The sequence below is a fragment of the Stenotrophomonas sp. LC732 genome, from assembly GCF_052446685.1.
Taxonomy (GTDB): domain Bacteria; phylum Pseudomonadota; class Gammaproteobacteria; order Xanthomonadales; family Xanthomonadaceae; genus Stenotrophomonas; species Stenotrophomonas muris.
On the sequence record NZ_CP199214.1, the window covers coordinates 2455803 to 2512277 of the forward strand.

The window sequence follows — 56475 nt, forward strand, 5'->3', positions numbered from 1 at the left end:
CAGCACCGATACCAGTACCGGCGGCACCGCCTGCAGGGCAACGTCGATGAACACCGCCAGCGCGATGTAGACCACGGTGTAGGCGCTCATCGCCAGCATCAGCACGCGCTTGCGGCCGATGCGGTCGCTGAGCTGGCCCCATGGGCGCGCGGCCAGCATCCACAACGCGCCCGCGGCGGTGACCGACAGTCCGGCATGCCACTCGGACAGCCCGAGCATGCGGACCACCGGACCGATCACGGCGACGAAGGACATCATCGCCATGGTGCCGATCAGGGCGGCCACTACCAGCGCCGGCAAGCCGGGAACGACGGGACGTGCGTGCATGGAACACCAGCCGTAACAGGAAGGGATCGCCGGGCGCACCTGCGCCCCGCCCGGCGCCGGCCCTGCTCAGGACCGGACGCCATCCTCAAATGATAACGGCTCGTATTTGCATTTGATACCCATTCTCTTGAACGGGCACGCAACAGCGACTTCAGCGCACCGCGCGCAGGCCCAACAGGCCACGGCGCTTGAACCACCATTCCAATGGCAGCGTCACCAGCGGCGGGATGGCTGCCAGTAGCGCCAGCGCACTGGCCCACCACGGCCAGCGCAGGCGCAGCGCCGCGAACAGCGTCACCGCCACATAGAGCAGGAACGCCACGCCGTGCAGGGGTCCGAACAGCTTCACCAGCGCCACGTTGGCCATGGGGCCGTACTTCATCCACATGCCGATGAGCAGGCCGGCCCAGGTCACGGCCTCGATGAAAGCGACCGCGGCGAACAGGCGTCCGCTCGGGTGCATGGGGGAACGTTGGGTCACACGGGGCTCCGGCAGCGGGGTATCAAATGCGAATGATACGCAGATGCACACTGCATGTAGAGCCGAGCCGTGCTCGACTGCTGGAGCGTGTCCACCAAGGTGGACACCTACCGGGGCATATTCGGCAGAACCTGCTCCCCGATCTCACGCAACACCGCGTCCATCGGCCGCCCGTTGTCGACCAGATTGAACATCACGTGCGCCACGCCCTGCCCATGCACGCGCAGCAGATAGTCACGCAGGCCATCGCGGCCGACCTTCAGGCCCAGCGGCAGCGGCTCGGCTGGCGCCTGCGGATCTGCCTGCAGATCCAGCAGCATCGACTGCACGAACGGCTTGCCTGGGCCACCACGCTGCACCAGCGCCTGCTGCCACAGGCCGATGCGCCCCTCCTGCGCGACCTCCTCACGATGATAGGTGGCCCAGCCTTCGGCCTCGCGCGCGATCCACTGCAGGCTCTGCCGCGCGGCACCCACCACCAGCATCGGGATGCGGGTTGCCGGCGCCGGCAGCACGTCGAAGCCACCCGTGGCCTGCAGTACGGCGGCCCGCGCATCGGCCTCCGGTGACAACGCCGCGCGCAGCAACGTCCAGCGCTCACGGAAGGTCGCCGCCCTGCCCTCCAGATCCTCGCCGAAGGCGGCGAATTCTTCCGGGCGGTCACCCGAACCCAGGCCCAGCACGAACCGCCCTGCACTGATCCGGTCCAGGCTCAAGGCCGACTTCGCCACCTGCAACGGCTGACGCAACGGCAACACGATGGCGGCGGTACCGACCACGATGCGCGTGGTCGCGGCGGCCAGCATGCCCAGCCACAGGAAGGGGTCGTCCAGCGCGCTCGCCGTCGCGTCCGGACCCTGCGGCACCATCAGCGGTACATCGCGCGCCCACAACGCGGCGAAACCAAGATCGTCGGCCAGCCGCGCAATGCGCCGCGCCGCGCCCGGATCGGCCAGCCCATGCGCCGCAACGGGCGTCATCAGGCCCAGGCTCAGTCCCTGTTGCGGAAACAACGAAGCGTAGGCGGGATTGAATTCACTCATGGGACCAGCTTAGCGTGCAGGCAACCGGCGACGATGACACGCCACACACCACAGGAAGATCGCTGCATGCCGAGGATCCGCCCCGCCCACATCGATGACCTGCCCGCGATGAGCGCGGTATGCCTGGCCGCATTCACTGCGGCCGTCGCGCCCTCGCTCAGCGCGGCCGGCATTGCTACGTTCGGCAGTGTCGCCGCCGCCGATGCGTTCGCTGCACGCCTGCAGGGTGACAACCACATCCTGGTGGCCGAGCAGGATGGCCGCATCCTCGGCGTGGTAGAGCTGAAGGAAGGCCGCCACCTGGCGATGCTGTTCGTCGATCCCGCCTGCCAGGGCCAGGGCATCGGCCATGCCCTGTTCGAAGCCGTGCTGCCGCACCTGCGCACACCGGTGCTGACCGTGCGCGCCTCGCTCAACGCAGTGCCTACCTACCTGCGCTATGGCTTCGTGCTGGACGGTGATGTCGGCGAGTTCAACGGGCTGGTGTACCAGCAGATGGTGCGGGCAGCCGCCTGACGGCAGCGGGTGTCATGCCCCGCTGCACGGCCGATATAAGCAAACTGAATCAGCACACTCCCCGGCCATTCCTACAATGGACTGTCCCCCCTTCGAGATGCCGCCGATGCGCGTCGCGCTTTCCGTGTTGCTGCTGGCTTCGGCGCTGAGCGCCTGCACCCCGGCCCCGGTGTCCACCGCCAGCTCCGCCGAGGCGCCCGCGCCGGCGTCCGCCATCGCCTGGCGCCAGGGCGATGTGGACGATGCCTTCGCCGAGGCCGCCGACAGCGGAAAGCCGGTGCTGCTGTACTGGGGCGCGGTCTGGTGCCCGCCGTGCAACCAGCTCAAGGCCGGCCTGTTCAAGGACCCGGCGTTCATCGCGTTGACCGGCAAGTTCGTGCCGGTCTACCTGGATGGCGACGAGGAAGGGGCACAGGCCTGGGGCGAACGCTTCGGGGTGCGCGGCTATCCGACCCTGATCGTGCTGGACCCACAACGCACTGAGCTCACCCGCGTGGCCGGCGGCAACGACGCGGCCGAACTGACCCGTGCGCTGACCGTCGCGGCCGGGCGCCGCAGCGCCATCGCCGCCACCCTGGCGACGGCACTGGCCACGCCGGACAGGCTGGCCGCCGAAGACTGGCAGGTGCTGGGCGACTACGGCTGGGAAGTCGACGCCAACCGCCTGGCCGGCGAGCGCAGGAGCCAGGATGTGCTGCGCCAGCTGTCCAAGGCCGCACCCGACGCGGCGCTGCAACGCCGCTTCGCCCTGCTGGCCCTGGCCACCGCCGACACGCCCACCAGCTCGCCCACCGAGGTGCGTGAGCTGCTGCAGGCAGTGCTGGCGCAACCTGCCGAAGTCCGTCGTAACCGCGAACTGCTGGGCTACGCGGGCGCGACGCTGGTCAAGCAGGCCAGTGCGGGGCCGGCCACCAGCAACACGCTGGGACAGCAGCTGCTGGTCGCACTGGAGCGCGCAGATGCCGAGCGCGGCAACCGTGCCGACGACGCGCTGTCGCGTGCGCTGACCGAAGTGTCGCTGGCCCGTCAGCAGCAGCCCAACGGCGCACTGCCCGCGGCCCTGGTTGAGCGGGTCAAGCAGCGCGTGGCCGCTGCCGATGCCGCCGCCACCGATGCGCATGCACGCCAGGCCACGATCAGCAGCGCGGTCTACGCACTGCGCCAGGTCGGCGACGACGCGGGCGCCGAGGCGCTGTTGCTGGCCGAGCTGAAGCGCAGCGAGCAGCCGTACTACTACATGCCCGAGCTGGCCGAACTGGCCGAGCAGCGCGGCGACACCGCCGGCGCACTGGAGTGGCTGAAGCGCGCCTACGATGGCGCGCAGGGCCCGGCCACCCGCGTACAGTGGGGCGTGCTGTACGTGGAGGGCCTGTTGAAGCTGGCGCCGGACGATGCACCACGCATCGAGCAGGCCACCGCCTCGCTGATCGCCGAACTGGAAGCGCAGCCGTCGGGCTACCACCAGCGTACCCGCCAGCGTTTCGAGCGCCTGGCCGGGCAGTTGAAGACGTGGAGCGGCAAGCACCAGGGCGCCGAAACACTGGCGCGGCTGCAGCAGCGGATGCAGCAGGCCTGCGGGGAACAGGTTGATGGTGCGTGCAAGGATTGGTTGAGTTGAGTTGATGAAGGCGCTGGCGGCTGGTTCGCCTGCCGGCGCTTTTGTTGATATCGGCTGTGACGGGGGAAGGGGCTGGCCGGGACACGCCGTAAACCCATCCTTGGGGGCTCGATGGCGCCATCCATGGCGCCAACGGTCCCGGCCAGCCCCTTCCCCCGCCACCCGACGGTTTCCTGCGAGCGCGGGCAGCGCAACAGCGCGCCGGTGAGGTTCGAAAAGCGGGTTCTGGTAGTGCCGGCCACTGGCCGGCAACCCGACCTTCGCTGATTGCCGGCCAGCGGCCGGCACTACCATGCCGCTCCTGCTCCTGCCTTTGACTCCGTCTCCGCGCCAGCGCAGGGAGCTGTCCTGCAGGGGCTGATGGGTCAGCGCAGGACCGTTGGCGCCACGGATGGCGCCATCGAGCCCCCATGGATGGGTTCACGGCGTGTCCTGCGCTGACCCATCAGCCCCTGCCTGCCAGGAAGAATCAAGGCGACGAACGCGCACGCATTTCAATCCCGCCCCTTGACCTCAACCAATGTTGAGGTGCGATAACAATCTCCCCACGGCCAGCCACTGGCCTTCCCCACGGAGATTGCTTCGATGTCGTACTCGCTTCCCCCGCTCCCCTACGCCTACGACGCCCTTGAGCCACACTTCGATGCGCGCACGATGGAGATCCATCACAGCAAGCACCACCAGGCCTACGTCAACAACCTCAATGCCGCCATCGAACAGGCCGGCATCGCCGAACAGCCGGTCGAGGCGCTGATCGCCAACCTCGGTGCCGTGCCCGAGGCGCAGCGTGGCGCGGTCCGCAACAACGGCGGTGGCCACGCCAATCACAGCCTGTTCTGGACCGTGCTCAGCGCCGACGGTGGTGCACCCGATGAGGAACTGGCCACCGCCATCGACCGTGACCTGGGCAGCTTCGATGCCTTCAAGGACGCCTTCAGCAAGGCCGCGCAGACCCGTTTCGGCAGCGGCTGGGCCTGGCTGACCAGTGATCGCGACGGCCGCCTGCAGGTCGAAAGCAGCGCCAACCAGGACAGCCCGCTGATGGGTGCAACCGTGGGCCTGTCAGGCAATACCCCGATCCTCGCGCTGGACGTCTGGGAACACGCCTACTACCTGCACTACCAGAACCGTCGCCCGGACTACATCGGTGCGTTCTTCAACATCATCAACTGGGCCGAGGTCGGCCGGCGCTACCGCCAGGCCCGGGCCTCATGAGCGGCGAGACAGTGCCGTACGCCGGGCCGTGGGCGGGGGTCTTCCCCGCACCGGCGCCGGTGCCGTCGGTCGAGATGCCGCCGCGTGCCCTGCGGCGGCTGCTCGGCCATTTCCCGACCGGCGTGGCCATCGTCTGCGCGCGCGATGCACAGGGCAAGCCGGTCGGCCTGACCATCAACTCGTTCGCACCGGTCTCGCTGCAGCCACCGCTGGTGCTGTGGAACCTGGCGTTGCACGCGCAGAGCCTGTCCACCTTCCAGCGCGCCACCCGCTTTGCAATCAGCGTGCTGGCGGCCGACCAGGAAGCGCTGGCCCGGCGCTTCGCCGACCCGCAGGTCCGCAATCGCTTCGACGGCCTGGCATTGCTGGATGACGACGAGGACGCCCCACCCCGCATCGCCGGTGCGGTCGCCCATCTCACCTGTACCCGCCACGCACAGTGGCCGGTGGGCGATCACCTGCTGCTGGCCGGCCGCATCATCGACGTGCACGAGAACGGCGGCGCGCCGCTGCTGTTCCATCGCGGCCGCTTCCAGCCCGGCCCGGCCGAACTGCTGGTGGAGGTGCGCGGATGAACATCGAAGCTCTGGAATGCATGCTCGCCGCCGGCAAGGATGGCGCGCTGCTGCGCTTCGGCCTGGGCAAGGGCTGGCTGGATGCCGGCAACCCGGTGCGCGCGGCCACCCATCTGGGCCGTTGCGTGGTGCTTGATCCGCAGTACTCGGCGGCGTGGAAGCTGCTGGGAAAGGCCTGGCTGGCCAGTGGCCAGCCGCAGGCGGCGCGCGAAGCCTGGCAGCGCGGATTGAGCGTGGCCGGCAGCAAGGGCGACCAGCAGGCACGCAAGGAAATGCAGGTGTTCCTGCGCCGCCTGGACCGCGAGCAGGCGGAGCCGGCGAAGGCGGGCTGAGTTGATCAGCCCGCGTTGGCCGATGCCGGTGCGGACATGATGTCCGACATCGGCAGGCGGCGCGGCTTGCTCGGGAACGCGTGGCGCAGGATGCGCCAGACCACCTGGCCGAACTGGCGCGGCAGCGAGCCGTTGTTGTAGTGCTGGCCGTAGCGACGGCAGATGTCCTTCACTTCCTTGGCAATGGCCGCATAGCGGTTGGCCGGCAGGTCCGGATAGAAGTGATGCTCGATCTGGTGGCTGAGGTTGCCCGACAGCACGTTGATCAGGAAGCCGCCGCTGATGTTGGATGAACCGCGCAGCTGGCGCAGGTACCAGTGGCCGCGCGATTCATTGCGCAGGCATTCCTTCGGGAAGGTTTCCGATTCGGCGGTGAAGTGGCCGCAGAAGATGATCACGTAGGTCCAGATGTTGCGCAGTCCGTTGGCCACCATGTTGCCCAGCATCACGGTGAGGAAGAACGGGCCGGCCAGCAGCGGGAAGAACACGTAGTCCTTCAGCACCTGGCGGGCCATTTTCCGCGCCACCGGGCGGGTCTGCAGCCACATCGCACGGCCGCTGATACGGCCCTTCAGCCAGCGGCCCAGGCGCAGGTCCTGCGCGGCCACGCCCCACTGGAACAGCAGCGCGAAGATCGGCGCGATGATCGGCTGCAGCAGGTAGAACGGCTTCCAGCGCTGCTCCGGGAAGATGCGCAGCAGGCCATAACCGATGTCATCGTCCATGCCACGCACGTTGGTATAGGTGTGGTGGCGGAAATTGTGGGTCTTGCGCCAGTTGTCGGCAGTGGCAACGATGTCCCACTCATAGGTATTGCCGTTGAGCTTGGGGTCGCCGGTCCAGTCGAACTGGCCGTGCATGACGTTGTGGCCCAGCTCCATGTTCTCCAGGATCTTCGACAGCGCCAGCAGCAGCGTGCCGGTGATCGCGGCCGGCCACAGCAGCGGCATCCAGAACAGTGGCGAGAACGCCGCCAGGAACAGCAGGCCACGGCCCCCCACGCCAAACCAGCGCACGGCGGCGGCCACGCGGCGGATGTAGCGGGTATCGGAGGCGCCGAGGCTGCCGATCACACGGTCGCGGATCGCGTCGAGTTCCTCACCGAAGGCATGCATCTCGGCAGTACTCAGGGCACGGTCGGTAGCGCGGGTCATGGCAGGCGTCCTCAGAGATCCAGGGTCAGGTCGGTGGTCGGTGCGCTCACGCAGATCCGTACCGGCTGCGCCGATTCGGACTGCAGGTCGCCGGTGCGCAGGTGGCGGGTGGCGCCACTGACGCGGTCACAGCTGCAGGTGTTGCAGATGCCCATGCGGCAGCCATGCCTGGGCTTGATGCCATGGGCTTCCAGGCTTTCCAGCAACGAGCTGCCACGCGGCACGCTCAGCTGGCGGCCACTGCGCGCCAGCGTCAGCACGACCTCCCCTTCACTGCTGGCGTCACGCAGCGGTGCGGGAGGAGTGAACGCTTCCGCCTGGAAACCGGCAACCTGGTGCGCCAGGCGTTCGCGGGCGGCGGCAACGAAGCCGTCCGGGCCGCAGGCCAGCACATGGCGCTGCGCCAACGGGGTGTCATCGCCCGCCACCTGCAGGTCGTGGGCATCGATACGTGCGGCGGGCACATCCCCTTCGCGGGTGGTCAGCAGATGCACACGCAGGTTCGGCTGGCTGGCGGCCAACGCCTGCAGCTCATCACGGAACTGCAGGTGGGCGGCGCTGCGTTCCCAGTAGAACAGGTCCACCGGCGCTGCCAGCGGGCGCTGGCAGGCGTCGCGCAACAGGCTGCGCATCGGCGTGATGCCACTGCCGGCAGCCAGCAGCAACACCGGCGCCGCAGCCGGCATGTGGAACTCGCCGAAGGCGGCATCGAGGCGGAACAGTTCGCCCGGCTGCGCGTGGTTGACCAGGTGCTGGCTGACGAGGCCGCCGTCGATCGCCTTGACGGTGATCGCCAGCTCGCGCCGACCCAGTGCGGTGGGGCTGTAGCTGCGCTGCCACAGGCGCCCTTCAATCTCCACGCCCAGGGTGACGTGCTGGCCGGCGCGCATGCCGGCCCAGTGCCGGTTGGTGCGCAGGACCAGGGTCGCCGCGCCCTCGCCGGCCGGCTCTCGCCGGACCAGGCGGGCCACCGGCTCGCGCAGGGTCCACAGGGGATTGAGCTGGCCCGCCCAGAAATCGAACAGCGACGGCGAGACCCAGCGGTACGGAGAGAACAGGGACGGACGGACGACAGCGCTCATGGGCGAACTATACGGGCGCACATACACCTGTGTATACATGTGTATATTGAACCGGATTGGGTATGATTCAGCCTCGCCCCACCGGAACCCCCATGGCCGCCGCCACCGCCTTGTCGACGCCTGAAGATGCCAACAGCCCGGCCCGCCGTACGGTGAGCCGCGAGGACCTGCTGGCCGCCGCCCTGAAACTGATCGGGCCGCACCGCAGCCTGTCCACGCTCAGCCTGCGCGAAGTGGCACGTGAGGCCGGCATCGCGCCGAACAGCTTCTACCGGCAGTTCCGCGACATGGACGAACTGGCCGTGGCGCTGATCGACGCCGCCGGCCGTTCGCTGCGGACCATCATCGGCGAGGCCCGCCAGCGTGCCACCTCCACCGCCACCAGCGTGGTGCGGGTTTCGGTGGAGACCTTCATGGAACAGCTGCGCGCCGACGACAAGCTGCTGCACGTACTGCTGCGCGAAGGCGCGGTGGGTTCGGACGACTTCAAGCACGCGGTCGAACGTGAGCTGCACTATTTCGAGGAAGAGCTGCAGCACGACCTGGTGCGCCTGGCCGCGCTGGACGGCGCCGTGCTGCATGCCCCGGAACTGGTGGCCAAGGCCATCACCCGGCTGGTGTTCGCGATGGGTGCCACCGCCATGGACCTGCCGCCGGAGAAGGACCCGGAGCTGATCGAAGAGATCTCCACGATGATCCGCATGATCATCGTCGGCGCCCGCACGCCCGCCGCGTTCCGCCGCGGCTGACGATCGCCCCCGGGGTCGGATCCCTTTCCAGGGGAAAGGGCTCTGACCCCAACCACACAGCAACACCAACCTCCGTGCATGACCACAGGCAGGGTTGCGGCCGCCAAATGTAATGTTATAACACATCCATGATCTGGCTCGATCGGCGTTCCGCTCGGAATGACGGCGGCGTCATTATATAGCACTTGCTATATTGATAAGCAACTGCTTTCATATGCGTCAGCCAGGTCGCCCTCGCCGCCTTTCTTTCCCCCAAGGACGACGCCCTCATGCCCGTTGCCACGCCCCTCTTCGATCGGCTGCCCCTGGCCGCCGCCATTGCCCTGACCCTGCCGCTGGCTGCACTGGCCGCCACTCCGAAACCGACCGAACTGGACCGTGTGCAGGTCAAGGTGAGCACCGCCACGCGCAGCGAACGCCTGCTGTCGGACGTGCCGATCCGCACCGAGGTGCTGCGCAAGGAAGACATCGCGCTGCGCGCGGCCACCGACGTCTCGCGCGCCGCCGAGCTGATCAACGGCCTGCGCGTGGAGAGCAACTGCCAGAACTGCAACACCAGCGAAGTGCAGCTGCTGGGCCTGCCCGGTGCCTACAACCAGCTGCTGTTCGATGGCATCCCGCTGCTGTCCACGCTGGGCAGCGTGTACGGCCTGGAACAGATCCCGGCCGGGTTCGTCGACCGCATCGAAGTGGTCAAGGGCGGTGGCTCGGCGCTGTACGGCCCGGGTGCGGTTGCCGGTGTGATCAACCTGATTCCGCCGCTGCCGGCGCGCAGTGGTGGCCATGTGCAGGCCGGCGTGGATGTCCTGAAAGGTACGCCGCAGAAGAACGCCGACCTGCGGCTGGACCTGGTGGCCAGGGACGCAGACGCCGGCCTGTCCGTGATTGCCCAGCGCAACTGGAACAACGGCATCGACTACAACGGTGACGGCTACACCGAGATCACCCGCAAGAACCTCAAGGTCGGCGGGCTGCAGGCCTGGTACGCGCCCACGCCGGGCACGCGGCTGCGCCTGGACCTGCAGGTGACCGATGAAACCCGCCGCGGCGGCAACCGCCTGGACCAGCCCGGATACCTGGCCAACATCGCCGAATCGCTGGATACGAAATACCGGCGCGGCAGTGTGTCGTGGGACCAGGAGATCACTGCCGACGTCGATTTCCGCCTGGCCTACGCCTTCGCCGACATCGACCGCGACAGCTTCTACGGCGGTCTCGGCGACGTAGTCACCGATCCGTCCGCACCCGGCTATGACCCGTCGCAGCTGGACCGCAACGTGGCCGGCAGCGCGGCCTCGCGTTCGTGGCGCCAGTACGGCCGCACCCACAACCCGCTGCACTACATCGACAGCCAGTTGAACTGGCGGCTGGGCGCGCATGCGCTGGCCTTTGGCGTGCAGTACAAGCACGAGGCGCTGCGCGACGACAACCGCACCGGTGACGGGCAGCGTCTTGCGGTGCTGGAGGATGCGACCTTCCACAACCTGGGCGCGTTCATCCAGGACGAATGGAGCCTGCGCGACAACGTCGACCTGGTGCTGGGTGCACGCGTGGACAAGAGCTCGGAACTGGACAGCGCGGTGTTCTCGCCGCGCATCGCGCTGGCCTGGCAGGCCACGCCAAACCTGAAATGGCGGGCGGGCATCGCCACCGGCTTCCGTGCTCCGGAGATCTTCGTTGAGGATGTGCACGTCGATACGCTCGGCGGCGAGCAGGTGCGCGTGCGCAATACCGATGGCCTGAAGGAGGAGCGCGCGTTGACCACCCTGTTCGGCTTCGACTGGCGCTCGGACCCGGCCAATCCGGTGTGGAGCTGGGATGCTACCGCCTCCTATGCACGCATCCGCGATACCTTCGCGCTGGGCGAGATCCAGCGCAGCGATGACGGCCAGCTGAGCCAGCAGCGTTACAACGCCTCCGGCTCGGACGTGCTGGGTGCGGAAACCAACCTCGGCTGGCAGCCGTCGCCGCAGTGGCGCCTGACCGCCGGCGCCTCGTGGTACCGCTCGCGCTTCCGCGAGCCGCAGCGCATCTTCGACGACAGCGGCGACGGTGGCGACACCGTGATCGAAAGCCGCGACTACCTGAAGACTCCGCGCTGGACCGGCCTGGCCCAGCTCAGCTGGATGCCGGCCGAACCGTGGGAGACCTTCGTCGCGCTGCGCCATACCGGGCCGATGTCGGTGCTGAACAACCGGTTGGGCGAACTGCACCGCACGCGTTCGTTCCTGGTCACCGATCTCGGGGCGCGTTGGCACCGTCACCTGGGCGCACAGGCGCAGCAGGAAGTGTCGGTGGCCGCGGGCGTCAAGAACGTGTTCGATCAGCGCCAGAAGGATCTGGAAGTGGGCGCACTGCGTGACAGCGACTATGTCTACGGGCCGCGCTTCGCGCGCTCGTGGTATGTCAACCTGCGCTATGCGTTCTGAAGCGCTGCGAGCGTTGGTGCTGGCCTGTGCCGTGCTGCCGGCCGCACCGACGGTGGCTGCGGACCTGCACGCGCAGGTCTCGGCCTCGTTGATGCGGCCGGAGCAGCGCTCGCTGCGGCCGATGCAGTGGTCGCCGCCGCCGAAGCTGGTCGCGCTGTACTTCGGTGCCGACTGGTGCGCACCGTGCCATGCCTTCGTCCCCACGCTGCGCAGCGTGCGCGACGCATTGCGCCAGGCCGGCGCCGATACCGAAGTGGTGTACGTCAGCCTGGATGAGAGCGAGAGCGCGCTGCGCCGCTACATGCACGCGCAGGACATGCCGTGGCCGGTGCTGGACCCGCGCCGCGCCGCGCGCATGCCGGCGCTGCAGGCATTGGCCGGGCTGGCACCGCCGAACCTGGTACTGATCGATGCCGACGGCACGGTGCTGGCCAACGGCTGGCAAGGCCGGCGCTATGAAGGCCTGCAGCCGGTGTTGAAGGAATGGATGAAACGGGCGTGTGCGCAGCAGCAGGCGCGCTGCCCGCCCGATCTGTAGAGTCGAGCCACGCTCGACGCATTCGATCACCGTGCGAACGGCAGCCGAGCATGGCTCGGCTCTACAAAAACCGGGATCGCGCGAACGGCCGGAGGCCATGGCCCGGCGCTACCGTTACGGCGCCTCGCCCTCGGCCTTGCGCACGAAGGCTTCGAACAAGGCCAGCGTCTGCTCGCTCACATGGTGCTCGATGCCCTCGGCATCGCGCCGCGCGGTATCCGCGTCCACGCCCAGCGCCAGCAGGAAACGCTCCACGGTCTGGTGGCGCTGGCGGCTGGCGTGGGCCAGCGCTTCGCCTTCCGGGGTCAGGAACACGCCACGGTACGGCCGCTGTACCACCCAGCCATCACGGGCCAGGCGCCGCAGCATCTTCGCCACGGTGGGCTGGGCCACGCCCAGTCGGGTGGCAATGTCGACCTGGCGGGCCTCGCCGCCGTCGGCCAGCAGGTCCGAAATCAGCTCGACATAGTCCTCCACCAGTTCCATCCGGTGCGCCTCGCGCACTTGCCGGAAGCTCTCGACCTGGCGCTCGGCCTCGATCAAGGGGGTACTTTTCAGCGATGTCGAATCGTCGGTCTTGCCCACGCCTACGCCTGTCCTTCCGGTGCAATCCGGTGTTGAACCTGAATTCTGGACCAGTCACACGACAAAGACGATTGTTTCACATTGCTAATGACTATAGCAGGAGCTATATTCGGACCCATGAATACCCTGGCGCCCAGCGACCCTTCGGCCTCCACTCCGGCCAGCCTGGGTGCGCTCAACGCCTCGGTCGCGGTGCCCGACAAGGGCCATTGGTGGTTCCGCCTGCTGGCCTTCCTCGGCCCGGGCTACATGATCTCGGTCGGCTACATGGACCCTGGCAACTGGGCCACTGACCTCGCCGGCGGTTCGCGCTTCGGCTACCTGCTGCTGTCGGTCATCCTCATCTCCAACCTGATGGCGGTGATCCTGCAGGCGCTGTCGGCGCGGCTCGGCATCGCCACCGGCATGGACCTGGCGCAGGCCTGCCGCGCGCGTTACCCCAAGCCGGTGAACCTGGCGTTGTGGGCGCTGTGCGAGGCGGCGATCATCGCCTGCGACCTGGCCGAGGTGATCGGCACCGCCATCGCACTGAAACTGCTGTTCGATCTGCCACTGCTGTGGGGTGCGGTGATCACCGCGCTGGACACGCTGCTGGTGCTGCTGCTGATGAACCGCGGCTTCCGTGCGCTGGAAGCGTTCGTGATCGCGCTGCTGATGGTGATCTTCGCCTGCTTCGTGGTGCAGATCGCGATGGCTGCGCCGCCGGTGATGGCGGTGCTGGGCGGCTTCATTCCGCGCGCGCAGGTGGTGACCGATCCGAACGCGCTGTACATCGCGATCGGCATCATTGGTGCCACCGTGATGCCGCACAACCTGTACCTGCATTCGTCCATCGTGCAGACCCGCGCCTACCCACGTACCGATGAAGGCCGCCGCAGTGCGCTGCGCTGGGCGGTGACCGACAGCACCCTCGCGCTGACCCTGGCGCTGTTCATCAACGCCAGCATCCTGATCCTGGCGGCGGCGGTGTTCCATGCCAATGGCCGATTTGATGTGGAAGACATCGAGCAGGCGCACCAGCTGTTGGCACCGATGCTGGGTGTGGGCGCGGCGGCGACGTTGTTCGCGGTGGCCCTGCTGGCCTCGGGCCTGAATTCGACGGTGACCGCCACGCTGGCCGGCCAGATCGTGATGGAAGGCTTCCTGCACCTGCGAATGCCGCCGTGGCTGCGTCGGCTGATCACGCGTGCGCTGGCCATCATCCCGGTGGTGGTGGTGATCCTGCTGTTCGGCGACCAGGGCGCGGTGAAGCTGCTGGTGCTGAGCCAGGTGGTGCTGTCGATGCAGTTGCCGTTCGCGATCATCCCGCTGGTACGGATCGTGACCGACAAGGTGACGATGGGCGCGCTGGTCGCACCGCGCTGGCTGGGCGCGATCGCCTGGGTGATCGCGCTGGTGATCGTGGTGTTGAACGTGAAGCTGCTGGTGGACACCTTCGCCGGGGCGTAAACCGCATCCCTGGGGTCGGACCCCTTGCCGCAGGCAAGGGCTCCGACCCCGCCATCTCCATGCTACAGATGCAACGCAATCGCGGCCTCGATCTGCTGCGGCGACTGGAACCCTGCCAGGCGGGTACGTTCGTCCCCGTCACGGAACAGCGAGAGCGTCGGCGTCTGCCGCAGCCCCAGTTCCCTGAAGAACGCCTCGCCCAGCACCTCCAGCTGCACGCGCAGCAGCGTGGTGCCCTGCCCCGCGACGCTGTTGGCCACCCGGTGCAGCGACATCTCCAGCATCCGGCACCCCGGGCACTGGTCCTTGTGGAAGTCCACCAGTACGCGCGGGTGTTCGGCCAGCAGCTGCTGGAACTGCTCAGGCGTGGTGGCGTCGATGATCTGCATCGCTGTTGCTCCAGTAATGGGCCAGGACCGCATCGGTCCAAGCCTCGATGGCCGCGGCATGGCGCTCGCCATGCGGCATCTGTTCGATCTCCAGCGGCGGATAGTCGCTGTGGAAGTAGCGGATCAGCCGGTGCACAGCACCGCAGTAGTACTCCTGCCCCCACTGTGTCTCGCCGGTACCGAACACCGCCAGCTGCCGCGGCCGCTCGCCGCGCTCGGCGATGCCAGCCACCCATGCCTTCATCTCCGAAGGCGTGCGGCCGGCGTTGTCGGTCCAGCAGCCCAGCAGCACCAGGTCGGCCTCGTCGGCCGCCAGGGACGGCGCCTGCTGCAGGTCGTCGGCCTCCTGCCAGTGCACGGCATGGCCTGCAGCGCGGCAACGCTCGGCAATCTGCCGGCCAAGCTCGCGGGTGTTGCCGCTCAGTGAGGCCACCACCAGCAGGATGCTCAGCGCCGTGCCGGACTCAGAGGTCGTCGAAGCCGTTGTCGACGTTGGTCTTCTTGTAACTTGCATTGCGCATCTCGAAGAAGTCGGTCTTGGTCTCGGTGAAGTTGTCAGCGTAGGCCTTGATCCACGGCATCACGTTGTCGGTGGTGTCGCTGTACAGGCGCTCGATGCCGAGCATGCCGGCCATCTTGTTGGCGCGGTACTTCACGTAGCGCGTCATTTCCTCCACATCGATGCCATCGATGCCGTCCAGTACTTCCGATGACCACTGGGTTTCCAGTTCGATGGCGTGCTCGAACGCCTGGTGCACATAGGCGGTCAGCTCGTTGGTCTGCAGCTCCGGGTTCTCGCCGATGATGGCGCGGATCAGCTCGCTGATGAACTTGGTATGGGCCAGTTCGTCGCGGTTGATGAAACTGATGATCTTGCCGGTGCCGGTCATGCGGTTCTGCCGCACCATGTTGTAGAAGTACGCAAATCCGGAATAGAAGTTGATGCCCTCCAGGATCGAGGACTGGATCAACGACTTCAACAGGGTCTCGGCGGTCTTCTCGCGCATGAAGTCGTCATACGCGCCCATGATCGGCGCGTTGCGCTTGATGATGGTCGGATGGGTGCGCGCCAGTTCAAATACGCGGTTCTGGTTCGGCAGGTCGGTGATCGAGGCCAGCACATAGCTGTAACTCTCGTTGTGGATCACTTCCTGCTGGCCGATGATCGCGGCATTGGCATGCGCGGCCGGGTCAGTGATGTACTCGGCCACGTTGTAGATGAAGCGCGTCTGCGGTGAGTCGAGCGTGGCCAGCAGGCCGATGATCGAGTCGTAGGCGTTCTTTTCGCGCCCGGACAGCTCGCCGTACTGGCGCGCATCGGCCTTCATGTCGACCTCGTCGGGGATCCAGAAGTTGGTCGACAGCTCCTTGTAGGCCCGATAGAACGACGGGTACGGGATGTCATTCCAGTTCAGGATCCCGCTGGTGCGGCCGTTGATGATGCCGGTGCTGCGGTTGGGATGGCGCGGTTCGAGGATCTTGATGCGGTCGAGGGGGGTTGCCATGGTCGTCTACCTTCGTATTACGTGCGTTGCAGATGTAGAGCCGAGCCCATGCTCGGCTGCTCTTCGCGTCGGAGCCGAGCGTGGGCTCGGCGCTACAGCGGTCAGCTGGCGCACCACTCGCATTCGCTGATGTCGATGTCGTTGGAGCGCACGTAGTAAGTGGTCTTCAGGCCTTCACGCCAGGCGCTCAGGTGCAGCTCCAGCAGGGTGCTGGCGCGGATCGTGCTGGGCACGTACAGGTTGAAGCTGATCGACTGATCAACATGGCGCTGGCGACGCGCGTTCTGGCGCACGCTGGCGAACTGGTCGACCTTGTACGCCCCCTTCTCGTAGTATGGCCAGGTTTCCAGCGACAACCCCGGCGCTGCCACCGGCCGCCGGAAGTCCTTTTTTTCCTCGTAGTAGAACGCGCTGTAGATCGGGTCGATCGATGCGGTGGAACCGGCAATCTGCGCGGTGCTCATGTTCGGCGCCACCGCCAGCAGCCAGCCGTTGCGCAGGCCGTGCGTGGCGACCTCGCGCGCCAGGCTGTCCCATGCGGCGCCAGTGTAGTCGCGATCACGGAAGTAACGCCCGTTGTGCCAATCGCTGCCGGTGAACATCGGATAGCTGCCCTTTTCCTTCGCCAGTTGCGCGCTGGCCTGGATGGTCAGGAAATTGATGCGCTCATACAGGCGGTCGGCCAGTTGTTCGGCATCCGGTGAATCCCACTGGATCGCCTGCTGCGCCAGCAGGTGGTGCCAACCGAACGTGCCCAGTCCGATGGCGCGGTACTTGCGGTTGGTGATCGTGGCCTGCGGCACCGGCAGTGCGTTGAGGTCGATCACGTTGTCCAGCATGCGCACCTGGATCGGGATCAGGCGCTCCAGCACATCGGTGGCCAGCAGGTCATCCGGCGCATGGATCGCGCGGCCGAGGTTGATCGAAGACAGGTTGCAGACCACGAAGTCGCCGGCGCGGCGTGTGGTGACGATCTGGTCGCCGCTGACGATCTCCTGGATCATCCGCGTCGGGCTCATGTTCTGCAGGATCTCGGTGCACAGGTTGCTGGAATAGATCATGCCGGCGTGCTTGTTCGGGTTACGGCGGTTGACCTCGTCGCGGTAGAACAGGAACGGGTTGCCGGTCTCCAGCTGGCTGAGCATGATGCGCTTGAACAGATCGATCGCCTTCACCGTGCGCCGGCTGATGCGCTCGTCGGCCACCAGTTCGGCGTAGCGGTCGCGGAAGCTGCCCGCGCCGCGCTTCTCGTCGTAGAAGTCCTGAAGGTACCAGCCCTTGGCCTGCTTCACCTCGTGCGGGTCGAACAGGTACCAGTCGGCACGGCGTTCGACTGCTTCCATGAACAGGTCCGGCACGCACACCGAGGTGAACACATCATGCGCGCGCAGGCGCTGGTCGCCGTTGTTGAGGCGCAGGTCCATGAAGGCTTCGATGTCGCGGTGCCAGATGTCCAGGTACACCGCCACCGCGCCCTTGCGCTGGCCAAGCTGGTCGACCGACACTGCGGTGTTGTTGAGCTGCTTGATCCACGGCACCACGCCGCCGGAGGAATTGGGCACGCCCCGTATCGGCGCGCCGCTGCTGCGCACATAGCCCAGATAGGCACCCACGCCGCCGCCGTGCTTGGACACGCGGGCGATGTCGGTATTGGAGTCATAGATGCCCTGCAGGCTGTCGTCCACCGTGTCGATGAAGCAACTGGACAGTTGCCCCCCGACCTTGCCGGCGTTGGCCAGGGTCGGCGTGGCCACCGTCATGTACAGGTTGGACAGCGCCCAGTACGCCTCGCCGACCAGCTGCATGCGCCGCTCGCGCGGCTTTTCTTCCTGCATGAGGTACAGCGCGATGGTCAGCCAACGCTCCTGCGGCAGCTCATAGACCTCGCGGCTGCGGTCGCTGGCCAGATAGCGCGTGGCCAGCAGGTACAGGCCGTTGTAGGCGAACAGGCGGTCGCGTTCCGGGTCGATCATCCCGCCGGCCTGCTGCAGTTCTTCCTTCGAGTAGCAGCGCAGGATGTCGTTGCTGTAGATGCCGCGGTCAGCCAGGCTTTCCTGCAGGCCCACGTAGGAGCCGTACTTCAGGCCGACATCGTAGAAGCGGTTGCGGCTGGCACGCTTGTACAGGCGGCGCAGGTAGATGCGCGCGGCAAACTGCTCCCACTCCGGCGCGACCAGGTCCACGCGCGATTCGGCCTCGCGGATCAGCAGATCGACCAGGTCATCGGCGCTGATGCTGGGCTTGCGCTCGACCATTGCCTGCACCACGCGGCGGTAGTCGCTCACATCCAGCTGCGGGAACTCGGCGTGCACCGCATCGATGCTGCGCTGCAGTCGCCCGGCGTCGAATGGCAGGCGGCGGTTGCCGGCCTCCTTGGTGATCCAGGTCGGCACGCGCTCGCCACCGGCGCGCAAGGCGTCGCCAGCGCCGGCCAGATCGGCCACGCGGAAGGTACTGTCGGTCATGGTGGTGAAGCTCCAGGCTCGCACGCGCGTTGGCGGTCGATGCCATGGCGGCCCTGCACGCGATACCGGCGCACGGGGCGGTCGGGGTGGGATGCCAAAGCGCGGGAACACCAGATCGTCGGCAACAGCCTGCGCCTGCGGCCGGTATCCGGGCCGTGGGGGCGATCTGGGTCCGCACGATGGCGGCCGCGTCGACACGGCAAGCCTTCAGGGGCGGGCCGCGGGACGTTTGCTGCGTGTCCGGCGGCGGCGGCTGACCGGGAGTGACGACCACAACATAGTGGGGATAATCGGAACCGTCAACACAAGATGCGGCAATCACGACATGCCGCGACGATCAGTCGCAGGATGCCGTGTTGCACCTGCGGCGCCTTGTCGACAGCGCCTGCGTCCCCAGTTCGGTACAACATCAACTTTCCGCGGAACACCGCCCATGCGCGCTGCCCAGTACCCTTCCTTCGGCAACCCGGCCGACGTCCTCGCCATTGCCGATGCCACCCTCCCCGAGCCCGGCCCCGGCGAGGTGCGCATCCGCACCGTGCTGGCCTCGATCCACAATCACGACCTGCTGACCGTGCGCGGCCTCTACGGCTACAAGCCGACACTGCCGGCGATCGGTGGCAGTGAAGCATTGGGCGTGGTCGATGCACTCGGCGAAGGCGTCGACGGCCTGCAGATCGGCCAGCGGGTGGCCGCCGCCTCGGTGCATGGCACCTGGGCCGAAGCGTTCATTGCACCGGCACGCATGGTGATTCCGATGCCCGAGGCGATCCCCGACGAAATGGCCGCGCAGCTGATCGCCATGCCGCTGAGCGCGCTGATGCTGCTGGAATTCCTGCACGTCGAAGCAGGCCAGTGGATCGTGCAGAACACCGCCAATGGCGCGGTGGGCAAGTCGCTGGCGATGCTGGCGCGGGCGCGTGGCGTGCATGTGGCCAACCTGGTGCGCAATGCCGATGCCGTCGCGCAACTGCAGGCGCTGGGTATCGATCATGTGTTCGACACCTCGGTGGAGGGTTGGAAGGATCGCGTGCGTGAAGCGACTGGCGAAGCACAGGCCGCGGCCGCGGTGGATTCCATCGGCGGCGACGCCAGCGGTGACCTGGTCGACCTGCTCGGCCACCACGGCACGCTGGTGTCGTTCGGGGTGATGAGCGGCGAGCCGATGCGCATTCCCGCCGGTGGCCTGATCTACAAGGAGGCCACGGTGAAGGGCTTCTGGGGCAGCAAAGTCAGCCAGGCGATGGCGGTGGAGGACAAGCGCCGGCTGGTCGGCGAGCTGCTGAAGCGTGCGGCCAGCGGCGAACTGACCCTGCCGGTGGAGCAGATCTTCGCACTGGACGACATTACCCAGGCAGCGAAGGCGGGCGCCGGTTCGGGCCGCAACGGCAAGGTGCTGCTGCGGCCTTGAGGGTAGGACAACCGGGGTCAGATCCCTTTCCGCTGGAAAGGGATCTGACCCCCAGGAGGAGTGCGGACCAACGGTCCGCACCCACCGAGTCAGTTCGTTAAGAACCTGTGATGTATAACTGAATGCGCTTTCGTCATTGGAAGGCGTACTTGCCTGCATGCGGTACTGACGGCTCCTCCCCCGTTCGGCGTTGTCGCTTCCATGTACCGCACCACCCTGAACCTGCTTGCCGGCGCGATCGCGCTGGGCCTCACCGCCGGCGCTGCCGGCGCCGCTGAAACCGCCGATGCCGGCAAGGACAGCACTACCCTGGGCACCGTGCTGGTGACCGGCTCCAACATCAAGCGCAGCGACACCGCCGGGCCGAACCCGGTGCAGATCGTCAGCCGCGAACAGATCGAGCAGACCGGTCGCTCCACCCTCACCGACGTGCTGCGCAACCTGTCGGCCAATGCCGGCAACAGTTTCGACGAGCAGTACACCGGCAGCTTCGCCGCCGGTTCTGCATCGATCGGCCTGCGCGGCCTGTCGCCGAAGAACACGCTGGTGCTGGTCAACGGCTATCGCGTGTCCAACTTCGGCTTTGCGCTCAACACGCAGGACACCTTCGTTGACCTCAACGCGCTGCCGATCAGCGCAGTGGAACGCATCGAAGTGCTGAAGGATGGCGCCTCGGCGGTGTACGGTTCCGATGCCATCGCCGGCGTCATCAACATCATCCTGCGAAAGAACTTCCAGGGCGTGGAAGTCGGCGGCGGCTTCGGTACCGCCACCCAGGGCGGCCTCGATGAGCACAAGGCCAACCTGCTGGCCGGCTTCGGTGATCTCGAACAGCAGGGCTGGAACGTGCTGTTCGGGTTGGACCTGCTCAAGCGTGATCGCCTCGACGCCGACCAGCGTGCCTACACCCGCAGCGGCGATTTCCGCGACAAGCCCGGTGGCCGCCTGGCCGGCTGGTCCACCGCCGGTGGCAACTGGCTGTCCAACCCGCGCGCACCGCAACCGTTCGCCAACTGCCCGGATGGCAGCCAGCTGCGCCCGTACAGCGATTTCGGCAGCACCCTGCCCGGCCAGGCCTGCGCCTTCAACGCCCAGCCGTTCAAGACCCTGCAGCCCGGCGCCGAGCGCCTGCAGGCGTCGTTGAGCGCGACCTACCGCTTCAACGACAGCGTCGAAGCCTTCGCCGACGTACTGTACAGCCACAACAAGGCCGACCAGATCTTCAGCGCGCCGCTGACCGTCGGCCCGGGCCTGCGTGCCTACAACCCGGCCACCGGCACCCTGATCGACGTGCCGGCGGTGCTGCCGGTCGGCCACCCGAACAACCCGGGCAGCGCGCCGCTGCCGTTCGAGTACACCTTCTTCGATCTCGGCCCGCGCCTGAAGGACAACACGCAGGTGTTCTACCGTGCGCTGGCCGGCGTGCGCGGCAGCGGCGAGCGATGGGACTGGGAAGTGGCGGCGCTGACCTCGCAGAGCGCGCAGCGCGAATACGTCGACAACTTCGTCAACCGCTACGCGTTCGAGCAGATCCTGCGCGATGGCAGCTACAACTTCCTCAATCCGTCCAGCACGCCGGGCGCGTTGGATGCACTGCGCCTGCAGACCAAGCGGCCAGGCTGGTACAAGCTGCACGCGTTGAACGTCAAGGCCTCGACCTCGCTGTGGGACCTCCCGGCCGGTGCGGTCGGCTTCGCCTGGGGTGCCGAGTTCCGCAAGGAGTCACTGGATGCGCGCACCAGTGCACAGGTGCTGTCGGGCACCGAACTGCGCCCGGCCATCAACGTGGTCAACGGCGAGCGCCAGGTCAGCGCCGCCTACGCCGAATTGAGCGTGCCGCTGCACCGCACGCTTGAGCTGCAGGTGGCTGGTCGCGGCGACCACTACGATGATTTCGGCAAGGCGTTCTCGCCGAAGCTGGCACTGCGCTGGCAGCCGTTGGACAGCCTGCTGCTGCGCGGTTCGTTCTCGCGCGGCTTCCGCGCCCCCTCGCTGCCGGAAATCGCGCCAGGCCAGACCGTCAGCTACGGCTCGGTGATCGATCCGCTGGATCCGCTGCAGCCCGGTGGCAGCCGTGGCGTGACCAACATCCGCACCGGCAACCCGGACCTGAAGGCCGAACGCTCGCGCAACTTCAACGTGGGCGCGGTGTGGTCGCCGGATGGCGATACCAGCATCGGCCTGGACTGGTACCGCATCGAGCAGGACAACCTGGTCAAGCCGGACAGCGCGCAGTTCATCGTCGACAACCCGACGCTGTTCCCCGGCCGTGTACAGCGTGATGCGCAGGGGCGCATCCAGTTCATCACCAACCGGTACGCCAACCAGGGCGAACTGACCACCTCCGGGCTGGACCTGGACGCCAACCACACCTTCCGCACCGAGGGCTGGGGCAACTTCACCGTGGCCGGCAGCTGGACCCACCTGCTGAGCTTCAAGCAACCGCTGGTAGCCGGTCAGGCGCCGTATGAGGGGGCTGGCAACAATCGCCACGGCGCGTTGCCGCGTACGCGCGGCACCACCTCGCTGAACTGGGCGGTGGGCGACTGGAGCAGCACGCTGAGCCTGCAGTACGTGAGCGGCTACGACCAGCGCGTGGCGACGGCCACCAGCAATCCGGGCCTGCGCGACCGCGTCAAGCCGTATCACCAGCTGGACCTGTACGTGGCGTACGAAGGCATTCCCAACACCACGCTGTCGCTGTCGGTGCTGAACCTGACCGACAAGGACCCGCCGTTCGACCCGGCCGGCGGCTCCAACGGTTTCGACATCAGCCAGTACAACCTGCGCGGGCAGTTCGTTTCGCTGGGCGCGCGCTACCGGTTCTGATGCGCCACCTGTAGAGCCGAGCCCGTGCTCGGCTGCTCTTCGGCAACAGGAAGCCGAGCATGGGCTCGGCTCTGCTGGGGTGTGCGGACCAACGGTCCGCACCCACCGCATCACCGGCTCAGGTGCAGGAACTGCAGGTGCCGTTCGTACTGGCTGATGATGTCGTTGATGATCTGCTTGCGGCTGTAGCCGACCAGGTCGTAGTCCTGGCTGCCTTCGAACAGATGCACTTCCGCGCGGTAGTAGCGCTGGTTGCGCAGCTGCTGCGCGGCGAACGACGGGGTCAGGTAGCCACTCAGGATCACCCGGTACAGGAAATCCTGCTGCTCGCCATGGTTCACCGTCAGCTCCATGTCGCCGGGCTCGAAGCGCGTGGCCACGTCCCAGCCCTGCCCGCGCAGCTGTTCGGCCACCGCTTCCATCGCCGGCTTCACCGTGTCATCCATGAAGCGGTAGACCTGGTCGCGCACCGGGAAGTGCATGGCCTGGCTCAGGCGCTGGCGCCAGCCCTGATGGTGGCGATCGTCACCGATCAGCGGCGAGGGCCGGTACTGCAGCGCGCGCTTGCGGTGCGATTCGTCACTGAAGGCGCGGGTCAGGCCCCACATCATCAGCAGCAGCACCGCCGAGAACGGCAGCGAGGCCAATACCACCGCCGATTTCAGTGCATCGATGCTCCCGGCCAGCAGCAGCCCGGCGGTCAGCACCGCGATCACCGTGCCCCAGAACACGCGCAGCCAGCGCGGACCATCATCCTCCGGCGCGCCGCCGTGCGAGGACAGCGTGGACAACACCACCGCCCCCGAATCAGCCGACGTCACGAAGAAGATGAAGCTGACCAGCACGGTCACCGCGATCACCGTGCGGCTCCACGGGTAGCCATCCAGCAGTGCATACAGCACGGTCGGTGGGTCATCCACCGCCAGCTGCGCCAGCTGCTGCTGGCCGTGGTGCAGCACCTGGTCCAGCGCGCTGTTGCCGAAGATCGACAGCCAGGCCAGGGTGAAGCCCAGCGGGATCAGCAGCACGCCGAACACGAATTCGCGGATGGTGCGGCCACGCGAGATGCGCGCGATGAACAGGCCGACGAACGGCGCCCAGCCGATCCACCAGGCCCAGTAGAACACCGTCCAACCGCCCAGCCATTCCGGCCGGCCGCCATAGGCGTACACATCGAAACTCTTGCCGACCACGCTGCCCAGGTAGTCGCCCAGGTTCTGCATCAGCGTACTCAGCAGGTACTGGGTGGGGCCGGCGCACAGCATGAACAGCACCAGCGCGATCGCCAGCAGCATGTTGATGTTGGCCATCCAGCGCACGCCCTTCTCCACGCCTGAAACCGCGACGGCCACCGCCGCGCCCATCATGCTGACCACCAGGATGATCTGCACCAGGTTGGAGTGCGGGATGTTGAACAGGTGCGACAGGCCCGCGTTGAGGTGCAGCACGCCGAAGCCCATGTCGGCGCCGATGCCGAATACGGTGGCGACAATGCCCAGCGCGTCCACGGTGTAGCCGATCGGCCCGTTGATGCGCTTGCCGATCAGCGGATACAGCGCCGAGCGCAGCGCCAGCGGCAGGTTGTGGCGATAGGCGAAGTAGGCCATCGCCATCGCTGCGAGTGCGAACACGCCCCAGCCATGCAGGCCCCAGTGCAGGAAGAGCAGCTGCATGGCCTGGCGCGCCCCGGCCTCGCCCGCCGCCGGTTCGCCCTGCGGCGGCTGCAGGTAGTGGGTCAGCGGTTCGGAGACGCAGAAGAAGAACAGGGTGATGCTGATGCCGGCGGCGAACAGCATGCCGGCCCAGGAAAGATAGCTGAACTCCGGCTCATCATGGTCGGCGCCGAGCTTGATGCCACCATACTTGGACAGCGCCACACCGACCACGAACACCAGGTACAGGGTCATCGCCAGCAGGTAGTACCAGCCGACATTGAGTGCGGCCCAGTCCTGCGCCTTGACCAGCAGGCGGCCCGCACCGAGCGGAAACAGGCTGACGAACAGCGCGAACGCCACGACAACGATCGCCGCGAAGGCGAACACAGGCCGAAGGGTGCGCACCGGGGATTGTTGCGGCTCCAGTACATCCATGGGGCGGCGTTCTCCGGTAGATCAAAGGGTTAGCCGACCGATTCTGGCTGAACCGCAGTGGACAGAGCATGAAGTTGCGGCCTGTGGTCACAGGCCCGGCCCACCATTCCGTGTTATCACGCGCGCGCCGGAGCGCAACCTTGCCCGCGCGGGCCGCGGCGCGGCCACGCGCGTCCTGTCCGATCACGACATTACATGCACCGCACACAGCTTGTTGCCATCCGGGTCACGCAGATAGGCCAGAAACACCTGCCGACCGGACATGTTGCGGACGCCGGGCGGATCTTCGATTGCGGTACCACCGTGAGCCACGCCAGCTTCCTGCCAGGCACGCACGGCCTCTGCACTGCCCAGACTGAAACCGATGGTGCCGCCGTTGGCATGGCACGCTGGCTGCCCATCGATCGGCGCGGTCACGCCGAACATCCGCCCATCCTTGAAGTACAGCAGCCGACCCTTTTCGTCGAACACACCCGGACGTGCCCCCATCGCGGCGAACAGGGCATCGTAGAAGCGATGCGCGACGTCCATGTCGTTCGTTCCAACGGTGATGTGGCTGAACATGCGGGCACTCCTTGTGGAAAGCCGCAGTGTCGGCGAGCGCGGGCGACTTCGCAAATCGCCCGCACCGGTGCCGCCACGCCCGCGAAAAGACCCGTTGCTACTTGGCGGTGCTGAGCAGCAGCACCGCCGCAGTGACCAGACCGATGCCGATCCAACCGATCGGACGCAGGCGGTTGCCGAACAACAGGCGTCCGCAGGTGGCAGTTCCGATCACGCCGATCGCACCCCACATCGCATAGGCGGTGGCCAGGTCCATGTAACGCACCGCCTGGCCCAGCAGGGCGAAGGCGATCCAGACCATGACGATCGCGGCGACACCCCAGCGCCAGCGGCGGAAGCCTTCCGACTTGGCCACCATCATGTTCGCGGCGACATCGATCAGCGCCGAACAGATCACGAAAAACAGAGCCAGGGTATTCATCAGTGTGCCTCCCCGAGGGTGACGCAGACGATGCCCACCACCGCCAGCACCAGGCCAGCCAGCTGCTGCAGTGACAGGCTCTCGCCGAACACGGTGAGGCCGACCACGGTCAGCAGGGTCAGGCCCAGGCCTTCCCACACCGCGTAGGCCACGCCCACCGCGATGCGACGCACCGACTGCGCCAGGAAGAAGTAGGACAGCGCCAGCGCACCGGCCATGATCAGATAACCGGTCCAGCCGCCATCGCGGGCGGCGTGGGCCATGAACGAGGTGCCGACCACTTCGGCGACGATCGCCACGGTCAGGCAGGCCCAGGCGACCAGCGCGCCACGGGCGGGAACAGTACGGGACATGTGAAACTCCTTGCAGGACGGGGACCGCGCCGCCTCATCAATGGATCCACGCCGCGCGTGGAGGGTCCGGAACGCCCCTCGCAGACAGGGGCGACGGGGGTTAGTATCATCGCCTTTTGCGGTGGTATCAAAATGGATTCCATCGACAGGAGCGATGGATCAATGCCCTATTCCCCTGAATCCCTACAGGCCTTCGTGGAAGCCGCCGCGCTGGGCTCGTTCTCGGCCGCGGCACGGCGGCTGGGCAAGACCCAGTCGACGGTCAGCACCGCCATTGCCCACCTGGAAGCCGACCTCGGCGTGAGCCTGTTCGACCGCAGCGGGCGCTACCCGCGGCTGACCGAGGCCGGGCGCCAGGTGCTGGGCCACGCACAGGAGATCCTGGCCGCCGATGCGCGCCTGCAGCAGTTGAGCGTGCGCCTGTCCGCGCCGGTCGAGCCGCGCCTGACCGTGGTGTTTTCCGATGTCTACCAGCTGGATCCGGAGCAGCGGATCCTGCAGCGCTTCGCCGAAGCGTTCCCGGAGATCGAGCTGGAGTGGCTGGATGCCGAAGGCGAGGACGTGCTGGAACGGGTGAGCGGCGGCCGCGCCGCGCTGGGCCTGCTGCCCAGGCAGGAGCGCTATCCCGATGGGCTGGTGGCGCGGCCGCTGGCGCACCACAGCGAGTTGTCGGTGTACGTGGCGCGCGGACACCCGCTGGCCAGCGCCGGGCGCCGCGCCGCCGCACAACTGGCACGGCATCGGCAGGTGCGCCTGAGCGCGGAAGTCGATCAGACCCGCTTGGTCACCGGCCTCGCGTGGACCGCCACCGATTACCTGATGGTGATGGAGATGGCCGAGGACGGCATCGGCTGGGCCGAACTGCCGCGGGCGCTGGTGCAGCGCTATGACCGTGGGCGGCTGGTGGAACTGGTGCTGCCGGGCTGGCCGCGGCGCATCCACAGCGACCTGCTGTGGCGACGCGACACGCCGCCAGGCCCAGCCGCACTCTGGTGGGCCGACGCGTTGGGGTGAAAAAGGGGACGGAGGGGATTAAGTCGTTTGTGCCCCGGCGGTACTGGGGCACAAACGACTTAATCCCCTCCGTCCCCTTTTTATCTGTCAGCGATGGGCGAGCGCGTAATCCAGTGCCGCGCACACCGCTGCCACCTGTGCGTCGTTGCACTGCTGCGGGGTTGCCCGCGGGCTGTCCGGGTAGACCTCGGTGGTGGTGGTGTACTTCGCGCCGGTAATGCCGGCGCACAGGCCCAGCTTTACCAGCGGATACTCGATCACGCCGTGGGCGATCACCGGCGAACCGATGATCTCGCCTTTGTCGTCGGCGGGGGCGATATGGGTGACCTTCTCCACGGCGGCAATGACCGCCTGCTGGAAGGCCGGCTGCGGGGCCTCGCTGTCATCCACCAGGTAGAAGCCATCCGGAATCAGGCCCGGCTCGAACGGCTTGCCGTCACGCGCGGCCAGCGCCGGGCGGAACTCGCTTTCATCACTGTCGGTGGTCTCGTGCAGGTCGATGTGCAGCACGAACTGGCCCTTGATCGGTGCAACCAGCTCGATCAGCGCGGTCGACTCGCGGGCCGGGCCATCGGCGCGGAAGTTGCGGTTCGGGTCGATCGCATCGAAGTTCCAGCGGTTGATGCGCTCGAAGCCCCACGGATTCACGCACGGCGCCACCAGCAGGTTGGCCTTGCCGGCATAGTCGGCGGCGTGCTTTTCGAGGAACTCCAGCGCGCCCATCACGCCACTGGTCTCATAGCCGTGCACGCCACCGGTAACCAGCGCGGCGGGCAGCGCCGGGTTCCAGTCGCGGCTGCGCAGGGCGAACAACGTATAGGTCTCGCCAGCGTAGTCGAGCTGGCCATAGGCCACCTTGTCGAAACGCGAGGCCAGCGCTTCGATGCGCGGCAGCACCTCCTGGTCATAGCGACGCAGGCGCTGCTGGCGGCCACGCCACAGCTCCCGTTCCGCCGCTCCCCACGGCTGGCCAGGGGTTCCGACGGGGTAGAAGGCGGCTTGGGACATGGCGGATCTCGGCGAGTCAGGAAGCAATCGCCCACTCTACCACCGGGGCAACGGCATGAACCCGACGCGCATTCCATTGGCGAATGGAATCAGCAATAATTCTCATTTACGACCTTCCACAGCCTGCACCGATGCCCATCCACGCCCTGCAACCGGCCCGCCTGCCCCTGGCCGCCGCCCTCACCCTGTGCCTGCTTCCGGCCGCCAGCGTCTTCGCCCAGGACGGCGCTACCACGCTCGACAGCATCCAGGTCTCTGGCAGCTGGCTGGGTACCGGCCTGCATGACAGCGTGAAGCGCTTCGCCGGCGCGCGCACGGTGGTCGACCGCCAGCGCATCGAGGCCAGCGGCACGGCCAGCATCGGCGATGCCATGCGCCGCATCCCCGGCGTGCAGGTCACCGACAACTCCGGCACGGCCGGCAGCTCGGTCTCGCTGAACATCGGCGTGCGCGGCCTGACCGGGCGCTACTCGCCGCGCTCGACCGTACTGCTGGACGGCGTACCGCTGGCGGTAGCGCCGTATGGCCAGCCCCAGCTGTCGTTCGCACCGACCAGCCTGTCCAACATCGAATCGATCGACGTGGTGCGCGGCGGCGGCGCGGTGCGCTACGGCCCGCAGAACGTGGGCGGCATCATCAACTTCAGCACCCGTGCCATTCCCACCGAGGCAGGCCTGCACGGCGAAGCGGGCGTGCGCTACACCGCCTACGACCATGGCGGCGGTGACAGCACCCAGTACAACGCCTTCCTCGGCGGTACCGGCGACAACGGGCTGGGCGCCGCCCTGCTGTACTCCGGCCAGGACGGGCGTGGCTGGCGCCAGGGCAGCGATGACCGCTTCAACGACCTGGCGCTGAAGTTCGCCTATGCCATCGACGCGCAGCAGGAACTGCGTGCCAAGCTGTCGTACTACGATGTGCGCTCGCTGACCCCGGGCGGCCTGACCAGCGCGCAATACGAGGCCGACCCGTTCCAGAACACCCGCTCCACCGATTTCTGGAAGGGCCACCGCACCGGCATCGACCTGGGCTACACCAACACGCTGTCGGCCAACAGCGAATTCGAGGTGCTGGCCTATTACAACGAAAGCAGCCGCGCCAGCTCGCTGATCAACACGGCCAATACCCAGTTGACCGTGCAGCCGCGCGATTACCGCGTGCTTGGCATCGAGCCGCGCTATACCCAGCGCCTGCATTGGGGCAGCACGGTGCACGACATCACCGCCGGCTACCGCTTCCTGCGCGAACGGGGCAACGACCGCAGCTACACCGTCAGCCGCCGCACCGGCGTGGCCAGTGCCACCACCCGTTTCGACAACGCGACCGATGCCCATGCGTTCTACATCGACGACCGCATCGCGATCGGCCAGTGGCGGATCACCCCGGGCGTGCGCATGGAATGGATCGACATGGACCGCCGCCAGGCCGGTGGCACGGCGACCTTCAGCAGCCGCAACGACAAGGCCCTGCCCTCGCTCAACATCGCCTACCTGCTGACGCCGCGGCTGACTGTGTTCGGCAACTACACCACCTCGTTCGGGCCGGTGCAGAACATCCAGCTGAATTCCCAGACCGCCAGCAATCCGCTCAAACCGGAAGTGGCAAAGACCGCCGAACTGGGCGCGCGCTGGCAGGACGGCGCACTGCGCGCGGAAGTGACCGTGTTCAAGATGCGCTTCGACAACCAGATCCTGCAGGTGCCGGGGATCACCCCACCGACCTTCCAGAACATCGGCGCCACCGACCACAAGGGCGTGGAGAGCGCGCTGGAGTACCACTTCGCCGAGGACAGTGCGCTGGCCGGGCTGGAGCTGTACGCCAACTACACCTGGACCCAGGCGATCCAGCAGTCCGGTGACAACCGCGGCCTGGACGTGCCCTTCTACTCGCGCGACACCGACAGCGTCGGCGCCCGCTACGCACTGGCCGGCTGGACCTTCAATGTCTCCAGCACCCACCAGAGCGGCCAGTTCTCCGATGCCGCCAACACCTGGGAAGAAACCGCTGACGCGCGCGTGGGCCGCGTGCCGGGCGTGCGCCTGTGGAACGCGCAGGTGGCCTGGCAGGTGCCGGGGCTGGACGACAGCGAGATCGCGCTGGGCGTGAACAACCTGACCGACAAGCGCTGGTACACCCGCAACGTCGATGGCAACGCCGGCCGCATGGTGGCTGCGCCACGCACCTTCTACGTGCAGGGCCGCTACCGCTTCTGACGCGGTAACCGCCCGATGCAGTGACGGCGGCGACCACGGTGGCGGCGTATCATGCCGCCACCATGTCACTGCCTGTTTCGCCATCGCGCCTGCATCTGGCCTTCCAGGGCCTGCGCCTGCGCCTGCGCGGCAGCGACCTGTGGTTCATCGCGCTTGCCCTGCTGGTCGGCCTGATCGCCGGCTACCTGACCCTGCTGCAGTCCGGCATCGCACGCTGGCTGCAGGGCACCCTGTACGGGCTGGACGACGGCATGCGCCTGAGCTCCTTGCCCGCGCTGACCTGGACCGCACTGCTGGTGCTGCCGCTGGGTGGCCTGCTGGTCGGCCTGGTCAGCCTGGCCGCGACCCGGCTCAAGCGGCCCCTGCTCGATGCGGTCGAAGCCAATGCCCTGCATGGCGGGCGCATGTCGATGCGCGACAACCTCATCGTGCTGACCCAAACCCTGCTGTCCAATGGCTGCGGCGCCTCGGTCGGGCTGGAGGCTTCGTATACGCAGATGGGAGCGGGCAGCGGCTCGCAGCTGGGCAGGGTGATGCGCCTGCGCCGCAACGACGTGCGCATCCTGGTCGGCGCCGGTGCCGCCGGTGCCATCGCGGCCGCCTTCGGGGCGCCACTGGCCGGCGCGTTCTACGCCTTCGAGATCGTCATCGGCGCCTACACCCCGGCCGCACTGGCGCCAGTGGCGGTGGCCGCGCTGGCAGGTGCATTCGTGGCCGACCAGGCCGGCATCGAGCCCTACCTGCTGCCGGCTGCCTCGACGATTGATGTCCGCGCCGCCGACTACGCCATTTACGGCCTGCTTGGCTGCTGCTGCGCGATGGTCGGCATCGCGGTGATGCGGCTGATCGCCTCGATCGAAGGCACGGTCAAGCGCAGCCCGCTGCCTGCCTGGGGTCGGCCGGTGGTGGGCGGCCTGCTGCTGATTCCGCTGGCCCTGGCCAGCCCGCAGGTGCTGTCGTCCGGCCATGGCGCGCTGCACCTGGACCTGACCACGCACCTGCCGCTGATCTGGATCGGCGGCCTGCTGACCCTGAAGTGCCTGGCCTCGGGCATCTCGCTCGGGTTTGGTTTCCGCGGCGGCCTGTTCTTCGCCTCGTTGTTCATGGGCACCCTGGTCGGCGCCCTGTTCGCCGGCCTGCTGGCAATGGCCACTGGTGTGCCGGTGATCGATGCCACGTCCGCCGCGCTGGCTGGCATGGCAGCGTTGGCCGCCGCCGTGGTCGGCGCACCGATGACCATGGCCATGCTGGTGCTGGAAGGCACCCACGACTTCCTGCTGACCAGCGTGGTGATGAGTGCGGTGCTGGTCTCCAGCACGCTGGTACGGCAGTGGTTCGGTTATTCGTTCTCGACCTGGCGCATGCACCTGCGCGGCGAGACCATCAAGAGCGCACGCGACGTGGGCTGGGTGCAGAACCTCAACGCCGGCCGGCTGATGCGCAAGGGCGTGGCTACCGCGCCGGCCGATCTCGATGCCGCCACGTTCCGCCAGCGCTTCCCGCTGGGTTCGGGCAGCCGGGTGATCCTGATCGACAGCGAAGGCCATTACGCAGGCATCGTGCAGATTCCGCGCGTCTACGGCGACGGCGTGAAGCCGGAGACCATGATCGGCGAGCTGGCCGAGAACCGGGACGTGTCACTGTCACCGGCCGCGGACGTGGTCAGCGTGATGCAGCGCTTCGACCAGACCCAGGCCGATGAACTGGCCGTGGTCGCCGCCGACGGTCAGGTCCTGGGCGTGGTCTCTGAAGCCTTCGTCCGCAAGCGCTACGCCGAGGAACTGGACAAGCGCCAGCGCGAACTGATGGGCGAGCGCGTCGACGACACCGACTGACCCCGCAAAAAGGGGACGGAGGGGATTAAGTCGTTTCTGACACTTTCGAAATCCGCGCATGGCGTGGATCTACTGTCACCTCGACCGGGTAGACTCCGGCCATGCGCTTCATTGAGACCTTCCAGGCCGGTCCCTTCGCCGACACCGTGGTCAGCCTGCTGGCCGCCTTCGTGCTGGGCACGCTGATCGGCGCCGAGCGCCAGTACCGGCAACGCACCGCCGGCCTGCGCACCAACGTGCTGGTGGCAGTGGGCGCCGCCGCCTTCGTCGACCTGGGCATGCGCATCGCCGGCAGCGCCGAGGCGGTACGGGTGATCTCCTACGTGGTCTCCGGTGTCGGCTTCCTCGGCGCCGGCGTGATCATGAAGGAAGGCATGAACGTGCGCGGCCTGAACACCGCCGCCACCCTGTGGTGCTCGGCGGCGGTCGGCAGCTGCACCGGCGCGGACATGCTGGCCGAGGGCGTGCTGCTGACCGTGCTGATCATCGCCGGCAACACGCTGCTGCGGCCGCTGGTGAATGCGATCAACCGCATCCCGATCAACGAGGCGGCGACCGAAGCCACCTACGAAGTGCGCCTGAGCGTGGATGCCGAAGCCGTACCGCGGGTGCGCGAGCGACTGGTCGATGCGCTGGAGGCCGCGCAGTATCCAGTGGGCGATGTGCAGGTGGTCGAGCATGCCGACGCGCCTACCGACGTGATCGCGGTGCTGGTCAGTACCGCGGTCAGTGCCGACGAGCTGGATCTGGTGCTGGCACGGATGGAGCACGTGCCGGGGGTGCTGCATGCCGCGTGGGAAGTCAGCACCCGCGATTGATTCATCCACGCAGGGCGTGGATCTGCCGAGGTCGTGCTGCAGTGGATTCACGCCATGCGTGGATACGCTTCCCTCACCCACCCGCCATGCGCTGCTGTGCCCGCAGCAGCTTCCGGAACGAGCCGCACTTCCGGGCATCCTCTGCCTGCGGGCAGGCCGCCGCACGTTGCAGGTGCCGGCGTACCCGTTGCAGCTGGATGATCTGCCGCTGCAGCACATCAGCCTGCGCCAGCAGGGCCTCACGATCCAGCGTAAGGCATCCGCGCTGCGGCGGCAGGGATGCGCCGATCTGCTGCAGCGACAGCCCGGCCGCCTGGCCCAGGCCGACCAGTGCCAGCCGCTCCAGCACCTGCTCGTCGTACTGCCGGCGCAGGCCGCGACGGCCCACTGCCTGCAGCAGCCCAAGCTGTTCGTAGTAACGCAGGGTCGAGGCCGGCACGCCACTGCGCTTGACCACTTCGCCGATATCCAGTTCACGCACGGGCTTGACCTCAAGTGACCTTCAAGCGCCAACCTATGGGCGACTTCCCTGCAAGGCAAGACCATGACCCGTACACCCCCCGTTGATCAGAGCGCCCTGTGGAACGGTCCTGGCGGCCAGGTCTGGGTTGCGCAGCAGGCCATTCTCGATGGCCTGTTCCAGCCCATGGCCGACCTGCTGGTGGCCGAACTTCCGGAGACCGTCACGCAACTGCTGGATGTAGGCTGCGGTACCGGTGCCAGCCTGCTGGCATCAGCCGCCGCACGCCCGGCGACACACAGCACCGGCCTGGACATCTCCGCGCCGATGCTGGCGCTGGCCCGCCAGCGCGCCGAGGCTGCGGGACTGGACGCGGACTTCATCGTGGCAGACGCGCAGCGCCATCCTCTGCCGTCCGCGCACTTCGACTGGATCCAGTCGCGGCTGGGCGTGATGTTCTTCGAGGACAGCCAGGCCGCGTTCGCCAACCTGCATCGTGCCGCGACACCCGGCGCTGGGCTGCGCTTCATCGCTTGGCGCAGTGCCGACGAGAATCCATTCATGACCACGGCCGAGCGCGCCATCGGCGATGCACTGGATCTGCCGCCCCGGGTACCCGGCGCGCCGGGACAGTTCGCCTTTGCCGACGGCGGGCAGGTACAGCGGCTTGTGCGGGCCGCTGGTTGGAAGGATGTGGAGGTGGTTGCGGTAGACCTGCCCTGCTCGATCGCCCGCGAAGACCTGCCCACCTATGTCGGCCAGCTGGGCCCGTTGGGGCTGGCCCTGCGCTCAATGCCGGAAGCCCGTGCCGCCGTGCTTCGCCACCAGGCGCTGGCTGCATTCGCGCCGTTCATCGAAGGCGACCGCGTACGCGTGGATGCCGCCTGCTGGCTGGTCCGCGCCCGCGCGTAGGAAAAGGGGACGGAGGGGATTAAGTCGTTCTTGCCCCGCGTGTGCAGGAAACGACTTAATCCCCTCCGTCCCCTTTTTCTTTACAGCGCCTCGCCGGCGTCGGCCAGGCGCGATTCGATCAAGGCGTACCACTGCTGCAGCACGTCGATCAGCATGTCCAGCTCGGCGTCGGTGCGCTGTGCGCGGCCGCTGCGCAGGCAGGCCTGGGCTTCCTGCAGCTGGGCCAGGAACCCTGCCACGGTATCGGCCTGCAGGATCAGGCCGGGCAGGCGCCGGCCCGGGATGCGCACCACGGCATGGTTGCCGAGCTGGCCGTACACGCTGAGCGTAGCTTCCGTCTTCATGGAGAGTGGCAGGAATTGGGCATTCATCGCGTGCACCGTTTGTAGACCTGAGCCGCAGGCAGGCGTGGACGACGGGGGAGACGTTGCCACGCCTGCCGGCGGTCAGGGGGGACTCGGGATGCCGGGGCACCGCCCCGGCGCAGGAGGGTCAACGTGGCTGTGCCATCCCGGCGATCTGCACGCGCCGGTTCGGCGCCAGGCAGGCAATCAGCTCGCGCCGGTTGCGCTGCCCGCACTGCACGATCGGCTCAGCCGCGCCGCGTCCTTCGGCGCTGATGCTGGCCGCAGGCACGCCGCCCTGCACCAGCGCGCTGCGCACGGCCTCGGCGCGGCGCTGCGACAGCGCCTGGTTGTAGCTGGCGCTGCCGATACGGTCGGTATAGCCGGTCACCCTGATCGACTGCACCTGTGCGGCTTCGCGTACCTGCGCCAGGATGCCCTGCACCGCCTGCTGCCCTTCCGCGCTCAGCACCGCGCTGTCGAAGCCGAACAACGCGTCGGCCGACAGCCGCAGCGGCTGTTCCGGCAGCGGTGCCGGTGCCGGTGCCGGCGGGGCCGGTGGCCGCGGCGGCTCCAGCACGGCCGCGCACGATTCCGGCTTCCAGTAACCCGCCTGGGCGATGCCCTTGCTGTCAAAGCGGACCTGGAACTGGCAGGTGAAATACTCCGCACCTTGCGCGGTGCGGAAGTTGAACAGGTAGTTCCACTCGCGCACGCCCCACATGCCTTCATTGAAATGCGGCGTGCCCAGCAGCGTGTACAACTGCCGCTTGCTCATGCCCGGCGCGAAGCGGCGCAGGTCGGCGACGTCCGGATAGATGCCTTCCTTCAACGAGGCCTTGGAGGCCTCCGGGAACTGCACGGCGGTGGCTTCGACGGGACCGTCGGTGGCCGGCGCATGGCTGCGGCAGGCGGCCAGCAGGCCCATCCCCAGGATCAGGCCCAGCGTAGCGGCATGTTGGCTGGCGCGGGCGATGCGATGCTGTTTCATGTCATTCCCCCTGTAGACGTTTCCGCGATGCCGGGCCGCGGGTGCGGCCCGGCGGCGGGGATCACCACTGGATGCCGGCACCGACGGCCACGCCGGCCTCGCCACGGCTGTTGGTCGAACCGCTGAACTTGTAGATCCAGCGCCCGCCTTCGGAGACACCGGAGATGCCCAGCGCCACGCCCGATTCGCCGTTGTAGCTGCCAGCCGCGATCGAGGCCATGCTGCGGCCCGCCTCGCTGGGCTGCGGCAGCGCTGCGGTGGCCATCGCCGAGGCGATACCGGCCGAAGCACGGTTGTCGGTCTTGCGCAGGTCGCGCTCGAAGCCACCCATGCGCTCGTCGGTGTAGGCCTTGGACCAGTCTAGGGTCTGCGCCATGCCCGACTTCAGCTGATCCACGTTGACCGCGTCGGTACCGGCGGTGCCAGCGGCAACGTTGCGCACCGTGGTCGGGCCGCTGCTGGTGCTGCCCAGGGTGACGCTGTTGTAGTTGGTCGCACCGTTCACCGTGGTGTCGTAGCGGATGGTGCCCTGCTGCGACGCCTGCAGCTGGCGCACGTTGACCGCGTCGGTGGCCTGCGAGCCGTCGGCCACGTTGACCACCTGGCGTTCGGCGCCGCTGGCACCCACCGAGACCGTGTTGGCCCGGTTCGCCACCGAACCTGCACCCAATGCCACCGAGTTGTCGGCCTGCGCCTGTGAACCATTGCCGAGCGCGGTCGAGTTGGCACCGGCGGCAGTGGAGCCTGCACCACCGGCGGCGGAGTTGGCGCCGCTGGCGGACGGATCGGCCAGGTTGTTGGTGTTGTTGGCGCGGAAGCTGCCCGCCACGTTGGTGATGTTCTGGATCTTCTGGTCGGTGTACTTCTTCGACTCGTCGATGGCGTAATTCACGCCGTTCTTCAGCTGGCCGACATTGGTTGCGTCGTAGGTGTCCGAGCCGTCGGCAACGTGGGTGATCTTGCGCTCGCTGCCGCTGCTGCCGACCGAGACCTCACCGGCCGAGTTGCTGGCACCGGTCTGGCCGTAGGCGCCGGTATAGCCGCTCTGTGCGCCAACGCTGGCCACCGAACCGGCACCCAGCGCCACGCTGTTGCCGGCACTGCTGCTGGCACCGTTGCCGACCGCCACGCTGTTGGCACCGGCTGCACTGGCCTGCGGGCCGACCGCCACCGCTTCCGCACCGGCCGCGGTGGCTGCGGCCGCCGTCGAGTTCACCGCCAGGTAGGCACTGCCACCGCCACCGTTGGTGATGCGCTGGTTGAGGACCTTCAGCGAGCCATCGACGGCAGTGAAGGCGGCGGTGACGTTGTTGTAATCGCCGCTGGTGAAGGTGCCATCGGTGGCGATGCTGGAAATGCTGAACGTCGGCGCGGTCCACGCGTTGGTGGTGCCGTTGTAGGCAGTGGTGCCGCCGAAGTAGTTGGCGATGGTGCTGTGGGTGCTGAACAGCTGGTCGCCGGTGATGGCGTCGCTGCTGCCGGCCAGGATGCTGCCGGCGGCGACGTTGGTGATCTTCACCGCACCGGTACCGGTGCCCGCCAGCGTCACGCTGTTGAGCACGTTGCCACTGCCGTCGACATCGTACTTCACGGCCAGCTTGTCGATCTCGCCGGTCTGATCGGCAACTTTGGCCAGCGAGTTGCTGACCGCATCGAAGGCGGTGCCGACGTCGTTGTAGCTGCCCTTGGTCACGGTGCCGTTGGCGGCGACGTTGTTGATCGAGTACGTCGGTGCGGTCAGCACGCCGCTGGCGCTGACCGCAGCACCACCGCCGAGGTGGGTGGCCACGGCCTGGTTGGCGGCGAACAGCTGGGCCCCGTTGATGGCCTCGCTGCTGGTGGCGCTGACCTGGCCCGGGCCGAGATTGCGCAGCGTGGTGGCGGTGCCGGCCTGGCCCAGCGTGGCGCTGGCATAGTTGACGCTGCCATCGGCGTTGAGGTCATAGCGCAGTGCCCCCTGCTCCGAGGCCTGCAGCTGTCCCACGTTGACCGCATCGGTGGCCGCGGTACCGGCCGCCACGTTGATGACCTGACGCTCTGCGCCAGCGGCACCGATGGAAACCGTGTTGGCACGATCAGCAAGGCTTCCCGCACCCACTGCGATGCTGTTGGCTGCCGTCGCCCGCGCATTGGTGCCGACCGCGATCGAATCGGCGCCGCTGGCCACGGCCTCGGTACCGGTCGAGTTCACCCGCAGGTACTTGGTACCGCCGTTGCGGATATCGGTGATCTGCGTGTTGAGGTTGACCAGCGAACCATCCACCGCCGCGAAGGCATCGGTGGCGTTGGTGTACAGGCCCTGGGCGATGGCGCCGGTGGTGGAGATCGTGCTGATCTCGAACAGCGGTGCGGTGAAGATGCCGCTGGCCGGGTCAAAGGCTGCACGACCACCGAAGAAGCTGGCGATCGCGCTGTTCGTTGCCGCCAGCTGGCCACCGTTGACGGCCTCGAGGCTGCCCGCGGTGACCGCACCGGCGGCGAGATTGCCGATGGTGGTGGTGCCGGTGCCTGCGCCGAGGGTGACCCGTCGATAGTTCGGATTGCCGCCGGCGTCCAGATCGTAGGTCACCGCGGCATCGGCCACGCCATTGATCAGGCTGATGGCCCCCTTCAACTGCGCTACATTGACCGCATCGGTGTTGCCGCTGCCCGCAGCCACGTTGGTGATCTGGCGCTCGCCCCCACCGGCGGTGCCCACCGATACTTCACCGGCCGAGACCTGCGGCGCCGTGAGGCCGTAGGCACTGTAGCTGGCCTGCGCGCCACGCAGTGCGGCCGAGCGGTAGCCCAGCGCGACCGAGTTGGCCTGGTTGGAGGTGGACTCGGCACCCAGCAGGGTCTGCCCATTGGCGGTGCCGACGGCACTGTCGCCGACGATCACCGAATGGCCCATGCGCGCGGCATAGTCGGCCGTCGGCACGCCGGTCGGGTTGCTGGGATCGTTCACGCCATCACCGGGGAAGGCGACATTGGCATCGACCTTCGGCAGTTCATGGCGTGCGTTGGCGCCGATCACCACTTCCTTCGAGCCGTTGGCGAAGGCGCCATCGCCCATCAGCACCTGGTAGTCCTGCGCGGCGTTGACGGCCCAGCAGGAGATGTCGGCCAGCGCGATGTCCAGGCACTTGGCCGCCCACGCCGGCGAATCGGTCGGCAGAAGAAGGCCCAGCAGGCCACCGGGATTGCCGTTGTTGATGTTGTAGATATAGCTGTCGGAGGTGACGCCACCGATCAGGGTCAGGTGCGAGCTGCCGCCCGTGGCCGCGCCGCCCAGACCGTTGAGCGTGCTGCCGACCGGCGACAGGTTCACCACCGGCAGGCCCAGCACATTGACCGTCGAATAGGTCTGCATCACGTTGGCATTGCTGAGCTTGAGATTGCCATTGCTCAGGTAGCCATTGCCGCCGAACAGGCTGGTGGTGGTCGGCCCGATCAGCTGGCCGACATTGCCGACCAGGCCACCGGTGCCGATGATCAGGCCGGCATTCGGGTCGGCCGGCGCCGGTGCCTTCGGGCTGGTCGGCGGGATCGCCGACGGCTGGGTCAGGCCGAGACTGCCCAGCGTGCCTCCCACCAGGCCACCCACGGCGCTGCCCAGGTTGCCGACAGTGCCATTGAGATTGCCGTTGAGCAGGTTGCCCACCGCGCTGCCGACGTTGCCCAGCGTGCTTCCCAGCACACCGCCCAGGCCTGTGCCGGGGCTACCGGTGGTGCCGTTGAGAATGCCGCCCACTGCACCACCGACCGTGCCGACGGTATTGCTAAGCGTGCCGCCCACCGCGCTGCCAACCTGGCCGACGGTGCCGTTCAGAGCGCCACCCACCGCACTGCCGACGGTACCGACAGTACCGTTCAATGCGCCACCGACTGCGCCCACCGTGTTGTTGAGCGTACCGCCCACTGCACCGCCGACCTGGCCGACGGTGCCGTTCAGAGCGCCACCCACCGCACCTCCGACCGTACCGACAGTCCCGTTCAGAGCGCCACCCACGGCGCCGCCGACCTGGCCAACCGCGCCGTTGAGCGCACCACCCACTGCACTGCCGACGGTACCGACAGTGCCGTTCAGTGCGCTGCCCACAGCACCACCGACCGCACCGACCGAATTGTTGAGCGCGCCGCCCACTGCACTGCCAACAGTGCCGACAGTACCGTTCAGAGCACCGCCAACTGCACCACCGACTGCGCCGACCGTGTTGTTGAGCGTGCCACCCACTGCGCCGCCGACCTGGCCAACGGTGCCGTTCAGAGCTCCGCTCACCGCACCGCCGACGGTACCGACGGTGCCGTTCAGTGCACCGCCGACTGCGCCGCCAACTGTGCCGACCGTGCCGTTCAGAGCACCGCCAACTGCACCACCGACTGCGCCGACCGTGTTGTTGAGCGTACCGCCCACTGCGCTGCCGACCTGGCCAACGGTGCCGTTCAGAGCTCCGCCCACAGCACCACCGACCGCACCGACCGTGTTGTTGAGCGTACCGCCCACTGCGCTGCCGACCTGGCCAACGGTGCCGTTCAGAGCTCCGCCCACAGCACCACCGACCGCACCGACCGTGTTGTTGAGCGCGCCGCTCACGGCGCCGCCAACTGTGCCGACCGTGCCGTTCAGAGCACCGCCAACTGCACCACCGACCACGCCGACTGTGTTGTTGAGCGTGCCGCCCACTGCACCGCCGACCGCGCCGACTGTGCCGTTGAGTGCACCGCCCACTGCGCCACCGACTGTTCCGACAGTACCGTTCAGAGCGCCGCCCACTGCGCCACCAACCGTGCCAACGGTGCCGTTCAGCGCACCACCCACCGTGCTACCGACCGCACCCGCGGCACCGTGAAGCGTCCCGCCGACCGCATCCACTGCTCCGCCCACCAGACCGCCGACGCCCAGCGCGCTGTGCTGCGCGGCTACGGTTGCCTGCCCGGCCAGCTTCAGGTTGCGATCGGCGACTACTTCCTGGCCGTCCGGCGCCTGCACGCGCACCTTGCCCGCGGCGCCGGCATCGAACGCGGCACTGATGGCGCGATCATGCGTGTCACCCGGCAGTTCCTCCTTGGCCGGCAGCGTGACCGCCGCCGTCGCCCGGGCCTGGCCCTGCCCCTCGATGTGATGGCCAGCCACCGCCAGATGCGCGTCGGTGTCGCCGTCGACAGAGGCCTTCAGGGACGAACCGCTGAGGCCCGCTGCCGCCTGGGCACCCGAATCGATCGAAGCGACCTGATGGCCAGCGATGCCGACCTTGGCCCTGGCGCGCGCATCGGCAGCCACGCCCAGCGGCGCCTGCGCGCCCGGCGCAACGTGCGCTGCCAGCGATGCATCCACCTGTGCCGCCTTGATCGCAGTGTTGCCCAGGCCGACAGTGGCGCGTACATCGGCCGCCAGCGCCGGCACGGCCACCTGCTTCGGCGTGGTGTTCGCTGCCAGCTTCACCTGCACGGCGGCCGGCAATACGTCACGCACCACCGGCAGCGATGTGGTGTTCAACTGCAGGCCCAGGCGAGCGTCCGCACTGATCGCGGGGCTGCTCTGCGCCTGTCGCGCGGCGGCAGCCAAGGCCACTTCCGCGTCGACCTTGACCGGCATCGGCTGCGCATACTTCGCCGCAAGCGCTTGCAGGTCGCGCAGCGACTGATTGGTTTCCGATGCCCCTGCGTGGCCGCTGGCCAGCGCGCACAGCAGTGCCAGGGCCAGCGCGGTGGGCATCAGCAGGAAGGCGCGCGGATCGCTTGCGGCGCCGCCGCCGCTGTCGCCGGTGGCCAGTTCCGAGGCCACAACCAGAGCATTGAGCTGGCGGTTCCATACACGCCGGTAGATGCGGTTCATGAGCATTTCCCCCGTAGGCGAACAACTGGAATGTCAGTGGACTTGCCGTTAGGCAGGTGACTGACATTTCAGCGGTTGCAACGGTGGCGGCGCACTTCAATCCGGCACGGCAATCGCGCATTCCGGCAAATCCACGGCCGGAATCGGCAGCCGTTTATGCAGAAGCGGCAACATGATCGGCAAGCGGATGTGCAATTCCGGCACGAATGCCGCGAAAACCCTTGCGGGGCTTGGCTCAGGCCGGTTGGCCGATCTGCGCGGGCGCGCGCATCAGGGTATCGCGCGGCAGTTCGCCGAATACCTTGCGGTAATTGTCGGCGAAGCGCGAAAGATCCCACAGGCCGCAGCTGAGGGCGATGGCTTTCACCGAGCGACGGCTGGAATCGGCCATCGACAGGCTGCGGCAGGCCGCGCACAGGCGCAGCATGGAGAGATACCGGTTGGGCGAGGTTCCAAACAGGTCCTCGAACGCATAACGCAGGCCGCGCTCGCTGACCCCAGCCGCATCGCAGATTTCATTCATGTAGATATTGCGGCGCAGGTTGAGCCGCATGAAGTTCTCTGCCCGCTGTGCGATCAGATAATGCGTACGCCGTGCACGGCTGCAACCCGGGCGATCCGCCGCACCGGCACCCAGAAGGGCCTGCACATGCTCGTGCAGCAGGGTTTCAGTTTCTTCCGGCTGCAGGCCTGCACCCTGCCCCAGCTGCAGGTGCAGCTGCTGGTAGTGGCGTGCCAACGGCGTGCCTTCGCTGGCCAGATTGAACAGTGACAGTGCCTGGCCAGCGGGAGGCGTGCTGCGCAGGCTCAGTTCGGTCAGCTTGCGCTGCACCCGTGCCACCGGCAGCAGCATCAGGGTCATGTGCGTGCCCGGGCTCAGGGTGAACTCACTGATGCCTTCCGGCATGATCGTCAACGCCATCCCCGGCGTGAGCGGTACGCCATGGCACCAGCTCAGCGTCTCATCGGTGGCGTGCAGGTACCCGAGCATCGCCCAGTCCGGCGGCAGCATGAAACGGCCGCGGCAGTGGAAACCGCAGCTGATGCTGCAGAACAGGGCTTCCTCGTGCACGCGCGAAGCGAATGCCGCACGTGGCCCATTGCCATCGAGCAGCAGCAGTTCGACATCACAGACACGAAGCACGCCGCTCAGCGTGGCCAGGTCTATCGACCGCAGGCCGCTGTCGCCGCTGTCTCCTACCCCACCATCGACCATGACAGTGTTGTCCCCCGTTGATCCGCCATGCGATGCGGCCCCCACTGCCTGACAGGGCGCGCAGCGATCCAGAAACCACTTCCGTTGTCGTGCTGGCCGCATCGGCTCCGATGCGGCCAACCATGGAAATGCAACAGCTTGAATGCGAGTATGCCCGATAATCGTCGAAGGTAAACCCGCGGGCTGCAATGAAGAAAAAAGATACACAGATGAAGAAAATGTCGGCGCCATTGGCACGGTCTTCGCATGCGCCGGAAAATGGAAATCACATAATCTGCACGACCATGAATCGTTTTGCCTTCGAACGGATTCTCGTCACAGAAACGGCCTGAAAGTTTCAGCATCGCGGGGTTTCTGCCGAATTTGCATATAGGTTCCTGTTGCAGCCAACGTCCATTCAGGCAAAGTCGATAGCACGGTGATCCGGCCAACTGATCCGGCCGCACCCAGGGGGACAGCATGACCACGCACGCATCATTGGTTGCCTCGACCACCGGCCCCGGGCCGAGCGGTCGCGACCGTGCGGCTGGCGGCCTGCCTGGAGACGATCACCCTGCTTGAGCACAGCGGGCCCATCCCGCCGTGCCTCCTCCGCCAGGACGCGCGGAGGCCCACGGACGATCCCGGCGGAGCCGGGCCACCGCCCAACGCAGGTGTACTGCATCCGCAGACAGGTAGAGGGAGACATTGGTCATGAACGCATCGATCCGCAAATTCCTGAAGGAAGAAGACGGTGTCACCGCGCTCGAGTACGGGCTGCTGGCTGCCGTCATCGCTGGTGTCCTGATCGCGGTCGGCAACGACCAGATCAAGGGGTTCTTCGAAACGCTGTTCAAGAACCTCTCCGCACTGGCCACCAAGGCGTCGGGCTCGACGACCTGAGCGGCGACCGCGCGCGGCAGGCAGAGCCGCGACGGTGGGGCGCATGGAACCAGGCGAAGACCGTCCAGTGACGGACGACGGAGTGTGCGATGACACTGCTGGGATTGTTGGCCATCGGCGTATGCCTGCGGATCGCGATCAGTGATCTGTATGCCCGTCGGGTGCCCAACGCCTGGCTGATCGCCGCTTGCGTGATCGCCACCGTGGTGATCGTCTTCGGCCAGTTCAGTGCGCCGCGCCAGCCGTGGCTGCCCCACGTTGCCGGCGCGGCGCTCGGCCTGTTGGCGCTGCTGCCGTTCTATGCCCTGCGCTGGATGGGCGCCGGCGACGTGAAGTTCTTTGCCGTGCTGGGGCTGATGCTGGGCTGGCAGGCGCTGCTGCCGGTCTGGCTGGTCGCCAGCCTCGCCGCCGGGTTGCACGCCGTGCTGGTGCTGGCGGGCCGGCGCCTGGGCGTGTTGCTGCCCGGCCACCTGCAGATGCAGGTGAATCGCACCAGCACGCAATGGCACGCGCATCCGGCCCTGCGCGACATGCAGGCCGCACGCCAGGGACGACGTGGCATTCCCTATGCCGCCTACCTCGCACTCGCCGCCATCGGCTGGGTGCTGGCAAGCATCTACGGAGGTGCACCATGAACATCCGCAGCCCGCGCCGGCAACGCGGCGTCGCCAGCATCGAGTTCGCCCTGATGCTGATGCTCGGCCTGTTGCCGCTGCTGCTGTTCACCTTCTCCGGGGTGATGATCATGGCAGCGCAGCAGACCCTGGCCACCGCCTCGGCCGAAGGTGCGCGCGCCTCGCTGCGCTACGGCACCGCCGGCGAACGGCGCACCGCCGCCTGCGTCGCCGCACGCACCTCGATGCAATGGCTGCTGCAGTTCTCCAAGCAGAACGTGGACTGCAGCGCGGGGGGCAGCAATGCCATCGTGGTGTCCGCGCAGGCGCCCTGCGCCGGCCTGGCCACGGCCCAGTGCATGACCGTGACAGTCAGCTACGACTACGCCAGCCATCCCTTCCTGCCCGGCACCGCCACGCTCTACAAGTGGGTGATGCAGGCTCCCATCCGCAGCGTCGCGGTCGCCCAGCTCGATCTCGGCAGCGGCAACTGATGACCGGTATTTTGGAGACGGTTCCATGCTCAAGTTGACCCGCATCGCTGCCGTCGCCCTGATCGGCCTGGCCGTGCTGCTGGCGCTGATCGCCTTCATGATCGGGCGCAAACCGGCCGCACCGGTCACGGCCGCGCCGATCGCGCACAACGAAGTGCAGGCCATCACGGTGGTGGAAGCCGTGGCGCGCCTGCCCGCGGGCGAGCCGATCAGCGCCAACGACCTGCGCCTGGCCCAGCGCACCTCCCCCGTCGCCGGTGCCGCCACCAGCATCGCCGCCGTGGTCGGCAAGGTGCCGGTGCAGGACATCGCCGAAGGCAGCCCGATCAGCAGCAGCGCATTGGCACAGGGCTTCTCGCTGCAGCTGCGGCCGGGCGAGCGCGCACTGGCCGTGCCCGTGGACGAACTGGTTGGTGCCGGCAACCGCATCCTTCCCGGCGACTTCGTCGACGTCTTCCTCAACCTGCGCAATGCCCAGCCCAGCATCAACAGCCCCGCCGAAGCCGCGCAGACGCGCCTGCTGCTGTCGCGCCTGCGCGTGCTGAGCTATGGGCAGCAGGACATCGCGCCGGTCGCCTCGGAAGCCACCTCCAATAGCGAGGCCGACACCCGCAACGACCCGCGCGCGGCCGACATCACCGGCAGTGGCGGCAGCCACAGCAGCAATGAAGCCCCGCAACCCGCGCGCAGCGCGGTGCTGGCGGTACCGGTGGCGGACGCCAATCGACTGCTGCTGGGTGCGCAGCAGGGCAAGCTGTTCCTGGCGCTGCGCAATCCCGCTGATACGGGCCTGCCCGACCTCGCACTGTTCCCTCAGTCGCGCGGCGTGATCGATCCGCTGCGTGGGCTCGACGCAGAGCAGCAGCTGGCACTGCAGCGCCCGGAGAACCACGCCTTCGCCGGTATCGACGGCGACGCGCTGGCCGGCCGCGGCAGTGCCCCGCCACGCAGCAACGCGGATGCACCCGCGCGTGCGCCGGCGCCCCGTCGCAGCCCCCCGCGCGCTTCGGGTATCGAGATCATCCGTGGCGACAGTTCCGCCCCCCGTGGCTCCCTTTGACCTGCATCGAGCGCATCCATGACCGAACGTCGCCGCCGTCCACGCCTTTCTCCCCGCCAGCGGTGGCTGGCCCTGCTGCTGGTGCTGCTGGCACCGGCAACGAGCGTGGCCGCCGATGACCTGGTGCTGCAGGCCCGTGAGCAGCGTCCCTGGAACCTGCCGGCCGACCTGGAACGGGTGGCCATTGCCGACCCCGGCGTTGCCGACATCGTGATGCTGCGCGGCCAGCGCCAGGCGCTGCTGGTGGGCAGGATGCCCGGCACCACCACCCTGCTGCTGTGGCACCGCAAGCAGGCCGAGCCGCAACGGGTGACAGTACGGGTGCAGAGCGCCGTACAGGGTGCGGCCAGCACCGGCGGCAACGATCTGGTGTTCACCCAGCAGGACCAGCAGGGCCTTTTGCAGGGAAGCACTGACAGCGTGCTCTCGCACATGCAGGAACAACGCACGGCGGCGATGGCACTGGGCAAGGAAGGTGCGCTTGCCGATACGTCCACCATCAGCAGCGGCGGTGTGGTCCAGGTCGAGGTCAAGGTGGTCGAGTTCAACAAGACCGCGATGAAGCAGATCGGCATCAACTTCCAGAACCGCAACGGCGGCTTCGCCTACGGCTTCGCGCGGCCCGGCACCGGGTTGCCGGGCAACACCGGCCTGCTGCCCGGCATGAAGGAAGGCAACAGCAGCAACGAGGCCGTCTCGCCGATTTCCTCGGCATTCCGCCTTGTTTTCGGCTCGACCAAGGGGCTGTGGAACGCCGATGTCGAACTGCTGCAGGCCAATGGCATGGCCCGCGTACTGGCCGAGCCGACGCTGGTGGCGCTGTCCGGGCAGAGCGCCAGTTTCCTGGCCGGTGGCGAACTGCCGATCCTGGAACCGCAGGGGCTTGGCACTACCACCATCACCTACAAGCCGTTCGGCATCGGCCTGACCGTGACCCCGACCGTGCTGGCAGCGAACCGCATCGCGCTGAAGGTAGCGCCCGAAGCGAGCGACCTGGACTACAGCAATGCCATTGTGCTCAACAACGTGCAGATTCCCTCGATCACCACCCGCCGCGCCGACACCACCGTCGAGCTGGGTGATGGCGAGAGTTTCGTCATCGGGGGCCTGGTCAGCTCCAACATCGTCTCCAACGTCAGCAAGATTCCGCTGCTGGGCGACCTGCCGATCATCGGCTCGTTCTTCCGCAACTTCGATTACAAGCGCCAGGACAAGGAGCTGGTGATCATCGTCACCCCGCGCCTGGTGCAGCCACTGGCGCGCAACACCGAACTGCCGCTGCCCGGCGAGCGCGAAGCCAGGCCGCATCTCCCCGAGTGGGGTTCCTGGTTGCTGGGTCCGGTCAGCCAGGACCCGGTGCCCGGATTCTCGCGCTGACTCCATGATGCCTGCGATACCACGCCCATGCCCTACGCCACCGCCCAGCCGCTGCATCCGCAAGGACCGCCAATGAACCTGGTCCTGTACGGCATCGACCGCGAACTGCTGCCCCGGCTGGCCGCCAAGCTGCCGCCGAGCACCGCCCTGCATTGGCAGGACAGCAACGCCCCCACCTCCGCCCAGGACCTGCAACGCGGCCCGCAGAGCCTGGTGCTGCTCGACTTCCGGCCCGAGCATGCGGCCGCCTCGAGCGTGCTGGCGCAGCAGCTGCAGCAGACCCAACCGGACCTGCCGCTGGTGGCCGTGGGCGCCACCAGCGCCGGCCAGGTCGAAGGCGTGGTGATCGCGCTGCGCGCCGGCCTGCGCGATGTACTGGACCTGGACAGTGACGACGCAGGCATCGAGGCGGCCTTGCGGCGCGCCCTGTCTCCGCGCCCGGCAGCGGTTGCCCAGCACGCACACAAGGCACGCCTGATCGTGCTGCTGGGTGTGCGCGCCGGCGTCGGCACCAGCACCCTGGCCGCACATCTTTCGGTGCTGGCGCAGCAGACGCGCGCCCTGGCCCAGGGCGAAGCCGTGCAGCAGGACGGCCTGCTGATGGAGCTGGCGCAGCCCTCCGGCGACCTCGCGCTGTACCTCAATCTCGACAGCCGCTTCCACTACGAAGACGCGCTGCGCAATGCCAGCCGCATCGATGCCACCCTCGCCCGCACGGCCATGGCGCGCCATGACTCCGGGCTGGTGCTGCTGGATCGTGCCAGTGGCAGCGATGCCGTTCCGCCCTCCGATCCTGGCGCGCTGCTGCAGCGCCTGCGCGGCGTGTTCGCCAGCGTGCTGTGCGATGCCGGCGGCTGCCCGTTGCGGCAGCTTCCGCCCTTGTTGCTGGACCAGGCCGACGAGATCTGGCTGGTCACCGATGCCTCGATCGCCACGCTGGTTTCTCTGGACCAGGCCCTGAAGCACCTGGCGGGCCAGCGTGAGCGCGAGAAGCGCCTGCAACTGGTGATCAACCGCCACGATGACAGCAGCGGCATGAGCCCGGAACAGATCGCACGCCGCTTCGAAGTACCGCTGCTGGCGACGCTGCCCGAACGACCGCGCGTGCGCCTGGCCGCCAGCCAGGGACACCTGCTGCTGCAGGATGCCCCGCGCGACCCCTATCTGCGTGCCCTCGCCCCGCTCGTGTCGCGCCTGGATCCGGCCGCCTGCCCGGTCCAGCCGCATGGCCTGCGGGAAAGACTCTCCCTTGCCCTGGGTGGATCGCAATGGAAGACAAGGTAACCCCGTTCCCGCATGCCGTTGCCCGCCCGGTACTGCCCGAATCTGCCCCGGGCCACCTGCCGTTCGCGCAGACCGAGCAGTACCAGAAGGTGCTGTCGGCCGCGCATGAGCATCTGCTCAACAGCATCGAGGACGAGCGCATCGACATCGATTCCTGGGCCCCGGACACCATCGCCCGCTGGGTGCAGGTCCAGACCGTGGGCTTCATCCAGGAATGGCGCATCCCGATCAACGAAGAAGAGATGCAGGTGGTCGCCGAGGGACTGGTCAAGGAGCTGACCGGTTTCGGCCCGCTGGACGACCTGCTCCACGACCCCTCCATCGAAGACATCCTGATCAACGGCTTCAAGGACGTGCACGTTTCGCAGGGCGGACAGCTCAAGCGCGCCACCCAGCGCTTCACCGATGATACCCACCTGCTGCGCATCCTGCGCCGCATCCTCGCCCCGCTCGGCCGCCGGCTGGATGATTCCAATCCGATGGTCGACGCGCGCCTGCCCAACGGTGGCCGCCTCAACGCGATCATCTCGCCGCTGGCGGTGGACGGACCGATGGTGTCCATCCGCAAGTTCCGCAAGGACCCGTTCACCCCCGACGAACTGCTCGCCAAGGGCACCTTCGACGCACCGATGCAGGCACTGCTGAAGGCGATGGTGCTGGGGCGCTGCAACATCCTGGTCTCCGGCGGCACCAGCTCGGGCAAGACCTCGCTGCTCAATGCCCTGGCCAGCTACGTGCCGGCCGATGAGCGCGTCATCACCGTGGAGGACACCGCCGAGCTTTCGCTGAACCATCCGCACGTGGTGCGCCTGGAGAGCCGCATCGGCGGCGCCGAGGGCCAGGGCGCGGTCAGCATCCGCGACCTGGTGCGCAACAGCCTGCGCATGCGCCCGGACCGCATCGTGGTCGGCGAAGTGCGCGGCGCTGAAGTGCTGGAAATGCTGCAGGCGATGAACACCGGCCACGACGGATCGATGGCCACCATCCACGCCAACACGCCGCGCGACTGCCTGTACCGCATCGAGATGCTGGCCGGGTTTGCCGGCTTCCAGGGCAGCGAAGACAGCCTGCGCCGGCAGATCGCCAGCGCCATTGATTTCATCGTGCAGATCTCGCGACTGGGCAGCGGGCGCCGGGTGCTGGTCTCGATCACCGAGATCACCGGGGTCAGCGACAACCTGATCACCACCCAGGAGATGTTCCGCCACGAGGTGCAGATCGATGGCACCGGCCGCGAGACCGACCGCTGGATCGGCCTGGGCTTCCATCCGCATTCGCACAAGCTGGAGCCGTTCCGCCAGCAGCTGCGCGAATCACTCTACGGGGACTTCTGAACATGGGCACCGGCCTGCTGCTGGGCGTGTTGAGCATCATCTCGGTGCTGCTGGCGCTGGCCGTCTGGCTGTGGGGTACCGCCAGCAGCCGTGAACAGCGCCAGGCCTCGCTGCAGCACACCGAGCAGCAGCTGGCACGCGGCAGCACGGCCGGTGCGGTGCCGGCCGGGCCTGCCGTTGCGGCGGCGAACGATTCGGCCCGCCCCGCCAGCAGTGGGAGCCGCGCATTACCCTGGGATGGCGTCCTGCAGCGCGCCGGCCTGCAGCCGGGCTGGAAGCTGCCACTGATGCTGCTGGTACCGGGACTGGTGCTTGCGGTCGTGGCGGCGGTGCGGCTGGGCACGGCCTGGATGTTTCCGCTGACCCTTCTGCTGTACCTGCTGGGCTGCTGGCTGTGGGTGATGCGCCGGATCACGAGACTGCGCGCGCAGCTGCTGCACCAGATGCCGGACTTCCTCGACAACCTGGTCCGCCTCACCGCGCTGGGCAACAGCCTGCAGGCCGCGTTCCAGGTGTCTTCGATGCAGACCAGCGCGCCACTGCGCGGCCTGCTGGACACCACGGTGCGCTATGCGCGCAGCGGCATGGAGCTGGATCGTGCATTGAGCCTGGCCGCACAGCCGTACCGGATGGACGTGCTGAAGGTGCTGGCGGTGGTGATCGGGGTGAGCGTGCGCATCGGCGGGCGCGCCGACCAGATCCTGCAGCGCATGGGTGATTTCATGCGCGACCTGGAGCAGGCCCAGCAGGAGCTGGCCGCCACCACCTCGGAAACCCGCATGTCGGCCTGGGTATTGGGGCTGCTGCCACCGGCCAGTGCGGTGCTGATGGCGATCTCCAGCCCGGCGTTCTTCCAGCCGGTGCTGCATGACCCGCTCGGCCACAGGATCCTGCTGATCGCACTGGGCCTGGAACTGCTCGGGGCGTTGCTGCTGTACCGCCTGGCCAAATCGCTATGACCGCCCGCAGCTACCCGGGAGGTGCCCGATGAGCGCCAGCGCCTGGTTTGCCCTTTCGCTGCTGGTGCTGGCAGCGGGCGTCGCCCTGCTCGGCATTGCCGGCTGGGTGCGCAGCCATCGCGAGCACCGCACCTCGGCCGCGCTGAAGACCGCCCTGCAGCCGCGCGGGGAAGCCCGCGACACCGAGGCCACGCGCCGCGACTCGCTGGGCTGGCTCGAGCGCTTCGGGCGCTCGCTCAGTGGTGGCCGCCTGGAGGCCGCGCTGCTGGCCAACGAGGACAGGCTGCTGCTGGACCTGGCCGGCTGGAACACGCGCCGCGGCACCGCCATCTATCTCGGCCTGCGCCTGTTGCTTGCGCTGCTGGTGCTGGCGCTGGCGCTGGCGTTCAGCAGCGCGCACGGTCTGGCCAGGGTGATGGTGGTGATCGGTGCGCTGGCGGCCGGGCTGCTGCTGCCCAAGTTCGTGCTGTCGTCGTGGGTCAAGCGCCGCCGCCGCGCGGTCGAGAACGAACTGCCCTTGCTGATCGACCTGCTGCGCCTGCTGCAGGGCGTGGGCTTCAGCATGGACCAGAGCCTGCAGACGCTGGGCGACAAGCTGCGCGATGCGTTGCCGGTACTGGGCGGCGAACTGCAGGAAGCCAACGTGGCCTACACCCACGGCCGCACCCGCGCGCAGTCACTGCGGCGCTTGAGCGAGGTCTACGCCGATGACGACCTGGCCAGCCTGATGCAGCTGATCCTGCAGGTGCATGCGCACGGCGGCGCCGTGCAGGAACCGCTGCGCCAGTTCAGCATCCGCCTGCGCGAGCAGCGCCGCAACACGTTGAAGGAAAAGGTCGGCAAGCTCTCGGTGAAGATGACCGTGGTGATGATGCTGACCCTGTTGCCGGCACTGATGCTGGTGCTTGCCGGTCCAGCGCTGGTCGCGCTGGCCACCACCATGTCCAAGATGGGATCGCCCTGATGCCTGCCCTGCGCACCCCCTGCCTGCTGCTTGCCGTCGCCCTCGCCACCCTGGCCAGTGGCTGCGCATCGACCACGCCGAAGTACGTGCGGGCGCCCAGCCTTGCGCCGCCGGAGCCCGATCCGCAGGACAGCCGCAACACCTATCTGGAGCTGATCGAGCGCATGCAGCAGCAGGGCGCCTGGTATGCCTCGCTCGCCCACGTGGAGGCCTTCCGCCAACGCTATGGTGATCGCCCCGCCCTGCGCCTGCTGCAGGCCGACGCTCTGCGCGAGACTGGCCAGAGCGACGCAGCGGTCGCGCTGTATCGCGAGCTGTCCAGCGGGCCGCAGGCCGCCGCGGCCGCCCACGGCCTGGGCCTGATCGCTGCACGCCGCGATGACGACGCCGGCAGCGAACAGGCGCTGGCGCGCGCCACGCAACTGCAGCCCTTGAACACCGACTACCTGGGCGACCTGGGTTATGCGCGGCTGCGCGCCGGCCAGTTCGACCAAGCGCGCGAGCCGCTGGCCAAGGCCCTGGAACTGTCGCCGGGCAACGCCAAGGCCACGGCCAATCTCGCACTGTGGGCGCTCCTGCGCGGCGACCAGGCCACCGCGGAGCGCCTGGCGGCACAGGCCAACCTCAACGACGAAACGCGCCGCAGCATCCAGCAGCAGGCCCAGCAGATCCGCACGCGCCTGCAGCAGCGGCAGGCGGCGGCCGCCGTCAACGCCCCTGCGCCTGCGTCCGCGGCCAGCAGCGACCACGGCGCCCGTGCGTCGGGCAGCACCCGGCTGGCAGCCGAACCACGCCGCGAAGCACGTGACGAGCGCGATCCGCAGCGCCTGCCACCGTCGATGCTGGAACGCTTCAGCACCACCGAACACCCGACCGGAAGCACACCATGACTGCGATGCGCCTGACCCGACGCCTGTTGCCCGTGCTGTCCTGCCTGCTTGCTGCCGGTGCCGTGCAGGCCCAGCAGCAGCCATTGACCGGACAGATGCTCGGTGGCCCCTTGCCGTCGGCACCGGCCGCAGCACCGATGCAGGCCGAGCCGCTTCCCACCGTGGAGCTGCCCGCACCCGCCGCATCCGCGGCGGTGGCAGCGGTGCCACCGGCACTCCCCGCAACCGACGGTGCCCCGCCGGCGACACCGCGTGCGCGCCTGCAGAGCGGCGAAGCCACCCGCAACCTGTTCCGCCTGCAGGCGTCGGGACAGCAGGCCGGCCAGCGCCTGCCGATCCTGGGTGACCAGGCCACCCTGAGTTATGCGCGTTACCTGAAGAGCTTTGAACACGAGATTCCGGACTTCTTTGAGACCGATGTTGCCCGGTCCAAGGATGCCTCCTCCTCCGGACGCTGAGGTAGGCCATGAAACGCCCACGCCAGTTCAGTTTCGGCCGCGCACGCGGCGGCATGTCGGTCACCATGATGCTGGTCATGCTGGCCTTGCTGGCGATGCTGGGCCTGATCGAGATCGGCTATCTGTTCTGGGCCAAGCGCGATGCGCAGAAGGTTGCCGATCTGGCCGCACTGGCCGGCGCGCAGCGACTGGAGTTGTGCAGCGCGGACAACAGCGACAACAGCGCCGCCCGGCAAAGCGCACTGGCCCAGAACAGGTTCGCAGGCACCTTGCAGGTCCGCTGCGGCAACTGGAGTGCCAGCCGCGGTACCAGCAACCGTTTCGTCACCAGCGTTGATGCCAGCAACCCGCGCAATGCGGTGCAGGTGATCGCCGAGCGCAGCGTGCTGCCCTTCTTCGGCCAGAACACCAGCCTGCCGACCGTCAGCGTGCAGGCGGTCGCCCGCCGCTCGGAGCCCACGGCGGTGTTCGCGGTGGGCTCGCAGCTGCTGCGCACCAATGGCGATTCCGTACTGCTGTCGACCCTGCGCCTGGTCGGCCTGGATGTCAGCAATGCCACGGTGCTGTCCTATGACGGTCTGGCGCAGGCCAACGTCACCCCATCCGGCCTGCTGAAGGCACTCAACATCCCGGTGAGCGCCAACCTCAGCGTGGCCGATTTCAACCGCCTGCTGTCGGTCAACAAGATCTCGCTGGCGCAACTGGTCGATGCCACCGCCACCGTGGTCGGCCGTGACTCGACGGTGGGCGTGCAGCTGCGCGCCCTGTCCGACCTGGTCGCCACCCAGCTGGACATCAACAAGCTCAACATCGTGCTCGGCAGCCAGGCCGGCGGCGGCGGGCTGTTCGCGGAAGTTGTCTCACCCGACGGCACCGTCGGCAGCGCACTGGAATCGAAGATCAACGTGCTCAACCTGATCAGCACCGCCATCTCCATCGCCAACGATGGCAACGGCGTGACGATCAAGGGGCTGGACCTGCTGGGCATCAACATCCAGGGCGGCGTGGTCGAGCCGCCGTCGATCGCCATCGGCGGCGTCGGCACCCGCGCCTACAATGCGCAGGTGCGGCTGATGGTGGACGTGGACAGCAACAACCTGTTCGCGCTTGGGCCGCTGCTGAACCTGCTCGGCACGCGCCTGCACCTGCCGCTGCACGTCGACGTGGCCAACGGCATGGGTACCCTGACCGGCATCCAGTGCGGCGGCAGTCCCCCCAAGGCCACCATCCAGGTCGATTCATCGGTGCTGCGTGCCTGCGTCGGCAACGTCGACCCCGCACAGCGATTCTCCAAGGCCAATGTCTGCGACGCCACGCTGCAGAACGAACAGCTGTTGAAGCTGCTGGGCCAGCCGCTGATCAACGACAGGATCACCCTGCCCGCCCTCACCGGCTCACAGAACCTGACCCTGGCTGCGGGCGAGACCGGCTCGACCCGGATCAATCCGCTCGCGATCGGTGACGCAGTGTCGAGCCTGGTCAACGAGCTGCTGCGGGTGCTGTCGGGCATGCTCAGCTCGCCCAAGCAGGGCATGAGTGCCAACGACACGGCCAAGGCGCTGGCCGATCGTTACCTGCAGGCGGCCTTTCCCACTGGCGGACGCTACAACGTCGACCAGGTCATCCCGCTGCTGCGCGATGGCGATCCGGCACGCAACCTCGCCCCGCTGGGCAACTGGACGGTGAAGAATGGCGTCCCCAATCCCTGCCTGCTGGGCCTGACCACCTGCTGGGAAGACGGTTCGGTGTGGACCGGTTACAGGACGACCGTCACCGGCCAAGGCCTGGGCCTGCTCGATGGCCTGCTCGGCTCGCTGGTCGGCGGCCTGCTGATCAACCGCTGCGACAGCCTGCTCGGCAACCTGATCGACTACAACGGCTGCGTGCGCAACAACCTGGCGTCGTACATCCAGACCGCGCCGGCGGGTTTCCTCGATGGCGCCAGTGGCAGCGGCGTCGCCAACCCGGACGGAAGCGTCAGCTGCAGCGGCCTGCTGTGCACCGTGCTGAAGCCGATCCTGGCCGCACTGCGACCGGTGCTCAACAGTGTCGGCACTCTGCTGACCAACCTGCTGGCCAGCGTGCTGGGCCTGGAACTGGGCCGGACCGACGTCAACGTGCAGTCGATCCAGTGCAGCGCGGCACAGCTGGTCTATTGAAATCGCGCCGTGACCGCCGCCCTTGGCGGCGCCCGCGCCCATGCTAGACTCCCGGCGGGGAACCACCTTCATCTCAACCCACACTCATCCGTGGATGGTCTAGACATGCGAGAAACTTCAGGGGGCGCGGTCTTCGCCCGGCACGCGCGCAACGCAGCAGTGCTGGCCGTGGCCATGATGCTGGTGGCACCGGCGGCGATGGCCGCGCGTGGCGACCGCGAGGCTGCAGCCGAACCGGCGCGCAGCGCGCCGGTGGTGCGCAATACCGTGGACGAGCTCAAGCAGTTGATGGATTCGCGCCAGCTGACCGAGCTGCGCACCACCTACAACGGCAACTACGGCGCCAGCCTGCTGTTCAACGCCAATACCCTGACCTACTACGTCGCCCTGTTCCAGGAGAAGAACTTCTGGCGGGTGATCAAGACCGATGCGGTGGACAACGCCGAACGTGTCTACCGCACCTTCGCGCAGCAGTCCGAGCAGCTGGCCCAGGTCTACATCGACACCACCCGCCTGGAAGCCGGCAAGCGCTACACCGAGCGCCTGGTGGCCTACAACGAAGAACGCCTGCGCACCCTGCAGCAGGAAATGGAACAGCAGCAGGCACAGTCGGCGCAGGTCAGCGCCGCCCTGCAGCAGGCCCAGCAGCAGGCAGTCAGCCTCAGCACCGATGTGCAGAGCACCAACAGCCAGCTGGACGCCCTGCAGCGCCGCATCCAGATCCTGCAGGCCGAACAGGGCAACCCGGAGTTGAGCCTGCCCAAGCCGGACAGCGTGCCCTCGCCGGCACCGGCCGCCACCAGCGACGGCCGCTGAGAGCTGCACTCACGGCATTGCACACGACGGCGCCCCAGGGCGCCGTTGTTGTTTTCGGCGCTTCAGTGCACCACTTCACTGGCAGGCGTCGTAGACCGCGTCATCCAGCTGCCGGCGCTGCACGAAATCCAACCGCCGACGTTTGAGCAGCGCCTGTCCGCGCTGGCGGCGCACACGCTCGCAGGCCGCCGCATCCGTACTGATCGTGATCAATGCGCCCTGCGCCCGGACGGCACGACGCGGGCGACGCGACGGCTTCGATGGCGTGACTGCGGGAACCACCGCCCCACGGGACAATGACTGCTCCGCCGGGACATCCCAGCGCCACGCCGCCCGGCCCTGGCAGGGTGTCTGCTGGTAGACCGGATGCGGTCCATCCACGCATTTGTAGACATTGGTCTGAGCCGGCGCGGCCATCGGCAACAGCAGGCACAA

50 protein-coding genes (2 of these 50 running past the window's edge) are annotated in these 56475 nt (G+C 67.6%); 29 read left to right on the top strand and 21 right to left on the bottom strand.

What is annotated here, in order from left to right; translation table 11 throughout:
- From ACT6SE_RS11780 to ACT6SE_RS11790, 3 genes are all read right to left on the bottom strand, one after another.
- Positions 1–327 carry the beginning of an MFS transporter gene (locus tag ACT6SE_RS11780; RefSeq protein ID WP_046431042.1) on the bottom strand. The gene continues 870 nt to the left of window position 1, outside the view, so only the first 327 of its 1197 coding nucleotides appear in the window; its start codon is at positions 325–327; its stop codon lies beyond the left edge, outside the window.
- 151 nt (positions 328–478) lie between these two features.
- Positions 479–790 carry a DUF3817 domain-containing protein gene (locus tag ACT6SE_RS11785; protein ID WP_041863547.1) on the bottom strand — a complete coding sequence of 104 codons (312 nt, stop codon included), beginning with the start codon at positions 788–790 and terminating at the stop codon, positions 479–481.
- Between the two features lie 125 nt (positions 791–915).
- Positions 916–1851, bottom strand: coding sequence for a TIGR03571 family LLM class oxidoreductase (locus ACT6SE_RS11790; protein WP_046431043.1), 936 nt, complete (start codon positions 1849–1851; stop codon positions 916–918).
- A 66-nt stretch (positions 1852–1917) separates the two neighbouring features.
- On the opposite strand from ACT6SE_RS11790, the gene ACT6SE_RS11795 reads away from it, so the two are divergent.
- The 5 genes from ACT6SE_RS11795 (at position 1918) to ACT6SE_RS11815 (ending at position 6107) form a co-directional block, all read left to right on the top strand.
- Entirely contained in the window at positions 1918–2367 is a 450-nt protein-coding gene (locus tag ACT6SE_RS11795; protein WP_032962518.1) for a GNAT family N-acetyltransferase, read from the top strand.
- 97 nt (positions 2368–2464) lie between these two features.
- Positions 2465–3985, top strand: coding sequence for a thioredoxin family protein (locus ACT6SE_RS11800; RefSeq protein ID WP_049420785.1), 1521 nt, complete (start codon positions 2465–2467; stop codon positions 3983–3985).
- 585 nt (positions 3986–4570) lie between these two features.
- On the top strand, positions 4571–5200 hold the full coding sequence (locus tag ACT6SE_RS11805; protein ID WP_046431053.1) for a superoxide dismutase: 630 nt from the start codon (positions 4571–4573) through the stop codon (positions 5198–5200).
- A complete protein-coding gene (locus ACT6SE_RS11810) occupies positions 5197–5775 on the top strand; it encodes a flavin reductase family protein (protein WP_046431054.1) in 579 nt (192 codons plus the stop codon). The genes ACT6SE_RS11805 and ACT6SE_RS11810 overlap by 4 nt, the downstream gene beginning before the upstream one ends.
- A complete protein-coding gene (locus ACT6SE_RS11815) occupies positions 5772–6107 on the top strand; it encodes a tetratricopeptide repeat protein (RefSeq protein ID WP_014647429.1) in 336 nt (111 codons plus the stop codon). Before ACT6SE_RS11810 ends, ACT6SE_RS11815 begins: the two co-directional genes overlap by 4 nt.
- Before the next feature lie 5 nt (positions 6108–6112).
- Here the strand turns inward: ACT6SE_RS11815 and ACT6SE_RS11820 are convergent, their stop codons facing one another.
- Positions 6113–7261: a fatty acid desaturase family protein gene (locus tag ACT6SE_RS11820; RefSeq protein ID WP_014647430.1), complete on the bottom strand. Its 1149-nt coding sequence runs from the start codon at positions 7259–7261 to the stop codon at positions 6113–6115.
- 11 nt (positions 7262–7272) lie between these two features.
- A complete protein-coding gene (locus tag ACT6SE_RS11825; RefSeq protein WP_046431056.1) occupies positions 7273–8343 on the bottom strand; it encodes a ferredoxin reductase in 1071 nt (356 codons plus the stop codon).
- 92 nt (positions 8344–8435) lie between these two features.
- Between ACT6SE_RS11825 and fabR the strand changes: the two genes are divergently transcribed.
- The 3 genes from fabR to ACT6SE_RS11840 all read left to right on the top strand — a co-directional run bounded on the left by fabR (position 8436) and on the right by ACT6SE_RS11840 (position 12059).
- Positions 8436–9092, top strand: coding sequence for an HTH-type transcriptional repressor FabR (gene fabR / locus ACT6SE_RS11830; RefSeq protein WP_014647432.1), 657 nt, complete (start codon positions 8436–8438; stop codon positions 9090–9092).
- 269 nt (positions 9093–9361) lie between these two features.
- Positions 9362–11521, top strand: a complete 2160-nt coding sequence (locus ACT6SE_RS11835; RefSeq protein ID WP_046431059.1) for a TonB-dependent receptor plug domain-containing protein — start codon at positions 9362–9364, stop codon at positions 11519–11521.
- Positions 11511–12059 (top strand): thioredoxin-like domain-containing protein, encoded by a 549-nt coding sequence (locus ACT6SE_RS11840; RefSeq protein WP_046431061.1) that lies wholly within the window; start codon positions 11511–11513, stop codon positions 12057–12059. Before ACT6SE_RS11835 ends, ACT6SE_RS11840 begins: the two co-directional genes overlap by 11 nt.
- Positions 12060–12173: 114 nt before the next feature.
- Here ACT6SE_RS11840 and mntR read toward each other — a convergent pair whose 3' ends face one another.
- Positions 12174–12644, bottom strand: coding sequence for a manganese-binding transcriptional regulator MntR (gene mntR, locus ACT6SE_RS11845; protein WP_014647435.1), 471 nt, complete (start codon positions 12642–12644; stop codon positions 12174–12176).
- A 117-nt stretch (positions 12645–12761) separates the two neighbouring features.
- Between mntR and ACT6SE_RS11850 the strand changes: the two genes are divergently transcribed.
- A complete protein-coding gene (locus ACT6SE_RS11850) occupies positions 12762–14093 on the top strand; it encodes an Nramp family divalent metal transporter (protein WP_046431063.1) in 1332 nt (443 codons plus the stop codon).
- 62 nt (positions 14094–14155) lie between these two features.
- On the opposite strand, the gene ACT6SE_RS11855 is transcribed toward ACT6SE_RS11850, so the two are convergent.
- The 4 genes from ACT6SE_RS11855 to ACT6SE_RS11870 all read right to left on the bottom strand — a co-directional run bounded on the left by ACT6SE_RS11855 (position 14156) and on the right by ACT6SE_RS11870 (position 18452).
- On the bottom strand, positions 14156–14482 hold the full coding sequence (locus ACT6SE_RS11855; protein ID WP_005409967.1) for a thioredoxin family protein: 327 nt from the start codon (positions 14480–14482) through the stop codon (positions 14156–14158).
- Entirely contained in the window at positions 14454–14933 is a 480-nt protein-coding gene (locus ACT6SE_RS11860) for a flavodoxin (RefSeq protein WP_041864216.1), read from the bottom strand. Before ACT6SE_RS11860 ends, ACT6SE_RS11855 begins: the two co-directional genes overlap by 29 nt.
- Before the next feature lie 13 nt (positions 14934–14946).
- Positions 14947–15987 (bottom strand): ribonucleotide-diphosphate reductase subunit beta, encoded by a 1041-nt coding sequence (locus ACT6SE_RS11865; RefSeq protein WP_008267116.1) that lies wholly within the window; start codon positions 15985–15987, stop codon positions 14947–14949.
- A 101-nt stretch (positions 15988–16088) separates the two neighbouring features.
- Entirely contained in the window at positions 16089–18452 is a 2364-nt protein-coding gene (locus tag ACT6SE_RS11870) for a ribonucleoside-diphosphate reductase subunit alpha (RefSeq protein WP_046431067.1), read from the bottom strand.
- A 433-nt stretch (positions 18453–18885) separates the two neighbouring features.
- Between ACT6SE_RS11870 and ACT6SE_RS11875 the strand changes: the two genes are divergently transcribed.
- Entirely contained in the window at positions 18886–19863 is a 978-nt protein-coding gene (locus ACT6SE_RS11875) for a zinc-binding dehydrogenase (protein WP_046431070.1), read from the top strand.
- 201 nt (positions 19864–20064) lie between these two features.
- Positions 20065–22692: a TonB-dependent receptor gene (locus ACT6SE_RS11880; RefSeq protein ID WP_046431072.1), complete on the top strand. Its 2628-nt coding sequence runs from the start codon at positions 20065–20067 to the stop codon at positions 22690–22692.
- A 110-nt stretch (positions 22693–22802) separates the two neighbouring features.
- Here the strand turns inward: ACT6SE_RS11880 and betT are convergent, their stop codons facing one another.
- The 4 genes from betT to ACT6SE_RS11900 form a co-directional block, all read right to left on the bottom strand.
- Positions 22803–24782: a choline BCCT transporter BetT gene (betT, locus tag ACT6SE_RS11885; protein WP_046431073.1), complete on the bottom strand. Its 1980-nt coding sequence runs from the start codon at positions 24780–24782 to the stop codon at positions 22803–22805.
- Positions 24783–24965: 183 nt separating this feature from the next.
- Positions 24966–25346 carry a VOC family protein gene (locus tag ACT6SE_RS11890; protein ID WP_046431075.1) on the bottom strand — a complete coding sequence of 127 codons (381 nt, stop codon included), beginning with the start codon at positions 25344–25346 and terminating at the stop codon, positions 24966–24968.
- Between the two features lie 97 nt (positions 25347–25443).
- On the bottom strand, positions 25444–25767 hold the full coding sequence (locus ACT6SE_RS11895; protein WP_014647443.1) for a DMT family transporter: 324 nt from the start codon (positions 25765–25767) through the stop codon (positions 25444–25446).
- Positions 25767–26120, bottom strand: coding sequence for an SMR family transporter (locus ACT6SE_RS11900; RefSeq protein ID WP_010485170.1), 354 nt, complete (start codon positions 26118–26120; stop codon positions 25767–25769). The genes ACT6SE_RS11895 and ACT6SE_RS11900 overlap by 1 nt, the downstream gene beginning before the upstream one ends.
- Before the next feature lie 162 nt (positions 26121–26282).
- Here ACT6SE_RS11900 and ACT6SE_RS11905 point away from each other — a divergent pair, with 162 nt between their 5' ends.
- On the top strand, positions 26283–27134 hold the full coding sequence (locus tag ACT6SE_RS11905; protein WP_014647444.1) for a LysR family transcriptional regulator: 852 nt from the start codon (positions 26283–26285) through the stop codon (positions 27132–27134).
- An 87-nt stretch (positions 27135–27221) separates the two neighbouring features.
- Here ACT6SE_RS11905 and ACT6SE_RS11910 read toward each other — a convergent pair whose 3' ends face one another.
- Entirely contained in the window at positions 27222–28142 is a 921-nt protein-coding gene (locus tag ACT6SE_RS11910) for a M14 family metallopeptidase (RefSeq protein ID WP_046431082.1), read from the bottom strand.
- 131 nt (positions 28143–28273) lie between these two features.
- Between ACT6SE_RS11910 and ACT6SE_RS11915 the strand changes: the two genes are divergently transcribed.
- From ACT6SE_RS11915 to ACT6SE_RS11925, 3 genes are all read left to right on the top strand, one after another.
- A complete protein-coding gene (locus ACT6SE_RS11915) occupies positions 28274–30355 on the top strand; it encodes a TonB-dependent receptor family protein (RefSeq protein ID WP_046431085.1) in 2082 nt (693 codons plus the stop codon).
- A 62-nt stretch (positions 30356–30417) separates the two neighbouring features.
- A complete protein-coding gene (locus tag ACT6SE_RS11920; protein ID WP_046431088.1) occupies positions 30418–32190 on the top strand; it encodes a chloride channel protein in 1773 nt (590 codons plus the stop codon).
- 101 nt (positions 32191–32291) lie between these two features.
- Entirely contained in the window at positions 32292–33008 is a 717-nt protein-coding gene (locus ACT6SE_RS11925; protein ID WP_046431091.1) for an MgtC/SapB family protein, read from the top strand.
- A 73-nt stretch (positions 33009–33081) separates the two neighbouring features.
- Here the strand turns inward: ACT6SE_RS11925 and ACT6SE_RS11930 are convergent, their stop codons facing one another.
- Positions 33082–33489 carry a MerR family transcriptional regulator gene (locus tag ACT6SE_RS11930; protein WP_046431094.1) on the bottom strand — a complete coding sequence of 136 codons (408 nt, stop codon included), beginning with the start codon at positions 33487–33489 and terminating at the stop codon, positions 33082–33084.
- 63 nt (positions 33490–33552) lie between these two features.
- Between ACT6SE_RS11930 and ACT6SE_RS11935 the strand changes: the two genes are divergently transcribed.
- Positions 33553–34380 carry a class I SAM-dependent methyltransferase gene (locus ACT6SE_RS11935; RefSeq protein ID WP_032962545.1) on the top strand — a complete coding sequence of 276 codons (828 nt, stop codon included), beginning with the start codon at positions 33553–33555 and terminating at the stop codon, positions 34378–34380.
- Between the two features lie 80 nt (positions 34381–34460).
- Here ACT6SE_RS11935 and ACT6SE_RS11940 read toward each other — a convergent pair whose 3' ends face one another.
- From ACT6SE_RS11940 to ACT6SE_RS11955, 4 genes are all read right to left on the bottom strand, one after another.
- Positions 34461–34724, bottom strand: coding sequence for a DUF6959 family protein (locus ACT6SE_RS11940; RefSeq protein WP_223224455.1), 264 nt, complete (start codon positions 34722–34724; stop codon positions 34461–34463).
- A gap of 148 nt (positions 34725–34872) precedes the next feature.
- Positions 34873–35715: an OmpA family protein gene (locus tag ACT6SE_RS11945; protein WP_046431100.1), complete on the bottom strand. Its 843-nt coding sequence runs from the start codon at positions 35713–35715 to the stop codon at positions 34873–34875.
- 61 nt (positions 35716–35776) lie between these two features.
- Complete coding sequence (locus tag ACT6SE_RS11950) at positions 35777–41533, bottom strand: ESPR-type extended signal peptide-containing protein (RefSeq protein ID WP_444810999.1); 5757 nt, start codon at positions 41531–41533, stop codon at positions 35777–35779.
- 235 nt (positions 41534–41768) lie between these two features.
- The gene (locus tag ACT6SE_RS11955) at positions 41769–42749 is read right to left on the bottom strand and encodes an AraC family transcriptional regulator (RefSeq protein ID WP_032962548.1); all 981 of its coding nucleotides are present in this window, start codon (positions 42747–42749) and stop codon (positions 41769–41771) included.
- 693 nt (positions 42750–43442) lie between these two features.
- On the opposite strand from ACT6SE_RS11955, the gene ACT6SE_RS11960 reads away from it, so the two are divergent.
- The 13 genes from ACT6SE_RS11960 to ACT6SE_RS12020 all read left to right on the top strand — a co-directional run bounded on the left by ACT6SE_RS11960 (position 43443) and on the right by ACT6SE_RS12020 (position 56040).
- Entirely contained in the window at positions 43443–43631 is a 189-nt protein-coding gene (locus ACT6SE_RS11960; protein WP_005416979.1) for a Flp family type IVb pilin, read from the top strand.
- A gap of 89 nt (positions 43632–43720) precedes the next feature.
- Positions 43721–44266, top strand: a complete 546-nt coding sequence (locus ACT6SE_RS11965; protein ID WP_046431106.1) for an A24 family peptidase — start codon at positions 43721–43723, stop codon at positions 44264–44266.
- Positions 44263–44739: a TadE/TadG family type IV pilus assembly protein gene (locus tag ACT6SE_RS11970; protein ID WP_032962550.1), complete on the top strand. Its 477-nt coding sequence runs from the start codon at positions 44263–44265 to the stop codon at positions 44737–44739. The genes ACT6SE_RS11965 and ACT6SE_RS11970 overlap by 4 nt, the downstream gene beginning before the upstream one ends.
- Before the next feature lie 25 nt (positions 44740–44764).
- Positions 44765–45799 (top strand): Flp pilus assembly protein CpaB, encoded by a 1035-nt coding sequence (gene cpaB, locus ACT6SE_RS11975; protein WP_046431112.1) that lies wholly within the window; start codon positions 44765–44767, stop codon positions 45797–45799.
- Between the two features lie 18 nt (positions 45800–45817).
- The gene (locus tag ACT6SE_RS11980) at positions 45818–47176 is read left to right on the top strand and encodes a type II and III secretion system protein family protein (protein ID WP_032962552.1); all 1359 of its coding nucleotides are present in this window, start codon (positions 45818–45820) and stop codon (positions 47174–47176) included.
- 27 nt (positions 47177–47203) lie between these two features.
- Positions 47204–48460: an AAA family ATPase gene (locus ACT6SE_RS11985; protein ID WP_041863560.1), complete on the top strand. Its 1257-nt coding sequence runs from the start codon at positions 47204–47206 to the stop codon at positions 48458–48460.
- Positions 48445–49794 carry a CpaF family protein gene (locus ACT6SE_RS11990; protein WP_014647459.1) on the top strand — a complete coding sequence of 450 codons (1350 nt, stop codon included), beginning with the start codon at positions 48445–48447 and terminating at the stop codon, positions 49792–49794. Before ACT6SE_RS11985 ends, ACT6SE_RS11990 begins: the two co-directional genes overlap by 16 nt.
- A 2-nt stretch (positions 49795–49796) precedes the next feature.
- Entirely contained in the window at positions 49797–50753 is a 957-nt protein-coding gene (locus ACT6SE_RS11995; protein ID WP_046431116.1) for a type II secretion system F family protein, read from the top strand.
- Between the two features lie 28 nt (positions 50754–50781).
- Positions 50782–51717 carry a type II secretion system F family protein gene (locus ACT6SE_RS12000; RefSeq protein WP_046431118.1) on the top strand — a complete coding sequence of 312 codons (936 nt, stop codon included), beginning with the start codon at positions 50782–50784 and terminating at the stop codon, positions 51715–51717.
- Complete coding sequence (locus ACT6SE_RS12005) at positions 51717–52607, top strand: Flp pilus assembly protein TadD (RefSeq protein WP_046431120.1); 891 nt, start codon at positions 51717–51719, stop codon at positions 52605–52607. The genes ACT6SE_RS12000 and ACT6SE_RS12005 overlap by 1 nt, the downstream gene beginning before the upstream one ends.
- On the top strand, positions 52604–53065 hold the full coding sequence (locus tag ACT6SE_RS12010; protein WP_046431123.1) for a DUF3613 domain-containing protein: 462 nt from the start codon (positions 52604–52606) through the stop codon (positions 53063–53065). The genes ACT6SE_RS12005 and ACT6SE_RS12010 overlap by 4 nt, the downstream gene beginning before the upstream one ends.
- Before the next feature lie 8 nt (positions 53066–53073).
- Positions 53074–55224 (top strand): TadG family pilus assembly protein, encoded by a 2151-nt coding sequence (locus ACT6SE_RS12015; RefSeq protein ID WP_046431126.1) that lies wholly within the window; start codon positions 53074–53076, stop codon positions 55222–55224.
- Positions 55225–55329: 105 nt separating this feature from the next.
- Complete coding sequence (locus ACT6SE_RS12020) at positions 55330–56040, top strand: DUF2968 domain-containing protein (RefSeq protein ID WP_014647465.1); 711 nt, start codon at positions 55330–55332, stop codon at positions 56038–56040.
- A 75-nt stretch (positions 56041–56115) separates the two neighbouring features.
- On the opposite strand, the gene ACT6SE_RS12025 is transcribed toward ACT6SE_RS12020, so the two are convergent.
- On the bottom strand, positions 56116–56475 hold the 3' portion of the coding sequence (locus ACT6SE_RS12025; RefSeq protein ID WP_014647466.1) for a hypothetical protein. The gene runs 27 nt beyond the window's last position; only the last 360 of its 387 coding nucleotides appear in the window; the start codon falls outside the window, past its right edge; its stop codon occupies positions 56116–56118.

Bases quoted from the DNA above. Each gene is read 5' to 3' on its own strand.
- ACT6SE_RS11785 (WP_041863547.1), bottom strand. From the start codon at position 790: ATGCACCCGAGCGGACGCCTGTTCGCCGCGGTCGCTTTCATCGAGGCC.
- ACT6SE_RS11790 (WP_046431043.1), bottom strand. From the start codon at position 1,851: ATGAGTGAATTCAATCCCGCCTACGCTTCGTTGTTTCCGCAACAGGGA.
- ACT6SE_RS11795 (WP_032962518.1), top strand. From the start codon at position 1,918: ATGCCGAGGATCCGCCCCGCCCACATCGATGACCTGCCCGCGATGAGC.
- ACT6SE_RS11800 (WP_049420785.1), top strand. From the start codon at position 2,465: ATGCCGCCGATGCGCGTCGCGCTTTCCGTGTTGCTGCTGGCTTCGGCG.
- ACT6SE_RS11805 (WP_046431053.1), top strand. From the start codon at position 4,571: ATGTCGTACTCGCTTCCCCCGCTCCCCTACGCCTACGACGCCCTTGAG.
- ACT6SE_RS11810 (WP_046431054.1), top strand. From the start codon at position 5,197: ATGAGCGGCGAGACAGTGCCGTACGCCGGGCCGTGGGCGGGGGTCTTC.
- ACT6SE_RS11815 (WP_014647429.1), top strand. From the start codon at position 5,772: ATGAACATCGAAGCTCTGGAATGCATGCTCGCCGCCGGCAAGGATGGC.
- ACT6SE_RS11820 (WP_014647430.1), bottom strand. From the start codon at position 7,261: ATGACCCGCGCTACCGACCGTGCCCTGAGTACTGCCGAGATGCATGCC.
- ACT6SE_RS11825 (WP_046431056.1), bottom strand. From the start codon at position 8,343: ATGAGCGCTGTCGTCCGTCCGTCCCTGTTCTCTCCGTACCGCTGGGTC.
- fabR (WP_014647432.1), top strand. From the start codon at position 8,436: ATGGCCGCCGCCACCGCCTTGTCGACGCCTGAAGATGCCAACAGCCCG.
- ACT6SE_RS11835 (WP_046431059.1), top strand. From the start codon at position 9,362: ATGCCCGTTGCCACGCCCCTCTTCGATCGGCTGCCCCTGGCCGCCGCC.
- ACT6SE_RS11840 (WP_046431061.1), top strand. From the start codon at position 11,511: ATGCGTTCTGAAGCGCTGCGAGCGTTGGTGCTGGCCTGTGCCGTGCTG.
- ACT6SE_RS11850 (WP_046431063.1), top strand. From the start codon at position 12,762: ATGAATACCCTGGCGCCCAGCGACCCTTCGGCCTCCACTCCGGCCAGC.
- ACT6SE_RS11855 (WP_005409967.1), bottom strand. From the start codon at position 14,482: ATGCAGATCATCGACGCCACCACGCCTGAGCAGTTCCAGCAGCTGCTG.
- ACT6SE_RS11865 (WP_008267116.1), bottom strand. From the start codon at position 15,987: ATGGCAACCCCCCTCGACCGCATCAAGATCCTCGAACCGCGCCATCCC.
- ACT6SE_RS11870 (WP_046431067.1), bottom strand. From the start codon at position 18,452: ATGACCGACAGTACCTTCCGCGTGGCCGATCTGGCCGGCGCTGGCGAC.
- ACT6SE_RS11875 (WP_046431070.1), top strand. From the start codon at position 18,886: ATGCGCGCTGCCCAGTACCCTTCCTTCGGCAACCCGGCCGACGTCCTC.
- ACT6SE_RS11880 (WP_046431072.1), top strand. From the start codon at position 20,065: ATGTACCGCACCACCCTGAACCTGCTTGCCGGCGCGATCGCGCTGGGC.
- betT (WP_046431073.1), bottom strand. From the start codon at position 24,782: ATGGATGTACTGGAGCCGCAACAATCCCCGGTGCGCACCCTTCGGCCT.
- ACT6SE_RS11890 (WP_046431075.1), bottom strand. From the start codon at position 25,346: ATGTTCAGCCACATCACCGTTGGAACGAACGACATGGACGTCGCGCAT.
- ACT6SE_RS11895 (WP_014647443.1), bottom strand. From the start codon at position 25,767: ATGAATACCCTGGCTCTGTTTTTCGTGATCTGTTCGGCGCTGATCGAT.
- ACT6SE_RS11900 (WP_010485170.1), bottom strand. From the start codon at position 26,120: ATGTCCCGTACTGTTCCCGCCCGTGGCGCGCTGGTCGCCTGGGCCTGC.
- ACT6SE_RS11905 (WP_014647444.1), top strand. From the start codon at position 26,283: ATGCCCTATTCCCCTGAATCCCTACAGGCCTTCGTGGAAGCCGCCGCG.
- ACT6SE_RS11910 (WP_046431082.1), bottom strand. From the start codon at position 28,142: ATGTCCCAAGCCGCCTTCTACCCCGTCGGAACCCCTGGCCAGCCGTGG.
- ACT6SE_RS11915 (WP_046431085.1), top strand. From the start codon at position 28,274: ATGCCCATCCACGCCCTGCAACCGGCCCGCCTGCCCCTGGCCGCCGCC.
- ACT6SE_RS11920 (WP_046431088.1), top strand. From the start codon at position 30,418: ATGTCACTGCCTGTTTCGCCATCGCGCCTGCATCTGGCCTTCCAGGGC.
- ACT6SE_RS11925 (WP_046431091.1), top strand. From the start codon at position 32,292: ATGCGCTTCATTGAGACCTTCCAGGCCGGTCCCTTCGCCGACACCGTG.
- ACT6SE_RS11935 (WP_032962545.1), top strand. From the start codon at position 33,553: ATGACCCGTACACCCCCCGTTGATCAGAGCGCCCTGTGGAACGGTCCT.
- ACT6SE_RS11940 (WP_223224455.1), bottom strand. From the start codon at position 34,724: ATGAAGACGGAAGCTACGCTCAGCGTGTACGGCCAGCTCGGCAACCAT.
- ACT6SE_RS11945 (WP_046431100.1), bottom strand. From the start codon at position 35,715: ATGAAACAGCATCGCATCGCCCGCGCCAGCCAACATGCCGCTACGCTG.
- ACT6SE_RS11950 (WP_444810999.1), bottom strand. From the start codon at position 41,533: ATGAACCGCATCTACCGGCGTGTATGGAACCGCCAGCTCAATGCTCTG.
- ACT6SE_RS11955 (WP_032962548.1), bottom strand. From the start codon at position 42,749: ATGGTCGATGGTGGGGTAGGAGACAGCGGCGACAGCGGCCTGCGGTCG.
- ACT6SE_RS11960 (WP_005416979.1), top strand. From the start codon at position 43,443: ATGAACGCATCGATCCGCAAATTCCTGAAGGAAGAAGACGGTGTCACC.
- ACT6SE_RS11965 (WP_046431106.1), top strand. From the start codon at position 43,721: ATGACACTGCTGGGATTGTTGGCCATCGGCGTATGCCTGCGGATCGCG.
- ACT6SE_RS11970 (WP_032962550.1), top strand. From the start codon at position 44,263: ATGAACATCCGCAGCCCGCGCCGGCAACGCGGCGTCGCCAGCATCGAG.
- cpaB (WP_046431112.1), top strand. From the start codon at position 44,765: ATGCTCAAGTTGACCCGCATCGCTGCCGTCGCCCTGATCGGCCTGGCC.
- ACT6SE_RS11980 (WP_032962552.1), top strand. From the start codon at position 45,818: ATGACCGAACGTCGCCGCCGTCCACGCCTTTCTCCCCGCCAGCGGTGG.
- ACT6SE_RS11985 (WP_041863560.1), top strand. From the start codon at position 47,204: ATGCCCTACGCCACCGCCCAGCCGCTGCATCCGCAAGGACCGCCAATG.
- ACT6SE_RS11990 (WP_014647459.1), top strand. From the start codon at position 48,445: ATGGAAGACAAGGTAACCCCGTTCCCGCATGCCGTTGCCCGCCCGGTA.
- ACT6SE_RS11995 (WP_046431116.1), top strand. From the start codon at position 49,797: ATGGGCACCGGCCTGCTGCTGGGCGTGTTGAGCATCATCTCGGTGCTG.
- ACT6SE_RS12000 (WP_046431118.1), top strand. From the start codon at position 50,782: ATGAGCGCCAGCGCCTGGTTTGCCCTTTCGCTGCTGGTGCTGGCAGCG.
- ACT6SE_RS12005 (WP_046431120.1), top strand. From the start codon at position 51,717: ATGCCTGCCCTGCGCACCCCCTGCCTGCTGCTTGCCGTCGCCCTCGCC.
- ACT6SE_RS12010 (WP_046431123.1), top strand. From the start codon at position 52,604: ATGACTGCGATGCGCCTGACCCGACGCCTGTTGCCCGTGCTGTCCTGC.
- ACT6SE_RS12015 (WP_046431126.1), top strand. From the start codon at position 53,074: ATGAAACGCCCACGCCAGTTCAGTTTCGGCCGCGCACGCGGCGGCATG.
- ACT6SE_RS12020 (WP_014647465.1), top strand. From the start codon at position 55,330: ATGCGAGAAACTTCAGGGGGCGCGGTCTTCGCCCGGCACGCGCGCAAC.